This is a genomic window from Bacillus sp. LNXM12-1, from assembly GCF_003004375.1.
Lineage (GTDB): Bacteria > Bacillota > Bacilli > Bacillales > Bacillaceae > Bacillus.
In genome coordinates this window covers 56,686-114,356 of record NZ_PVWX01000005.1, presented here as the reverse complement: position 1 = coordinate 114,356, position 57,671 = coordinate 56,686, and the positions used below count along the sequence as shown (strand labels likewise).

The following is a 57,671-nucleotide window of genomic DNA, read 5'->3' as shown; positions in this document are numbered from 1 at the left end:
CATTCAATCAGACCTTCCTTACGTCATCTTAAAATCAGCCATTTCGTTAGACGGGAAAATTGCAACATCTCATCTTGAAAGCAAATGGATCACAGGAACAGAAGCGAGGAAAGAAGTGCAGCAATTGCGTCAAGAAGCCGATGCTGTGATAACAGGTGTCGAAACGATTATTCAAGATGATGCAGGTCTTATTGTGAAAGATTCAATGGCGACCCAGCCCATTCGTGTCATTTTAGATTCCACATTAAGGATTCCGCTTCATGCGAAATGTTTAACAGATCATATGGCCGAAACCATTATTTGCACCTCGCACATGTATGATCAGAAAAAGTATGAACAGCTGGTAGATAAAGGGCATCAAGTCTATGTCACAAGCGGAGAGCAGCGGACAAATATTCATGACGTGTTACGAATGCTGAAGGAACGTTCTGTCATGTCAGTTCTCGTTGAAGCAGGAGGAAATGTGAGTGCGTCCTTTTTAGAAGAATCACTAGTCAATGAAGCCGTCATTTATATGGCACCTTTATTAATCGGTGGAAAACATGCACCTACTTTTTTTGAAGGAGAGGGGGTGAAAAAACTAAAAGAAGCGATCCGTCCAGCAGATATTGAATATAGTATGGTTGGAAAAGATATCAAAATGACAATAAAATTCTAATAAATGTAAGACTTTGTGCATCGAGCGCAAGGTCTTTTCAATACTTCTTGATAAAAATAAAAGTGTACATACACCTTTCCAAGGAATGATGAATACGATGGATGGGGGGTGATTCCATGAGAAGATGTAGACAATGCGGAAAGACATATCCAACTCATTCGACAGACCACTACCAAAAAGGAAGCTGGTATGATGCGTATAAGGATGACGGCTGGGAATGTGATAGTTGTAAGAAAGGGAAATCTGGAAAGCCAGGGAAACCAGTGAAAAATCCTTGCTGCGGAAAAGATCCTTGTGTTTGTGTGATTCAAGGTCCGCCAGGCGGGAGAGGAAGAAGAGGCCCAGCAGGTCCAGCAGGTGCAGTGGGTCCAGCGGGTCCAGCGGGTCCAGCGGGTCCAGCAGGCCCAGCAGGCCCGGCAGGAGCAACTGGAGCCACTGGTGTAGGCTTAACGGGCATCGTGGCATTTGATCCAGCGGTAGCCCCAACCTATCCAGTAGGTCAAGTCGTGACATTCGATGGAAGTACGTATGTGGTGAATTCAGCGCCGCCAACAGGTACGCCAGGTACGTCACCAGATTATACATTGTTAGCAGCTGCTGGTGAAACGGGTGCAACCGGAGCAACAGGTACAGGAGCGACCGGTGCGACAGGAGATACAGGTGCGACTGGAGTTACCGGAGCAACCGGAATCACAGGAGCCACAGGAGCAACAGGTACAGGAGCAACCGGTGCAACAGGAGATACAGGTGCGACTGGAGTTACCGGAGCAACCGGGATCACAGGAGCAACAGGTACAGGAGCAACCGGTGCGACAGGAGATACAGGTGCGACTGGAGTTACCGGAGCAACCGGAATCACAGGAGCCACAGGAGCCACAGGAGCAACAGGTACAGGAGCAACCGGTGCAACAGGTGATACGGGAGCGACTGGAGTTACCGGAGCAACCGGGATCACAGGAGCAACAGGTACAGGAGCGACCGGTGCAACAGGAGATACAGGTGCGACTGGAGTTACCGGAGCAACCGGAGATATCGGGGTCACCGGAGCGACCGGAGTAACGGGAGCAACAGGAGATACTGGAGCGACCGGAGTCACAGGAGCGACCGGAGATATCGGGGCCACCGGAGTCACAGGAGCCACAGGAGATACTGGCGCCACCGGAGATACCGGCGCCACCGGAGTCACCGGAGCGACCGGAGTAACGGGAGCCACAGGAGATACTGGCGCCACCGGAGTCACAGGAGCCACAGGAGATACCGGAGTCACCGGAGCGACTGGAGTAACGGGCGCCACCGGAGATACCGGCGCCACCGGAGCGACTGGAGTAACGGGAGCAACAGGAGATATCGGGGCCACCGGAGTCACAGGAGCCACAGGAGATACTGGCGCCACCGGAGCGACCGGAGATATCGGCGCGACCGGAGTCACAGGAGCGACCGGAGATACCGGAGTCACAGGAGCGACCGGAGATACCGGCGCCACCGGAGCGACCGGAGTAACGGGAGCCACAGGAGATACTGGCGCCACCGGAGTCACCGGAGCCACAGGAGATACCGGAGTCACCGGAGCGACCGGAGTAACGGGAGCCACAGGAGATACTGGCGCGACCGGAGTCACCGGAGCGACCGGAGTAACGGGAGCCACAGGAGATATCGGGGCCACCGGAGTCACAGGAGCCACAGGAGCCACAGGAGCCACAGGAGATACTGGCGCCACCGGAGTCACCGGAGCGACCGGAGATATCGGCGCCACCGGAGTCACCGGAGCGACTGGAGTAACTGGAGCCACAGGAGATACCGGCGCCACCGGAGTTACAGGAGCAACCGGAGCAACTGGATCGAGTGCGATTATTCCATTTGCATCAGGTACCCCTGCTGTCTTGACTACAATTGCAGGGGGTCTTGTCGGAACTTCTAGTTTGGTCGGCTTTGGTAGCTCTGCAACAGGCGTTAGCATACTAGGTGGTATCATCGACTTAACAGGAGCAGCAGGTACTCTTTTAAATATGGCATTCTCTGTACCAAGGGATGGCACTATTACTTCATTTGCCGGATACTTTAGTACTACGGCAGCATTGGCTTTAGTCGGCACGAGTATTACAGTGACAGCTAGCTTATTTGCTTCACCGACACCAGATAACAGCTTCACTCAAGTAGCGAGTGTCACATTGGCACCACCATTAACGGGGATTTTAACTATTGGTGCTATTTCAAACGGAATCGCTACCGGCCTGAATGTGCCAGTTACAGCAGAAACAAGATTACTGGTTGTTTTCTCTGCGACTGCAACAGGCTTATCTTTAATTAACACTGTAGCAGGCTATGCGAGTGCAGGCTTATCTATCACGTAATTGAAACAGGGATGACTCGATTTGAGTCGTCCTTTTTTGTTTGAATGAATTTTCTCTTAACTTCGTAAGAAAAAATGATATGATTTTCTTAAAGTCTAGTCGATGAATCTACTTGAATTAGGGGTTGTAGCGGTGAGGATGGGCAAAAGGAAAGTCACTTTACAAACGAAAATTTTGGGGTTAATTATTGGGCTTTTGCTTGTTGTCATTGCGTTATTGACCATTTGTTTTGGTTTTCTGCAGACATCAGAAAGGCAGCGGCAAGCTGAACAGCTGGCGGTGCAAACCGCTAGAACAATCTCATATATGCCGCCCATTAAAACATCGGTGGGCACCTCATCAGTGTCTGAGTATGAAGAACAGGCAGTGCTTGAGCAAATGAAGGATCAAGTCAGAGCACATGCCATCTTCATTACCAATCAAAAAGGGAAGGTCCTTTTTCATACGAATCATGAGAATGTAGGAAAAACCATCAGTGTATTTAGAGGAAGAAGTACCCTGCTATTTGGGGGAACCTCCATATCAACGGGTGATTCTAATGGTGAAATCGTTGTCAGAGGCAGTGCCCCGATTATGAAAGAAACAGGCAAGCATGAAGAAATTATTGGCACAGTCACCGTCGAATTTTTAAAAAAGGAAATTGATCAAGCGACAGCCCATCAACTAATCAAGCTTAGCTATATTGCCCTTTTTGTGCTCTTGCCTGGTATATTCGGAGCGATTTTTTTAACAAGAAGTATTCGCAAAGATACATTAGGGCTTGAACCGCACGAAATTGCTTCATTATTTCGAGAAAGAGAAGCGATGCTGCTTGCTATAAAAGAAGGGATTATTGCATTTGACCGCAAAGGCGCGATAACGATGATGAATACATCTGCTGAACACATGCTGCGCGTTTCATCGGAGCTGCCGCTTCATATTGACCAAGTCTTGCCAAAAGCCAATCTCCTTTTCTATTTAAAGGCAGAAACGATTGAACCGAACATCGAAACCGTCGTCAATGATAAAACCTATGTCTTAAATGTGAAAAAAGTGGTCCAGGACAATCGAGTTTTTGGGGGAATTGTGAGCTTCCGAGAGAAAACAGAGCTGACGAAGCTGCTGGATACATTAACAGAGGTCAGCCAATATTCAGAAGACCTGAGGGCACAAACGCATGAATTCTCAAATAAGCTGTACGCCATTTTAGGTTTGCTTGAGCTGAAGCAAGTGGATGAGGCCATCGACTTAATAAAGGAAGAATATACGCTGCAAAACCGTCAGCACGATTTACTCATGAAGCAAATTCGATCTCCTAAAATACAAGCCATCTTACTCGGCAAGTTAGGGAAAGCATCTGAGAAGAAGGTTCATTTCCACATCGATGAAAATAGTTCATTGGAGCCGCTTCCACCACATTTAAGTCTATCTCACTTTATTACCATCATTGGTAATCTTGTAGATAACGCCTTTGAGGCCGTACTAAATAAGGAGACGCGCGAGGTAAGCCTGTTCATTACAGATATTGGGTTTGATATTATCATAGAAGTATCTGATTCAGGTGATGGAGTAAACGAGGAAGAACTTTCACATATTTTCACAAGAGGCCATTCGTCAAAGGGGGAAGGACGAGGCTACGGGCTAGCGAATGTGAAAGAAGTGTTGGACGAACTTGGGGGCTGGATTGAAGTGACGAACCAAAAAGAAGGCGGTGCCATCTTCACTGCATACATACCGAAAGGCACAAAGGGGGAATAAATGGTGATGAAGGTACTCATTGCGGAGGATGATTTTCGAATCGCAGCCATTCATGAATCTTATATACAACAAATAGAAGGATTTCAAATCGCCGGAAAGGCAAAGAGTGCAAAAGATATGTGGGAGGCGCTCCAAAAGGAACAAGTCGACCTCATCTTGCTTGATGTATATATGCCCGATGAGCTCGGTACAAACCTGTTGCCGCTTTTAAGAGAACACTATCCAGAAATAGATGTGATTATTATCACGGCTGCAACAGAAACGACACTTTTAAGAGATGCACTTCATTACGGAGTGGTTCATTATTTAATCAAACCAGTGACCGCACAAAAGTTTGCGCAAGTTTTAACCGAATATAAAGAGAAGAAAGACATCATCAATTCTAAGGATGAAGTCAATCAAACGATGATTGATTTGTTTTTTGGACAGATGCAAGAAGAGCCAAAAGAAAAGGATGGCAGGGACCTGCCTACAGGGATCAATTCGCTGACTTTGGACAAGGTGAAAACATTGATGGCATCAGAGAATAATGGGATTACAGCGGAAGAACTCGGAGAAAAGATGGGGGCTTCACGCACAACAGCGAGACGGTACGTCGAGTATCTCGTGACAACAGGAGAATGCCGGGCAGAGCTTGCGTACGGAATCATTGGCAGACCAGAACGGAAATATTATCCTGCCATAAAGCAAGCGGAGTCATAAAAGATGAAAAAAGGAATATGCCTTGTCATTATGATCTGTCTTTGTATGACGCTCACCTTTAATGAAAAAAAGGGAGGCGACTCTTTACTGCAGCACAGCCCATTATATATTGTGGTGTCTGGTGTCCCTGACGGCGGCTTTGACCAAACAGCTCAAGTGATGAAATCAGTGCTCGAGAAAGAAAAGCTGGTGAAGCGGCCGGTGAATATCCTTTATCAAAGAGGCGGAACGGTGGATAAAGGATGGACATATATGATGGAGCGAGATACCAACTATGTTAGTTTGAATTCAAGCTTATTGTTAAGCCGTAATTTGCTTGGCAGCAGTAACATGACAATGAACGATGTCACACCGCTCGCCATTTTGGCAGAAGAGTGGCAGGTCGTCGCAGTCCCAGTGGATTCTCCTTTCTCAAATGGGAAGGAGCTATTAAACTCACTAAAGAAGAAACCCGATTCCTTAAAAATTGGATTTGCCCCAGACTTCGGTAATGATGATCAAATCTCATTCGCACGAGCGGCAGAAATGGCAGGAATTGATCCATATCGCATTCAATTTTTGAAATTTGACAGTGCAGATGATTTATTCCAAGCGCTCATAGATCATGAAGTCGATGCAGCAACTACCACGATTACAGAAGTTCGTCATGATTATGAAAAGAAGAGGCTAAAGCTAGTAGCAACCACAACGAATCAGCGTTTAGCGGGATTTGAAGATGTGCCGACTTGGAAAGAGCAAGGCATCCCGCTCATCTTCTCTCATTGGCGTGGTGTGATGGGCCCAAAGCAAATGAATCAGCATGATATTCGTGAATGGGATCAGCTTCTTCAAAAAATGACACAAACGAAGTCCTGGAAAAAGCAATTAAAGCAAAAGGGCTGGACAAGTCGTTATATGAACAGCAAAGAGGCAAAGATCTTTATGGAGGAGCAATTAAGGCGATATGAGCAGTTTATCCAAGGAGAACAAGCGGTCGAGTGAGACCGCTTTTTTTCATGGAATCCATCAAAATCAAAGTTTGAACAAAATGAACAAAAAGCATTTATCGACCGAAAAAGAATTAAAATTCATAATATTTACTTCAATTTCAACGTCAGATATCATGACAGAAAGGGTTGGAAATGGGATACCAACATTTAATGAAAGCGTATACAACATAAGGGGTGAACAAAGTGTTAGCAATATTAGGATTTCTTATGATGGTTGTATTTATGGTTTTGATTATGACGAAACGTATGTCTGTTTTAACGGCATTGGTGTTAACACCAATTGCATTTGCTCTTATTGCAGGTTTTCATTTTACTGAAATTTCAGACATGATTGTCAAAGGTGTGCAGCAAGTCGCGCCGACAGCGGTCATGATTATGTTTGCGATTTTGTACTTTGGCATTATGATTGATGCTGGTTTATTTGATCCAATGGTGGCGAAAATTTTAAACATTGTCAAAGGTGATCCATTAAAAATTGTCGTCGGAACAGCTGTCCTGACCATGCTTGTTGCACTTGATGGTGACGGGACAACAACGTACATGATTACAACAACAGCGATGCTTCCGTTATTTACGCTGCTTGGCATCCGTCCGATTATTTTAGCGGGGATTGCCGGAGTTGGCATGGGGATTATGAATACGATTCCATGGGGAGGTGCCACACCTAGAGCGGCGAGTGCACTTGGCGTTGATCCTTCACTTTTATTTGGCCCGATGATTCCAGTCATTGGTGCAGGGGTTTTGAGCATGATTGTGGTGGCATACTTTCTTGGGAAGTCTGAAAGAAAACGTCTTGGTGTCATTGAGCTCGACCAGCCGATTCATGCAAATGAAATGGCAGCGGCACTACAGGATGACATCAAGCGGCCGAAACTTTGGTGGTTTAACTTGACGCTTACGTTGTTATTGGTGCTCCTTCTTGTCTCAGGAAAAGTCAGCTTAACGGTTCTATTTGTTCTTGCTTTCTGTGTGGCGATTATCGTGAACTATCCGAACCTTGAACAGCAGCGTGAACGGATTGCGGCTCATTCAACCAACGTCTTAGCCATTGCTTCCATGATTTTTGCGGCAGGGGTTTTTACAGGCATCTTAACTGGAACGAAAATGGTCGATGAAATGGCGATTTCGATTGTATCTGCCATTCCAGAGCAGCTTGGCGGCTTCATTCCAGTCATTGTTGCGTTAACGAGCGGGATATTTACGTTCTTTATGCCGAATGATGCATACTTTTATGGGGTCCTGCCGATCCTATCAGAAACAGCGGCAGCATACGGTGTTGATAAAATCGAAATCGCGAGAGCTTCTATTATTGGTCAGCCGATTCATATGCTAAGCCCACTTGTTCCATCGACTCATTTACTTGTTGGACTTGTTGGGGTATCACTGGATCAGCATCAGAAGTTTGGCATGAAATGGGCTGTACTTGCAGTCGTCGCCATGACGGTCATGTCGATACTTATTGGGGCCATCTCCATTTGGTAAATAAAAGAGTGTCTGCTACTTGAGCAGGCACTTTTTTTAGGTCATATTGCCGAGCAGGCTCGATTCATTTGCCCTATACAAAGACACTCTTGTTCCTCCAAAAGATATATTTTTGAAAAATACTGACACTTTTACTGTTTTTTTCTTTATAATGCAAATCAACGAAGGGAGAGGATAGCATGTCCAACCGAAAAGGCACGATTCTTTTTACTGCTGTATGCCTCATAGCAGGAAGTTTGTCGATGGTGAGCCCAGCTTCAGCTCATGCAGATACCCCTTATTTTGGAAAGAGTTATGAACAGCCGGCCTCAGTGAAGAAGCTATACCCTGAACCTGACGAGACGTTCGACACCCCTGCCTTTCAGAAAAAAGGAGAAGCCTTTACGACACAAGAAGAGCTTCAAGAATTCTTACGTGATATTGTCCGCAAAAGTCCTTACGCTACGCAGAAACAGATTGGAACATCCATTGAAGGACGGTCCATTTCAGCTCTCTACTTTACAAAGGATCGTCATATCTCTCCACTTTCAAAAAAGCCAACGATCTGGCTTCAAGCACAAATACACGGAAATGAACCAGCCTCCGGTGAATCTGCTCTCGTCATCGCAAAACGATTAGCAGGTGAACAAGGAGAGCGTATACTCAATCATGTGAATATGATCATTGTCCCGAGAATCAATCCTGATGGTTCTTATGCGTTTGACCGCAGGCTTGCAAACGGAACGGATGGAAACCGTGATCATATGACATTAGAATCTCCAGAGCTCACAGCCCTGCATCAAGAATTTAATCGGTATGCACCAGAAGTAGTCATTGATGCCCATGAATACGATGTGGGACAAAAGCAGTTTGATGATATCGGCTCAGCGGGTGCCCTCAAATATCACGATTTACTGATATTATCAGGCAAGAACTTGAATATTCCAGAAAGCATCCGGCTCACGTCAAATGAATTATATGTGAGCGGCGTCCGTGAAACGCTGACAAATCAAGGATTTTCGAATGATTTATATTATACAAGCACAAGAGGAAAGGATGGAAAGATCGATCTCTATGAAGGCGGAACGGATGCACGAATTGGCCGAAATGCCTTGGCGCTCTCGCCAGCGCTATCCTTTCTTGTAGAAAGCAGAGGGATTGGAATTGGAAGAGAGGATTTTACCCGCCGCGTCGCAGCACAAGTCACCACACATGAAAAAATCATTGAAACAACGGTGAAGCATGCTAAGCAGGTGAAGCAGCAAATGGTGACGGAGCGACTGAAGCTAGTGAAAAAAGGACTTCAATCAAATGATGACGATCAAGTGGTTATTCAAGATGATTTCAAAGCGCCTGTGGATGATTCGCTTGAAATGGTGGATATTGAAAAAGGACAGACCATCAATGTCCCTGTACGCTTTCACAGTGCGAGCGATGCTGTTCCTGTCATGTCGAGAGAACGACCGACAGCTTATCTCGTTTTACCTGGGCATGAAGGGGTAGAACGGAAGCTACAAACTTTAGGGTTAAAAAGTGTCACATTGCCTGTCGGCGTGAAAGTACCGGTACAAGCCTATCAAGTAACAAAACGAGACGAAAAGAGCAAAACAGATATTCAGCTTGAAACAAAACTCACCCAAAAGAAACGTCAGCTGCCAAAAGGGACAAAGGTATATATCACGGCGCAGCCGCAAACGAATTTATTGTCACTTGCCCTTGAACCAGAATCAAAAGACAGCTATATGTCATCTGGGTTTATTGCTTCAAAAGTGGGCGATGAACTGCCAGTGTACCGGTTCTTGCTATCTCAAAAGACGTTAGGCATTAAATAAAAAAAGGGCTAAAATAAACATCATTTTAGCCCTTTGTCTACAATCTAGAAGCGGCACAGTGCGTGCTGCTTTTTTATTTTCGTCCAGCTCGTATTTCATCAGCCATGCCTTCATATGGTGCTTCGGCGATAATGGTTTCGTCATTTACACCTGCATGATGGATATACGTAATGTCCGCAAATTCTGGAACAACATATTTTGGATAGGTTTCGTATTTTTCACGAGATTCTTTCATGAGATCGATATAGTCATTTTGATAGCAAACTGTGATATCTGGACGTTCATGCACCCATTTTGGGAAGAAGATGACGCCATGCATGCGTTTTTCTTCAGGCATAAAGTTCAGAGAGACGTCTGTCCCAGTTGGTTCTGTCCAAGAAACTTTGTAAACGCCTTTTGTCAGCTTCACAATATTCACTTCTTGATCACGGACCCAGCGGCCTCCAACCATTCCGCTATGAATGCGGTAATCAATGGTGTGATCGTTTTTAATGTAAATCTCATATTCCCAGCCATTTTCATACGTATAAATCATATGAAGTCCAACGAATTGATCCATGTTTATTCCTTCTTTCATTAGAATGATGTTATTTCAAACATGTCATGATTTACATGTTTATTTTAAAGTCTATGGTATACTATTGTCAAAGAATAAGCGTTGGAGGCACATTATGAGAGTTTTAAAATATGCCATTCTTGGTTTACTAGATCAGTGTGAGCTGACGGGATATGATATAACCAAACATTTTAAGGATTCCCTTGGACAGTTTTGGAGCGCGAAGCACAGCCAAATTTACCCTGAGCTGAAGCGTCTCACAGAAGAAGGGTTTATTGAATTTGATATTCGTATACAAGGAAAGAAGCTGGAGAAGAAGGTCTATCAAATCACAGAGGCAGGGAAAGCAGAATTGCATCAGTGGTTAAGGACAAAAGACCCGATACCAGAAACAACAAAGGATGAATTCATGCTCAAAACATTTTTCATCTCTTCCATGGACAACAAAGAAGCGGCTGACTTGTTTACACATCAACTGCTAGAGCGCACCAAAAAAATAGACATGCTAGAACAGAAGCTGCACGCTTTAACGGAGGAAGACCCTGCCGCTGAATCGCTTCATTCAGCGCAATTTGGGCATTACTTAGTGCTGACAAGGGCAATTGAAAGAGAAAAAGGCTATGTCCGCTGGCTCGAGCAGACCCTTAAACGGATTGATTCATCCGCGCTCTAAGGACAATGGTCGGATGATATGATAAAAAATGGTTTGAAACCAGTGAATTTATTAATAGAAACCGCTACAATGGATATATTCGTATTAAAGTGAGGCGAGTATGTTTGAGTAATCAAGAAGCGTTGTGGAATGAAGCAGAAGCTTTTATTTCTTTATGCTATGAAGAATTAAGCAAGTCAAATGAAGAGAAAGCAGCACGTCTGCATGAAATAAAACAAGAAATTGACTCTGAAGGGATGTATACTCACACACAAGAGGAATTGGCGCACGGGGCGAAAATGGCGTGGCGCAACAGCAACCGCTGCATTGGCCGTTTGTTTTGGTCAACCCTGCAAGTTCACGACTGCCGGCATGTGAAGACAGAAGAAGAGGTGAAAGAGGCACTCTTTCATCATATTGAGTATGCGACAAATGGTGGGAAAATCAAACCATCCATTACGATCTTTCCTCCAGAAAATCATTCGCAAAAGGAAGTCGTCATTTATAATCATCAGCTCGTTCGTTATGCAGGCTATGAGACGGAGTATGGCATCATCGGCGACGAGGCATCTCTTGAATTAACAACGTTGTGTGAAGCCCATGGCTGGAAAGGGGAAGGCACGCATTTTGATATACTGCCTCTCATGTTTCAGCTAAAGGATCAGCCGCCAGTTCTGTATGAGCTTCCGAAAGAAATCGTCCAAGAAGTCGAGATTACCCATCCTGAATATGAAGGATTTCGTGATTTAGGATTGAAATGGTACGCCGTTCCGATTATTGCTGATATGAAATTAGAGATTGGCGGTATTCATTACAATGCGGCACCGTTTAACGGATGGTATATGGGTACAGAAATTGGCGCACGTAACCTAGCCGATGAAAATCGCTACAATATGTTGAAAAAAGTTGCTTCTATTTTAGGAATGGACACGACAAAGAATGCGTCGCTTTGGAAGGACAAAGCCATTGTTGAGTTGAATGTGGCGGTTCTCCATTCTTACCGAGAAGCAGGGGTGACCATTGTTGATCACCATACAGCAGCACATCAATTCAAACAGTTTGAAAAGCAGGAAGAAAAGGCTGACCGCAAGCTGACTGGGGACTGGACATGGCTGATTCCGCCAGTATCACCAGCTGCTACCCACATCTTCCACAAGCATTACGACAATACCATTGTGAAGCCGAATTATTTTTATCAGGAAAAGCCCTACCATGGGACAGAAAAAGCCTAGCGAGAGCTAGGTTTTTTGATTACCTTATTCGAAAATCCTTATAATGAGCTAACTCAGTGAGCGGCTCCATCTGCATATCTGTGACCTTTGAAAAAGGGCTTCCTTTTCGAACGGTCTTTAAGAAATCAAGCACCTTTTGCTGCTCACCCTCTACCTTTAACTCGACATGACCTTCATCTGTGTTGCGTACCCAGCCTTTCATCCCGCGATTGACGGCTTCTCCTTGAACAAAATAGCGAAAACCGACTCCCTGCACCCGTCCTGCGACAATGGCATGATAATGAATCAATGTCATCTCTCCTTTTTTCTCATCGTACCATAGCATGTAACTGACCTTCACGCATCGACTATGATTTAATTGTCTAACGATGTAAAATAATAGGCATGAGACAACCAAAGGAGATGGTCATCGTGGGACAGAAGAGATATGACATAGTAGGAATCCAAGTAGGACAACCCATCACGACCTATGCGAACGGAAAAGAAATCAAAACAGCCATCAACAAAAAGCGTATTCATGAGCCTGTGTATTTGAGTAAGGTCAATTTTGAGGGAGATGGCCAAGGTGATTTGGTTCATCATGGAGGATATGATAAAGCAGTCTGCGTCTTTCCATATGATCATTATGCTTACTTCGAGCAATTTTTAGGGGTTACATTACAGGAAGCTGCGTTTGGCGAAAATCTGACAGTGCGCAAGCTAGTCGAGACGAAGGTGCGTATTGGCGATGTCTTTCAACTTGGAGAAGCACTTGTTGAAGTGAGCCAGCCAAGACAGCCGTGTGTGAAACTATCTTTTAAGCACGCTAACATGAAGCTTGTCAAGGAAGTACAGCAAACGGGGTATACCGGCTTTTATTTACGGGTGCTGAAAGAAGGCATAGTGCCGCCTGATGGTTCTCTTGTATTAGTAGAAAAAGCGCCCCATCACATTACAGTCCATGAAGTGAACGAAGTCAAATATCGTCAAACAAGTCCAGAGAGGCTGAAAGCCGTTCTTGAAGTAGATGCCTTAGCAGATGTGGTGAGGAAGTCTTTAGAAAAACGAGTTCAGCACATTTAAAAAAAGCCGTACATCTTATACTGATGTACGGCTTTAAGCGTTTATGAGCTAGGTTTCTTTTGCTCAAGAAGATTTGCAAGGAAATATGTTTTTAAGCTTTGAAGCTTTCTTCCTTCATGCTTGGTCACACCAAGCTTCTTTAATTCTTCGACATACCAGCCTTTGCTACCATAATGCATGATAGAAAACTCCTTTCAATTGAAACTGCCTGCATTGTAACATCTCAAAAAAGGACGTGAAAAGTGTGCAGGGGTTAAGAAATGAAAACTGATTCTATCTGCCTATGATCCATGTATATGCTGGAAATAATCATTTATGAATTTGGCGGGTTGAGGGTAACGATGATCATGCCGACCGTCATAATCATGATGACAATACCAAGATAAGTCATCATGGATTGTTTTTTCTTAATACCTACAACCGTTAAGATGATACTTTCTATCAAAAAGATAACTCCTATGATGATGAACCACATATCAAATAAGACCCCTTTCGCATATCTTTGCCTATTTTACCACAGGCATTTTTGTTTAGTCGTGACAGATTCGTGAAAGGGAAACGAAAAAAACCCCTCCAGTGAAGAAGGGGACCTGCTGGCTTACAGCTTCGTTAAAATAATGGGTTCGTCTTTTGTGATCACAATAGTATGTTCAATCTGTGCCACTAGGCTTTTATCTGGTGTTTTAAATGTCCAGCCGTCATCAGTCTGATAAATCGATTCAGCATTTGTTGAAATAAAAGGTTCGAAGGCGATCACTGTGCCATTCTTAAACAAAGCATTATCGAATGGATCATAATAGTTCAAAATATGGTTGGGTGCTTCATGCAGACTTTTCCCGATGCCGTGTCCTGTTAGGTTTTTAATGACGGTAAATCCTTGTTCTTTGGCTGTATTGTAGACTGCACGGCCAATTTGATTTTGTCTTTTACCGGCCTTTGCATGCTTTAATCCTTCGAGGAACGCATCCTCTGCACACTGGCATAATGCTTCAAGACGAGCATCACCTGTACCTAATACGAATGAAATGCCGGTATCGGAATAATAGCCGTCCAGCTCTGCTGAGATATCAATATTGATGAGGTCGCCCTCTTGTAAAATGGTTTTTTCACTTGGAATACCGTGTGCAACTTCATCGTTCACGCTGATACAAGTCGTCCCAGGGAAGTCATATTCCTTTTCAGGCGCCGAATTGGCCCCATGCTCTTCTAATATTTTTTTTCCAATCAAATCTAATTCTTTTGTAGACATGCCTGGTTTCGCTTGGCTTTTCATTTCTTCTCTTGCCAAAGCGACAATTCGACCGACTTTTTTTAAGGCTTCTAACTCATGATCATGTTTGACAATCACTGTTCATTCCCGCTTTCTATAACTTCATTCTATTCAATAGCTTACCACATTTTACGCGAAAAGAGTAAAGAGCGGAATGTCAAATGAATGTGGACAAATTGGTATAGATAACTAGATGTGCATATGATATATTTTTTATGAACATCATGAACGTTTGGTCATGATGAAGACAAAGGGGGAGAAGGCAAATGGTGTTTCAGTTTTTTCAAAAGCTAGGCAAATCATTTATGCTTCCAATCGCTGTGCTTCCGGCAGCAGGGATTATTTTGGCTATTGGGCGGGAGGATGTATTCGATATCCCGTTTATTCATGCGGCAGGGAATGCTATTTTTGCAAACTTGGCTTTAATTTTTGCAATGGGTATAGCGATCGGCATTGCAAAGGATGGTAATGGGGCAGCGGCATTATCAGGTGCGATCTCTTATTTTATTTTATCAGCTGGTACAACGTCGATTAACTCAACGAACAATATGGGGGTATTGGGCGGTATTTTATGCGGGCTATTGGCAGGGTATGTGTACAATCGCTTCAAGGATACAAAACTGCCGGAATACTTAGGGTTCTTTAGCGGAAGACGGCTTGTGCCGATTATGACCGCACTTTTCACCATTCTATTAGCAGCCGTTTTCGGATATGTCTGGCCTCCGATTCAAAGCGGGATCAATGGTTTAGGGGAATGGATTTTAAGTCTTGGTGCGACGGGTGCAGGGCTGTTTGGTTTCTTTAACCGATTGCTCATTCCATTAGGGCTTCATCATGTGCTGAATAACTTATTTTGGTTTCAATTCGGGGAATTCAGCGGGGCAACAGGGGATTTAGCGCGATTCTTTAAAGGAGATCCAAGTGCGGGTGTCTTTATGACCGGGTTCTTCCCAGTGATGATGTTCGGTCTGCCAGCGGCATGTCTAGCCATGGTTGTGACCGCAAAGCCTGAAAAGCGAAAAGCTACAGCTGGCTTGATGATTGGGATGGCGCTTACGTCATTTATTACAGGGATCACTGAACCAATTGAATTTTCATTTATGTTTTTATCTCCACTCTTATATGGTGTCCATGCTGTGCTAACAGGTCTTTCGCTCTTTATTGTGAACACCATTGGAATTCATAGCGGCTTCGCCTTTTCAGCAGGAGCGATTGATTACGTTTTAAGCTTTGGCATCGCACAAAAACCACTCATGCTGCTCGGAGTTGGGGTGCTTTATGGCATTGTGTACTTTGTCGTTTTCTATTTCCTCATTAAACTGTTAAAGCTCAAAACACCAGGCAGGGAAGATGATGACATTGAAGATATTGCAGCCGATGATACGAAGACGGCAGGTGCGAGTATGCTTGTAGAGGGACTTGGCGGCAAAGACAATATCACCACGATTGATCATTGTGCCACTCGTCTACGTTTAACAGTAGAAGATACACATTTATTAAATGAAGGCACATTGAAAAAAGCAGGTGCCAAAGGGGTACTGACTTCAGGGAAAACCTCCGTACAAATCATCATTGGAACGAATGTAGAATTTGTCGCAGATGATCTCCGCAAGGAAGTCGATCGAGATTGAAAAAAGCGTTCAGCCAGGTCAAATGGGCTGAACGTTTTTTTGTTTGCGCTGTTCGATCACCAGCACAATACTGATGACAACAAGTAAAAACCAAGAACTGATTTTCCCAAGATGTACGAGAGACCAAGCGTGCTGTTGATTTGGATATTGCCATGCTCCTAAAAAGGTGGTGACATTTTCGGCAATCCAAATGAAGAAACCAATCAGCAGAAATGAGACGACAAGCGGCATTCGAAAGGTAGAAGAGCCAACCTGAAACGAGACGGACGTTTTTCGAAACACGACAACAAGCAGCAATGTCAGCCACCACCTGAGATCATAGAACCAATGATGCGTAAAGAAATTGAGATAAATGCACAAACTGATCCCGATTGAAAAAAACGGATGGGGCCATGAAGCCATCTGCACTTGAAGCCGGGACAGTGCCTGATAAATATAGCTTGCTACACTCGCATACATAAACCCGCTATAGAGCGGAACCCCAAAGACCTTCGTATAAGCTTCTTCAGGATAGGACCAAGAACCCATATGTACTTTATACATTTCTAAGCCAATTCCAATGAGGTGAAATAGACAAATCACCTTCAGTTCATTCAATGTCTCCAGCCGAAGCGTCAGCATGAGAATCTGTGCCAGGAGGCAAAGCAGTAGAATGAAATCATACCGGTGAAGAAAAGGAATAGCCACCATCTTTGATAGGACAAGCGCCGCAAAGATCATGACAGGGAATAGACACGACATCGCCTGTAAGTAAGCAAAATGGAATAATGTTTTCATACAAAGTTAAACCCCTTCTTATTGTCTGAAATGACTTAGACGGTTTTAGCAAGGGAAAAGTTTACCTCACATAGATATTCATGAACAATTTGTGAATATATATGTGAAAAAGATCACAAATTAGAAACGGCATAGTATAATAAGATCATAAAGAGAATGTGAAATATTTCACATAAATTAAAAGGAGGCATCATCATGTTTACAAAATTCTTACAAACGAATGTATGGGCAGCGGTTATCCTTTTGGCAGCAAGACTTTATATCGGATGGACTTGGCTGACATCTGGTATAGGAAAACTAACAGGCGGATTCGATGCATCAGGATATTTACAATTTGCGATAGCTGAACCTGTTGTCAAAGATGGCCATCTAGTGTATCCGTTCTATGTATGGTTTTTAGAAAATGTCGCTTTGCCGAATGCGGGACTATTCAGTGTCATGGTCATGTGGGGAGAAATCTTAGTAGGTCTAGGATTAATCGTTGGATTGTTCACAACAACCGCAGCCTTTTTCGGAAGCGTGATGAATGTCTCTTTCTTACTAGCTGGTACCGTCTCTGTCAACCCGCTTCTCTTGCTCATTGCCATCGTCATCATGGCAGCGAAAGGGAATGCAGGCAAATTTGGACTTGATTATGTCGCAGGTCCAGTCTTGAAACGAACAATGAAAAGAAAGCCGCATTTAGAAGTGGCTTCATAATAAAGAAAAAGCATCCTCAGCTTCTGCTCAGGATGCTTTTTTATTTAGGAATCGGCTTTCATCAGGTTAATATGCAGGACGGTGAGTTTATGCTGATTTATATCTGGGTCATGGCCGACGATAAATTCAAGCTCATAATCTCCAGTTCGATACACGTATTTTTTCTCTTTTGTCTGAGGGATGGTGCTGACCGAATCCGCTGGTCCAAGTTGTTTCTTTAATAGGGAAGGGGTCATCCCGCCGATATTTGTTTCTTTTTCTACATTTGTACCGAAATAACGGATTTCGTCAATTTTGCCTTTTGCATCATAATGAAAAGCAAATCCCGGATTCCCCATTTCAGCATGATACAAATCAAAGCTGCTGTGACCTGTTTCTGGATATGGATTTCCTAGTTTATGATGAACGTCTTTTTTTGTTTGAACACCAATTTTTAGTCCTTCTGCATAGTACGGCATTTGTCCTTTATGTGCCAGCTCATACACGTTGTTTAATGTGGTTTTCGGACCTTGAGGAACGGATTGTTCTACTGCTGTTTTGGTCATGGCGTGTGCTGAGACCGCAGGGCTGAAACCAATTAGGGCGGACGAAGCGAGTGAAGCAGTCACGACAAAAGCGGTTGTTTTTTTCAAGATAAAACCCTCCTTCTTCTTTCTATACCCGGTGCAATAGCGGTCAAACGTGAAAAGAACCAGCTGATCAGGGATCGGCTGGTTCTTAAAATGAGAAAGTTATTTTGATGAAGAGCTAGATTCATCTTTGGCGGAAGAGGAATCTTCTTCATCCTGTACTTTCTTTGTATAGTCATATTGATTGCGGTCAATCGGTGTAAAGCCTTTAGGCTTGTAGAAACGGAGTAAATCTTCGGTGACGATCTTATCAGATGTCTCCAGCATCTTTTTCACCGTTTCATTTTCTTGTGATGCTTTATCAGTCGGCTCAATTTTCTCGCCTGTTTTGTTGCTGTAATAGTTATTGCCTACTTTTGTGTAGTCCTTAGAGACGAAGTCACCGTTTCTAAATGGCACAAGCTCTTTGAAGTTCTTCGATAAGATATCAGAACCAGACATTAAATAGTTCTTCGTATCATCGCCGAGCAGGTGCAGAAGGGTTGGTGCGATATCGACTTCTCCAGAGTATTTATGAATCTGTCCGCCTTTTACCCCTGGTACATGAATAAAGAGCGGCACACGCATGAGCTGCGCATTTTCATAATCTCCGATTTTTTGTCCTGTCACTTTTTCCATCGCTTCATTGTGATTTTCAGAAATGCCGTAATGGTCTCCGTACATAATGACGACTGTATTGTCATAGAGACCTGATTTTTTCAAGTCGTTGAAGAACTGTTCAATGGCTTCATCTAAATAATGAGCCGATTGGAAATAGTTATTGACGACAGAGTCTCCGAAGTCACCAGGTTCGAAATCGGTATCACCTTCATCCATTCCAAATGGGAAATGGTTCGATAACGTAATGAATTTCGAATAAAACGGCTGCTTCAAGTTTTCGAGCATTGGCATGGATTCTTTGAAGAAAGGTTTGTCTTTCAGCCCATAGTTCTTCGTATCTTGCTCATTCATATCGTAGTACTCAGAATCGTAAAATCTGTCATATCCAAACGACTTAAACATTTCATTACGGTTCCAGAAGGTTTTCGTATTGCCGTGGAATTCTGCTGACGTGTATTGATCCTTCTTCAAGATGCCAGGAAGTGCTTGATACGTGTTTTGCGCTTTGTTAATAAAAACAGAGCCCTGTGATAATGGGAATAGCCCAGTATCCATCATAAATTCAGCATCAGACGTCTTTCCTTGTCCTGTTTGATGGAAGAAGTTATCAAAGTAAAACGTTTGGTTGTCGTGTGCCAATGAATTAAGGAATGGCGTCACTTCTTTTCCATTTACTTTGTAATCAATGACAAAGTTTTGCAGAGATTCAAGAGAAATGGTGATCACGTTCATGCCTTTCGCTTTCCCGTAATACGCCGGGTTAGGATCAGCGCTGTTCGCTTTTAAATAGTTCTCTACATCTGTCACGTCATTTGAATTTGCCAGAGCACGCTGGCTGTTTGATTTCACATTTTGAATGGCATCAAACACAGTAAAGTTATAAGCACCTAAATATTTAACTAAATAATTGCGGTCAAACGATCTTGATAAAAGCTCTGGTCGATCAATCTCTGCGGCGACTAAGTTCATCACAAAGATCACAACAGAGGACACAAGGACGAGTCTAAACGATTTTGACTTTTGAACAGGTACAGTAGCTGTACTTGTTTGCTGCTGCTTTTTCATGCGGACTGCGAGTACGATCAAAATGATTGTATCCATAAAGTAAAACATATCAGTCCAACGCATGAGTGAAAATGCACTATCACCTAATTGTCCGCCATTCGTTCCTGCCTGCATCACGGTAGGCAGCGTGATAAAGTCATTGAAGAATCGATAGTACACGATGTTTGCGTATAGTAAAAAAGACATGAAAAAATGAATCACAATGATAGCGGCAGGCTGCCATTTTTTCTTGAACAATAAAGCAAAGCCAAGAAAGAACAAGCTGGAGCTAATAGGATTCACGAAAAGCAAAATATGCTGAAGCACATTTGATATACCAAGTTTAAATTCAATTAAATACGCTGAATACGTTTTGAGCCAAAGTAAGATGGCTGCAATAACAAAGAAGCCGAGGCCTCGTTTTTGAATAAATGTTTTCATAAAAACACTCCTTTTCTCCGATACACGGAAGAGGCGGAACGAAAGAAAACGAACCATTAGAATATACCATGAAATGCTCAAATAGAAAAGTGTTAACCGGAGAAGAGCGTCAGCAGCCTGTCCGAGCAATAAAAGGGAAGAAAACGAAATTATTCGCTCTTCGAAAAACTTTTTATGAAATTCATCCTATTATTAACAGAAAATTCAGCAATTTTCCAGTTGTTATATCAATAAAACGGGTAAAAAGACACAAGCCTAAAGAATTAATTTGGTTTCTACAATGATGATTTAGAGAGTATTTCCAGTGTTTCTTAATGTTTATGCAGGTTAAGTAAAAAAAATGAGAAAAAGAATGGAGGAGGAACATGGATGAAATTTCCTGTGGTGAGATATATCAATATATTTTTTTGTTTCATCAACATAATGTTTTCGATGTGTTTTGTAAGGGTTTTATTTATTTTAATGAATGAACAAATTATCTAAATATACTTAAGTGAACATTTCGAGACTATAAACTTTTAAATTGGGGTCGATATAGACTTTGACAGGAAATCTTCCATTGAAAGGATTGATAGTATATGACTGTACGAGCAGAGAACCTCGTTCAGAACTGGTTTCCGAGTGAGGACGGAAATGCAGCAGAGCGTAAAGAACTCATCAAATTGATGGAGCAGATTGTTTCAGGGGTCGATCACCTGAAAGATCCGAACCGTGCACACCTAAAGGGTGAAAAGAATCGTGGAGAAGATTTTTACCAAAAGCTCACTGAAACAAGTCAAATTCCGGTGAACGGCCAACAAGCGGAACTTGTGAATGAAGAATTACTGAAGCTTTTACATAACCATCCATACCACACAAAGTATTTCTTCACGAACATTTTGCCAATGGCAAGTACACCAGGAATTCTAGGCATGCTGACGGCCATGCTGGTAAATGGAAACAACCTATGGGATGTTTATGGACCAGCAGGAGCGGAAGCTGAGGTCAGAGTGGTCTCAATGATGTCTAAGCTCATCGGATATGATCCAAGTGTGAGCGGGGGATATACAACATGGGGAGGTCAGGGAGCCATTTTCTCAGGACTACGTTTAGCGATTGCAAAAGTTGCGCCGGAGTCACTGCGAAAAGGTGTCCCGCAAAATCTTTATGCGTTTTGTTCTGATGCTGCACATTACAGCTTATTTAAGTCAATGGAAGCAACAGGACTTGGCACAGACAACTTGATCAGAATTAAGACGAATAAAGATCATTCGATGGATATGGAAGATTTGCGTTGTCAAATGGAACGTGTTGCACAAAATGGCGGAATTCCCGTTTATATTGTCGCAACAACCGGAACAACAGATGCCATTGCAATTGATGATGTAAAAGGGGTACGTGAAACAGCAGAAGCCATTGCTGAGGAGTATGGTCTACAGGTGCCGCATATTCATGCGGATTCAGCGCTTGGCGGATTCTTTGCTTTCTTTAATGAGTATGATGTAGCTGAAAACCCGCTGCAATTCTCAGACGGTGTTCTTCGTATGCTAAAAGAAATCAAAGCGAAATTCCAGCATCTTTCTCTTGCTGACACGATGTGCTTTGACTTTCAAAAGCTCGGCCAAACACCTTACACATCTAGTTTATTCTTAGTGAAAAATGCTGCTGACCTAAAGCGTTTAGATCTGGAAGAACAAGAGACACCATATGTTGGTCATAGAGGCTACGGCGAATACCATACGGGTTATACACTGGAATGCTCAAGAATGGGAAGCTCTATCAGTATGCTGAGTGTGCTGTTAACGTTTGGAATTGAAGGCTACCAGCGCTTGCTCGGTCAATTCCTAGAGGTGAACCTTGCCTTCAGAGAAGCACTCAGTCAAGAAATTCCGCAAGCAGAAGTCGTGAATGATGACAACGTCGGAATGGCTACATTATTTAGAATTTACCTAGACGGCTCACCGCGCTTTCAAGAAGAAATTTCAGGCGAAGCGACTGCAATGGAAATTGAGCGGAACAATGAATTGAACAAAATGCTGTTTGAAAAGCTTGGAGAGAAAAGAGACGAAATGTTCTTTGGCGATACAACGAAGTTTTTACTTGTAAATGCAAAAGAAGGACAAGAATTCTATCTAAGTGTTAGTAAGTTTTTTGTCATCTCACCTTATACGTTACCAGAGCATATCCCACATATCGTATCTTATTTAAAAGATGTGATCGCATCTGTTTGTGGACAATTTGAACATGTACATGCTTAAATCAAATCTGAGAGTGGAGATGTAGGAAAAAATGGCGAAACAAAGGAAATTTGGAGGATACACGATATCCTCTAAAATCATGTCAGTCGTTGTCGTAACATTACTTGCAACCGTTGCACTATTCGTTTTAACATTTTATCTAGTCAGCCAGGATTTATCATCCCAGTTATTAAAGCAATTTGATTATCGATTAACAACAGATATTGATACTGCAAAGAAAGAAATCGATAATTTGGATGGAAACGTTCTTGGCATTAGCGGGAAGGATGATCCCCTTTATGTGGAGGTCAAAAAGAAATTCAAGGAGCTTCAAGAAGATCATACGCTTGAGAACTTATACGTGCTATCTAATAAAGGCGGCAAAGAAAGAATTATTATATTAACTGGGGAAGAAAATGATTTTGATCAAGATTATGCCTTTTCAGATGAGATGAAACAAGCACTTTCTGAAGATAAAATGATCAAAAGTGATATTTACAAAGACTCATTTGGTACACATAAATCAGTCTTTTTGCCAATCAAGGATTCAGGCGGTGAGCTGACAGGGATTTTAGGAATTGATTTAGATGCGTCTGTTGTGCCTGAAACAACGAAGAAGCTGACGATCTATATCACGGTTGCATCTGCTATTGTGCTCATCGGTGGGTTGTTTTTCTCCTTTATCATGGGCAGAAGAATTGCGAAACCAGCACGTTCATTGATGGAATCAGCGAACCGAATTGCTGACGGTGATTTAACTGGAATGGTAGAGGTTGAAAGTAAAGATGAGATCGGTCAACTTGCCGCATCCTTCCAAAAGATGCAGGGGCGGATCAAAGAGCTCATTGCGAAGATCTCAAACTCATCTAGTGAAGTGTCGAAAATGTCCTCACAGCTTCGCACCGTAACGAATGAATCGAGTCAAAGTGCGCAGCAAGTGTCAGAAGCCATGACGAATATGAGTGAAGGAATCAATGATTCTGTCGCAAATATTACGGATTGTACAACATCCGTTGCAGAGATCGATACTCAAATCGAAGGTGTCACAAAAGAAGTCGATGAAATGAAATCTGTTTCATCTGACGTACAAGAGCAGTCAGAATCTGGTCAAAAACTAGTGAATCATGTGCTTGAGCATCTGAATATGTTACATGACAAGATGACCAACTCAAAGCAGGCAGCAGAAGAATTACAATCTCATTCAACGGAGATTGAAAGTGTCATCTCGATTATTACGGACATTTCAGCGCAAACGAATCTGCTTGCACTGAATGCTTCAATTGAAGCGGCACGTGTTGGAGAAGAAGGAAAAGGGTTTGCTGTTGTGGCAGATGAGGTGCGTAAGTTAGCTGAGCAATCAGCGGATGCGGCTAAAACCGTTTCAGACCTCGTCATCGGCACACAGGAAAACAGTCAGCGTGTTCTTGAAAGCGTAGAGGAAAGCAGTAAAGCAGTGGAAGAAGGACGTGAACAAATGGAAGGCACGTCACAAAACTTCGCTGTGATTTACGACGGCGTATCTCAGTTTTCAAGAAGAACGAACAATTTGCTTGCTTCTATTAAGCAAGTAGAGCAAGCATATCAAACGATTTCTACATCGATTGAACAAATTTCGGTTGTATCGGAAGAACACGCCGCCAGCTCTCAAGAAGTAGCGGCAGCAACAGAACAGCAAAGTGCTGGCATGCAGCAAATTTCAAGTGCGATTGAACAGCTCTCTGATATGTCAGAGGACTTAGCACAGATGGTTTCTACCTTCAAAATTGACAATAAATAACGAGAAAGCTGACTCTTGTGAGAGAGTCAGCTTTTTTGCTATGCTTAATCAAATCGTTTCAGACGAAAGGAGAAACGCCATGGATTTTGCGCAGAGATTATCAGAAGAACGGATTAAAAAAGCGATGGATCACGGGGCTTTTGAAGGATTATCTGGCTTTGGGAAACCCCTGCCTAAAGATGATGCTGCTCATGTACCTGAAGAACTCAGAATGGGCTACAGGATGATGAAAAATGCTGGCTTTGCTGGGGAAGAAACAGCACTGAAAAAAGAACTCATGACCGTCAAAGAGCTGCTTCACTCCAGTATAGACGGAGAGGAAAGAAAAAAACTTTCTCTCATATGTGAAGAAAAACAAAAACGCCTGGATGAACTCGCATCTAAGCGTCAAACTTTTGCCCGTCCAGCCTCCTCCTTTTATAAAAACAGGGTCTACGAAAAATTAACGGAGCATAAAAAAAGATGATGACACGCTGCCTCTCCTGAGCACATTGAGGGAGCTTTTTTTATGAAAGCGCTACATTTTGTTGTTGACTACATGTATATACAAATATAAAATAAGAAACAAACATGTATATACAAGTTTTTTTGGTTCTTTTTTCTTATAAAAAACGATCTCGGAGGGGATAGCATGGCTGATTATCAGGCAGCAGCAGATCAGATTGTGAAAGCCATCGGCGGCAAAGAAAATATTGATCAAGCGACACATTGTGTGACAAGGCTGCGCTTTGTACTGAAAGATGAAGGAAAGGTTGACGAGAAAGCACTTGAACAAATAGAAGAAGTAAAGGGATCTTTCTCAGCGAACGGTCAATACCAAGTTGTTATCGGCCAAGGGGTCGTCAATCGGGTATATGCCGAAATGGTGAAACAGACAGGCATTGGGGAAGCCACAAAAGAGGACGTTAAGCGTGCCTCTGATCAAAAATTAAATCCATTGCAGCGTGCTGTGAAAACGCTTGCGGATATCTTTATTCCGATTCTTCCTGCCATCGTCACAGCCGGTTTATTAATGGGGATTAATAATATTTTAACAGCTCCAGATATTTTCTTTGATCAAAAATCGATTGTGGATGTGTATCCGGCATGGGCTGATTTAGCGAATATGATCAACTTGATTGCAGGCACTGCCTTCACATTCCTGCCCGCATTAATCGGCTGGTCAGCAGTGAAGCGGTTTGGAGGAAATCCGCTCTTAGGGATGGTCCTTGGGCTGATGCTTGTACACCCAGACTTATTAAATGCGTGGGGCTATGGAGCGGCTGAAAAATCTGGTGAGATTCCTGTCTGGAATTTGTTTGGACTTGAAGTGCAAAAGGTAGGCTATCAAGGGCAGGTTCTTCCGATACTCGTTGCCTCGTATTTACTAGCGAAGCTCGAATTATTTATCACAAAACGGACACCTGAAAGTATTCAGCTGTTAGTGGTTGCACCGATTACGTTATTAGTCATTGGCTTTTTATCCTTTATCGTCATTGGACCTGTTACATTTGCGATCGGAAACGTTTTAACATCTGGACTTGTGGCTGTATTCCAGCAATTCGCAGCACTTGGCGGTCTATTATACGGCGGATTGTACGCTGCATTAGTGATTACAGGGATGCACCATACGTTCCTCGCTGTCGATATTCAATTGATTAATTCCAAACTGCATGGCACATTTCTATGGCCGATGCTCGCACTGTCTAATATCGCACAAGGATCAGCCGCACTTGCGATGATGTTTGTTTTAAAAGATGAAAAGCAAAAGGGGCTCTCACTGACATCAAGTATTTCCGCTTACTTAGGAATTACCGAGCCAGCGATGTTTGGCGTCAACCTGCGCTATCGATTCCCATTTATTTTTGCACTTATTAGCTCTGGTTTAGCTGGTATGTTTATCGCCTCTCAAGGGGTGCTGGCAAGCTCAGTTGGTGTTGGAGGCATTCCAGGAATCTTCTCCATTATCCCGAAATATTGGGGCGCATTTGCGATAGGGATGGTCATTGTACTCATCGTCCCGTTCATTGGAACCCTTTTGTATGCAAAGCTAAAAAAGAAGAAAGATGTTTCACAAGAACTTAACTAGTGGTGGTGAAGGAAATTGAAACAACAAACAAACGAACCGTGGTGGAAAAAAGCGGTGGTCTATCAAATTTATCCGAAGAGCTTTTTAGATACAACGGGCTCAGGTACAGGCGATATCAATGGTGTGACAAAAAAGCTCGATTATATTAAAGAGCTGGGGGCGGATTGTATTTGGCTCACGCCAATGTATGAGTCTCCGCAGCATGACAACGGCTATGATATTAGTGATTATACAAAAATCCATGACATGTACGGCACAATGGCGGATTTTGAACACATGCTGAAAGAAGCCCATGATCGAGGTATACGAGTCATCATGGATTTAGCCGTCAATCATACATCCATTTTCCATGAGTGGTTTCAAGCATCACGCGAGTCAAAGAATCATCCTTATCGAGATTATTATATTTGGAAGGAGCCTAAAGCAGACGGATCACCGCCGAATGATTGGCAGTCAAAATTTGGCGGTCCGGCATGGGAGCTAGATGAAGCAACGGGAGAGTATTATCTTCATTTATACGATGTCACACAGGCGGATCTTAATTGGGAAAAGGATGAGGTGCGCAGGCAAGTATATGACATCATGCATTTTTGGTTTGAAAAAGGAATTGATGGATTCAGGCTGGATGTCATTAACAACATCTCGAAAGATCAACGCTTCTTAGATGACGCCGGACAGTCTGTGCAAGGAGACGGCCGGATGTATTATACGGATGGCCCAAGAATTCATGAGTTTCTGCATGAAATGAATCAAGAGGTTTTTTCGAAATATGACAGCATGACAGTCGGGGAAATGTCTTCAACGAATATCGCAGACTGCATTCGGTATACAAGACCGGATCGGCAGGAGCTGGATATGACGTTTAATTTCCATCATTTAAAGGTCGATTATCCAAACGGAGAAAAATGGGCCCTCGCACCATTTGATTTTCATGAATTGAAGTCGATTCTGTCTGAGTGGCAGACGAAAATGCATGAGGGCGGCGGCTGGAATGCGCTCTTCTGGTGCAATCATGATCAGCCGCGTATCGTCTCAAGGTATGGTGATGATGACACGTATCATCAGCAATCAGCGAAGATGCTGGCGACTACCATTCATCTCATGCAAGGGACTCCGTATATTTATCAAGGTGAAGAAATTGGCATGAAGAATCCTCGTTTTGAGGACATATCGTCTTACCGTGATATTGAATCACTTAATATGTATGAAGCCATGCTTGAAAAAGGGAAATCAAAGGAAGAAGCACTCGCCATTTTACAGGTCAAGTCAAGAGATAATGCGAGAACACCGATGCAGTGGACCTCAGAAAAGAATGCAGGTTTCTCAAAAGGAACACCTTGGATTGAGCCAGCCAATAACGACATTTCAGTAGAAGCTTCATTAAAGGATCAGTCGTCTATTTTCTATCATTATCAAGCGCTTTGCAGGCTGCGTAAAGAACTTGATGTGATCACATATGGAAGCTTCACTTTACTCTTAGCAGAAGATCCGAAGGTTTTTGCTTATGTCAGAGAAAGCCATGAGGAGAAGCTTCTTGTGATCAATCATTTTTATGCAGGGGAGGCGGACTTTACGCTTCCTGATGAGCTCGTGCAGGCTATAGATGAGATGGAGGGGCAAGTGCTGTTATCCAATTATGAGGATGTACCGGCAGATATGAAGGGATTTACGTTGCGTCCATATGAGTCAATCGTTTATCATTTAACCAAACGCTAGAAAATGGGGCGGAGGGAAAATGAAAGAGAATAAGTTTCGAGTGATTTATGATCAGCTCGCAAGACGAATTGAACAAGGTGATTGGCAGGATAAAGGCATTCTGCCATCAGAGCATGAGCTATCCTTGATGTACGATACGTCCCGTGAGACGGTAAGAAAGGCATTAAATATCCTTGTGCAAAATGGCTATATCCAAAAAATCCGCGGGAAAGGCTCTGTCTTGCTGAATCGTGAGAAAATGCAATTCCCAGTCTCGGGTCTCGTCAGCTTTAAAGAGCTTTCCCAAACACTTGGCCGAAAGACAGTTACGACGGTTCACGAATTTGGTTTAATCAAACCGGATCAGTATATTCAGTCTCAGCTGAAAATAAGTGGACAGGAGGATGTCTGGGAAGTCATCCGCTCTCGCAATATTAGCGGAGAAGAAGTGATTTTAGACAAGGATTACTTTTTGCAAAAGCATGTGTCAGTCTTGTCGAAGGACATTTGTGAAGGATCAATCTACGAGTATATTGAAGGAGAGCTCGGTGTATCAATCAGCTATGCCCAAAAGGAATTTGTGGTAGAGCCATGTACAGAAGAAGACGCCAAGTATCTTGATTTGAACGGGTTTGACCATGTCGTCGTCGTGAAGAATTACGTGTTCTTAGAGGATACAAGTTTATTTCAATACACGGAAAGCCGTCACCGATTAGACCGCTTCAGATTCGTCGATTTTGCAAGAAGAGAAAAAGTGGACAGAGCATAGGCTCTGTCCATTTCAGGTTTTGGGAGAAGGAGAGAGATAGACGACGAATAGATCACCCTTTTTAGGAGGAAAGATGATTAGATTAAATAGACCACTAAAATTAAGAGATTTAGAAATATTCAGCGTGATGAAAGATCATCAGATTTTATGTTATGTCATCATTGAAGATACGCGAAAACCGTTTACGGAAGAAGACAGAAAGCTAGACCCATTATGTTATATGGATGAAGAAGATATACAAGCGATTTTGAATGTGTTTCATATTTCCATTATCAATGATGAGAAATTAAGTGAAGAGGATTTAACGATGGTAAAAGGTTTTTTTGCTGATTTAGTAAATAATACGAACTTAACGAATTTTATTACGAGAGATTATGTTTTAAAGAATTTATATGATGTCGAGGATGAAAATGACATGATGTTCTTTAATAGAATGCTTCGGCATATAGGGTCAGATGATGTGAAAGAATTTGACGACCGCAATTGGATCTATTTATCTCAAGATTAATGACTATTCCATGAAAAAAGGACAGAGCATAGGCTCTGTCCTTTTCCTTTAGGATGATACATTTTTTCTTGTACGCTTGCGCTGGTAGTAATAAAGGATACCGCCTGCGGCGAGCATGAGCACGCCAATCAGTACAGCTGTATACATCATAGTGGCTGTATTCGGCAGTGTGCCGCCTGGTAGGCCGGTTCCATCTTGGTTTGGATCTGTACCTGTACCTCCGCCTGGTGCTGATGTTTCGCCGTCTCCACCAGTTTGATCTGGGGTTGTTCCAGCTGCTTCATTTTGATTGAGGACGGTGTATTCGCTGAAGTGCTCAGTTTGACCTGATACGACTCCATTTTCGAACGATCCGTTACTTGTTTTGGCGTAACGATTCTTCTCGCGATCCACATAATACACACCAGGTTTTTTCGCCTTTTGAGGCTCGTCTAGTGTAAAGGATAGTGTGACAGGGTCTTTAAAGGTCGAAACCTTTTTCTTGTCTTGTTTGATTTGGAAATCATACGTATCCGTTAATGCGTTTTTCACTTTATCCGTCTTTGTCATCCATATATCTGCGCTTTTCTCTGACAAATTGGAGAGCGGCAATGCGAGTCCCACTTTGTCATGATAGATGGTGACGTTTGGATCTTGCTCTCTTTTCTTCAGCTCGGCTACTTGCGCTTTTGATAGAGACAATTGAACGTTTTCCGCTTTGCTTGCTTTGTCTAAATAGAGAAATGCTTTGTTTGTATGCTGCACATACGTTTGGAATTTCTTATCATCTTGAATGTCATAAGCGCCTTTTCCTTTCACGCGAGGAAGGAACACTTCTTTCACCCTGTGATCGATGACAGGCGAAATCTGCCCGTCTGCCTTTTCAATTTGCTCTTTGAAGATTTCATAGTCGACATACCCTAAGTCTTCGCCGTGAGAGGCTTCTGTAAAGACGCTGTAGCCGTCGCCGCCTGTGCCGACAAATGCGTTTGTGGCTACGCGGTATGTTTTCTCATCATCAATGTCTGTCAGTTGACCCTTTTGGTCTTTCAATTTCACATCAATCAGCCTGCTGCCAGCTGGTTTACTGAGTGTAAACGTATATTCAATGCCAGCTACATGAGGGAATGCACCTCCGCCTTCCTCAATGCCTGACAGCCCCTGTTCGAGTGTTTTTTTAATTTGACTGCCTTTTAAATCTGCGACATAAAGTGTATTTCCGAAAGGCATCACCGTTAAAATATCACCTAAAGTGATATCTCCTTTTTCAATGCTGCCTCGAATACCGCCGCCGTTTGTGATGGCAAGGTCAGCATCGGCAGATTCTTGTGCTTTCTGCAGCATGCCGTCGGCAATAAAGTTCCCAAGATTCGTTTCCTTCGCACGGACGTGCTCGCGTTGTCCGTCTAATAGGACATCTGTATAGCCGACTTTTTCTGTTTTTAAATCTTGAATATCTGCTTTGTACCCATCAAGGATCGCTGTTGCATCTGCATCTTCTTTGACAGAGTCATCAATAGAGATCAGGTCAAAAGAAGATTCTTTTGGCTGTACGACGCCTTTTTTGTCAAAGGCTACGTCTACTTTCCCTAAAAATTGTCCATAGTCTTTCACCTGAGCGACAATTGTAGGTTCTTTTTTATTGATGACCTTTAATTTTTCAACAAGTGTGTGCGTGTGACCGCCAATGATTAAATCAATACCGTCAACTTTTTGAGCCAGCTCAAGGTCACGATTGTAGCCAATGTGTGTTAACGCAATGATTTTATTGATTTTTTCTTCTGTTTGAATGGTGTTGACTGTTTCTTTTGCTTTCTTGTACGCATCTTTAAATTGAATGTTAGGACCGCTGCTGGATGTAATGGCTGTGTCTTCAGTCGTTAAGCCGAATACGGCCACCTTTTCACCATTAACATCAAGCAGGATGTAAGGGTAGATCCCGGCTTCTTTTTTCTCACCAGCTTTAAATGAGGCTGGTTTTTTCACTAAGTCGCTCAATTGTTTTTCCTTCGAGACATCCACGTTTGATGACACAATCGGGAATTGAGGCTTTTCAAATTGATGACGGTTTTTCGGATCGACATCTGATGCATCACCTGTCAGAAATTGACGTAGTACAGAAGGACCTTTGTCAAATTCATGATTACCAAACGTCATGGCATCGTATTTCATTAAGTTCATCAATTTCAGATCGGCAAGTCCTTGCCATTTTGTGAAGTATAGGTCACCAGAGAAGACATCTCCAGCGTCCAATAAAATATTGTTCTTGCTTTCAGCACGGATTTCTTTGATCTTTGTTGCGCGTCTTGCCGCATCATCAAGGTGTGCGTGTGTATCGTTCGTATGCATGACTGTTAAATTCCAGTTGTCTGATGAAGGCGGTTCTGTTGTGCCATCCTCTTTAAAGGCTAGCTTGTACACACCAAGACCATCTGTGCTTGCGTTACGAACAAAGTCTACGCTGCTTGATTTCTCAGCAAACGGTTTGGCTAAAAGAGAAGATTCAAATGTTAAAGTTGCGCCTTTCACCGGTGCAATGGCCCAGTTTTGATCTGCACTTGGGTTGATGGTTTTTTGTTCGATAATATAATCCATCAGTACTTGGCGGTTCTCATCTGCTGAGGCAAGCACCACTTTATCTTGGGTCAGATGCGGAAAGCCTCCGCCGCCAGAAGCACGATAGTTATTTGTCACGACTAAAAATTCTTGATTGTCAGAGACTGTTTTCCCGTTGTAAGACAGGTTTTTGATGCGGTTTGCATTGGCGTTGACCAGTGTGCCTGTTGTGCTGTATTTAGCAGGCTGCGTCACATCGACTTGGTATGTCACACCATCTATTACATCAAAGTTATACGAGCGGTATTCCTCGTTTAAAATCGGCTGTTCTTTTGAAACGTTCGGTTTGATCTGATTAAACTGTCCGGCAGACATTTCTAACCAGTCTTTCACTTCACTGCCTCTCAGTTTCACAATCTGCACAGTGTTATCGTAAAGGTAGAGATCGCCGATGTTCTTAATCGCTAAATCTCCTTTTGCGATATTTGTATAATAATTTACACCGTTTCGTCCGCCTGCTTTAAACGGCGCACCTGCAGATAAAATCGGTAAATTTTGATACGCAGTGTCCTTCATTTTTTCTTGTGCATACCATTTTTGGGCATCTGTCACAATTTGAATCGAAGGGTCATCCATCACTTGAGCGAAAAAGCTATTAATGTCTGCTTCTGTATTGCCAACAGGCTTTCTCACGTAATCAAGTGTGTTTTGATGCGTTGTTTGAATGGCATCTTTTACTGTGCTTTTCTGAGATGATACTCCGGCAACAGATTCGATCTTGCCTGTTCCGTCGGTGACCTTCCAGCTGCTGCCGTCAGGCTCTAGTGTTAAATCAATGACTCCGAGGTAGCTGCCCCAGTTTTTTGACATGACGACTGGGATGCCGTTGATGGTTCCTTTTGAGACATCGAATTTGTCAACGCCGTTATATTCAGCGCTTGGGAATGTGCCATGCTGGTGCCCAGATACAATGGCATTGATGCCTTTTGTTTTCGTGGCAAGGTCAAAGATCATATTTTCTGATCCTTTAGGTGAAGCTGTTTTTTCAATTCCTGTATGGGCAAGAGCGACAATGACATCTGCGCCTTTCGCCTTCATTTCAGGAATGGTTTCATTGGCAGATTCGACGATGTCCTGCACTTGGACTTGTCCATCTAAATGCTTCTTATCCCACGTCATAATTTGTGGTGGAACAAATCCTATGTAACCAACTTTCACAGTTTGTGAGGCTCCGTTTGCATCTTTAAAGGTTTTATCTTGGATCACGTAAGGTGTAAAACGGTGTTCTCCATTTAGCTTTTTGACGTTCGCATTGACAATCGGGAAGTTGGCGCCCGCAATGGTACCGTCAAGGAAAGATAATCCGTAGTTAAATTCATGATTGCCAAGTGTTCCTGCATCGTATTTTAGTTTGTTGAGTGTATGAATAATGGGGTGAACCTTTGTTTGATTGATGATGCTGTCTTTCTCATGTTTGTAAACGTATTCTCCAAGAGGGGTTCCTTGAATCAGGTCTCCGTTATCAACAAGGAGTGTATTTGGATTTTGTGAACGGTGCTTGTCAATCAGCTCGGCTGTTTTTGCCAAGCCAAATTCATTTGTTTCTTTGTCGCTGTAATAATCATAATTCATCATGTTCGCATGAACATCGGTTGTGGCTAAGATGCTGACCTTTACGGCTTTGCCGTTTTCTGTTTCTGCATGAGTAGGTACTGCTGGGAGAATGAGACTAATCATCATAATGGAAGTGAGCAGAATAGACAGGTTTTTCCTTCGTTTAGACCTATGTGTTTGCTTCTTCACCTGATCTCCGCCTTTCTAATTTTTTTGACCACAATACCTATTGTAGAAATGTTTCGTTAACTTTTGTAGTTATTTTTTGCAGATTATTGTAAAGATAACATAAATCATACGAATTACCTTGTTGAGGGAATGCGAATGAGTCTAAATGCTTATTTTTATCGTAAGGGGTTTTCTGATAGGGATAGGATGTTTCATTTCAACATGCCCGGGTATAGTGTGTAGTGTAAACGATAATCAAGCAGGAGGGTTTCTACATGGGTAAGAAAATTGCAGTTGTATTAACAGATTACTTTGAGGATGTTGAATTCACCGAGCCTGCAAAAGCCTTTAAAGACGCAGGCCATGAAATCACAGTGATTGAAAACGAAAAAGGAAAAACAGTGAAAGGGAAGCAAGGAGATGCAGAAGTGAGAGTGGATGCGTCCATTGATCACGTGAAGCCTGAAGACTTCGATGCACTTCTGATTCCTGGCGGTTTCTCACCAGACATTCTGCGTGCAGATGATCGTTACGTCCAATTCACTAAAACATTTATGGATGAGAAAAAACCAGTATTTGCGATCTGTCACGGACCGCAATTGCTTATTACAGCGAAGACGCTGGAAGGAAGAGGCGCAACTGGCTATACATCCATTCAAGTAGATATGGAAAACGCAGGCGCTAAATTTAAAGACGAAGAAGTTGTCGTTTGTCAGGATCAGCTTGTGACAAGCCGTACACCTGATGACATTCCAGCATTTAACCGTGAATCATTAAAACTGCTTGAGAAATAAACCGCAGTTATGACAGGATAAAAAAAGCCAGCACCTTAAGGGGTGCTGGCTTTTTCTGCGCATGATGTAAGGAAACTGCGTGAAGACCGCAAAGCAGCTTCCTGATGCACCATTATTTTCTTAAGTTTTTTAGCTCGCTTGCGATGGCTTGCATTTCACTTGGGCTGAATGAAGATTTTTTCATCACCATTTGGTGAAGAAATTCGATATCTTCGTACTTGTCTGGACTGAAGTCCTCGGCTTTGATGACTCCAATGTTCAGCATATTTAACTTTTGCGAAATGTCTTCAATCAGCTGATTGACTTCAGCCGCTTTTTGCTCTGACAAGGGCGGCACGTCCTTTCCTGCATATATGTCGAATAATATGTCTATTTTAACAGAAATGCAAAAGAATAAAAGGGCTATTAAGATGACACGGAGATGTTTTTCTCCTTTTTCTCCTGCTTAATCTTATCAATGATTCGTTTGGATTCAAATACGACAACCCCTGATAAACCGATGAGCCCGATTAAGTTTGGAATCGCCATCAGCCCATTGAGCATATCTGCCACACCCCAAACGAAGTCATTTTTAAACACGGCACCGAAAAAGACAGCAATGACAAACACGATGCGATAATACATGACGTACGAATCCTTCGCCAAATATGTAAAGCATTTTTCGCCATAATAGGACCAGCCAATGATGGTGGAATAGGCAAACAAGAGCAGACCGATTGCCACAATGGTTGAGCCAACTGGACCGAGGAAATGAGCAAAGGATAACGAGGTCAGCGCATCACTTTTCACTGTTAAATACATATCTGCCATGACAATGGTAATGCCAGTGATAGAACAAACAATGATTGTATCGATAAACACTTGCGTCATAGATACGAGAGCTTGACGGGCAGGCATATCCGTTTTCGCAGCCGCAGCAGCAATTGGTGCTGACCCAAGACCTGCTTCATTGGAAAATACTCCTCGTGCCACACCCCAGCGAATGACAGTTCCAATTGCACCACCTGCCACGGCTTGACCCGTAAAGGCATCTGAGAAAATAAGACCGACTGCGCCTGGAACGAGATCAGCATTCATGACAAGAATGATCAGACCGCAAATGACGTAGAATAAAGCCATGACTGGTACAAAAATAGATGTGACCCGGCCAATGCTTTTAATTCCGCCTAAAATCACGAGTGCCGTAAAAGCCGTAATGATGATACCTGTTACCCATGTTGGAATTTGAAAAGTAGAATTCATGACTCCTGAGATGGAATTAGACTGTACCAGGTTTCCGATCCCAAAGGCAGCACTGGCGCCGAAAACAGCAAATAGAACCCCTAGCCATTTCTGTTTCAATCCATGCTCTAAATAATACATAGGTCCGCCAGACATTTCGCCTTTTTCGTTTTTGATCCTGTATTTAACTGCAAGAACAGCTTCTGCAAACTTAGTGGCCATTCCGAAAAATGCAGCAAACCACATCCAGAATACCGCACCCGGACCACCCGCTATAACTGCCGAGGCCACACCTACGATATTCCCTGTACCGACAGTTGCAGCAAGAGCCGTCATTAACGCTTGGAAATGAGAAATATCTCCTTCTGACATTTTGTCTTGTTTAGAAAAAGCGAGCTTTAAAGAATAAGGAAGTAATCTAATTTGAATGAAGAGAACGCGAAAGGTGAGGTATATTCCAGTACCAACAATTAAAATCAATAGGGGAGGCCCCCACAAAAAATTGTTCATCGTCGTGACAAACTGCTCAATTATTCCCATCTAATATCCCCCTTTGTTTGTGTAATTCTCCTAAAGTTTCTCCTGTTTTTGTGTAATTTGTCAATGGCGATGAGAGCTTTTCTTGCAAAGTTTCCAAAAGAAAAAGGGCTTGATATGATAGAGAAAAGGTTTTCGAAAAGAACTCTTAGGGAAAAGATAGGAGGAGAATGAAGAATGATTCATGTGTTATTCGTGTGTCTTGGCAATATTTGCAGGTCACCGATGGCAGAGGCCATGTTTAGAAAAAGAGTAGAAGATGAGGGGCTTAGCGAGCACTTTGTGATTGATTCAGCAGGGATTGGCGGCTGGCATCAAGGAAGTCCTCCGCATGAAGGAACGCGAAAACTGCTTGATGAAAAAGGCATCAGCTATGAAGGAATGACTGCAAGACAAATCATGGAGAAGGATATCACCACATACGACTATATCATGGCGATGGATGCAGAAAATGTAGGGGCACTTCGCAGTATAGCCGGCTATGGGAAACATCACTTTATTGGCCGTCTTCTTGATTTTGTAGAAGACGACGATCGAGATGATGTGCCAGATCCTTATTACACTGGGAACTTTGAGGAAGTCCATGAATTAATTGAAACAGGAATTGACCGTTTTTTGACGTATGTAAAGAAAGAGAACCACCTTTAACTGAAAGGAGATCAGACGAGATGGAAGAAAAAAATCAAATCGTGCTCCGAGGAGCTGTCATAGGAGCAGCTTGCGGCGCATTGCTGACTTTATTTCATCGGCCAACGAGAATTGCACTCAAAGACAAATGGAATGACTGCCAGCAAAAGCTGGATGAATACCGCCAGGAGCCAGGCAGAATATCGGCTTGCATGAAAGAAAAAATGGAAGAAACGAAGCAGCTGATGCGAACAGTCTCAGATGATTTGTCATTTTTAAATGAACAGGTCAATCAGTTAAAGGAAACAACCCCAAGGGTATTAGAAATTATTGAAGAAACAAAGGATCACTTTCAATCGAAACAGACAGATTGATCATTGGAGATGAGGCGTATGGGTTTTATTAAAGCGTTAATTGAACGCTTTTTGCTGCATGAAGGACCGGCAAAATCTGCTGAGCTTGCGTATTTCTTTTTGCTTTCATTATTTCCGTTTCTCATCTTCGTGCTGACACTGGTTGGGTATTTGCCGCTGACGTCAAAGGATGTCCTGAGCGTCATTTCTGGTTATGCGCCAGAAGGAGCGCTTTCGATGATTGAATCCATTGCCGATCAGACGCTGAATAATCGTAACGGCGGGTTATTATCGTTCGGGATTATTGCCGCCCTTTGGTCAGCATCTAACGGCATTAATGCCGTCGTCAGAGCTTTTAACCATGCTTACGAAGTTGAGGAGAATCGTTCCTTCATTCTCGTACGTTTAACATCGATTATCTTAACGATCGCGATGGTTTTGACCATTATTTTTGCCTTGATGCTGCCTGTCTTTGGAAAAGAACTTGGTTTATTTGTCGCTAAATTAGTCGGGCAGTCAGATGCCTTTCTCACCGTATGGACTGCGATGAGATGGATCATTAGCCCGCTGATTTTGTTGATTGTTTTTACATCCTTGTACTATTTTGCTCCAAACATTAGGCTGAAATTGAAATTTGTTCTGCCAGGTGCCATTTTTGCATCGATTGGATGGATTTTGGTCAGCATGCTGTTTTCATTTTACGTAGGAAAGTTTGCCAACTACAGTGCGATGTACGGAAGCATTGGGGGAATCATTATTTTAATGATCTGGTTTTATTTAACCGGCATCATGATTATCCTTGGCGGCGAGCTCAATGCGCTTTTACATAAACGTAAAATCGTACCAGGCAAGCTATAAAGAAATCCGGGCATCCTAAAGAAGAACGAACAAGTTCAATCTGAATGGATGGGGGAAATCACATATGTCCAAACAATCGAAAAAAGGCGGAAGCAATACGAAACAAAACAAAGGTCATCAGCCTAAGCACAAAACAAGCGGCAGTGCGAACGGGCAAAATGGATATCACTAAATGAAAAAACTCCTCTGCATAGCGCAGGGGAGTTTCTATTTCACGATCGTATATATCGCTTAAGGTTAAAAGCGGCATCAGGCTTTGACTGATAGTGAGGATCGAGCTGGAATCCAGCATTCATCGCTACACGTTCACTTCGAACATGACCTACAGGACAAAAAATTTCAAATCCATCGACTTTTGTAGAAAATATTTCTGTCATATATTTCACGATCGTTGTCACAATACCCTGACCTTGTGCGTCTTGACCAATCCAATAACCAATATTGCCTATTTTCTGATCAAACGTCAGACGGAACACCCCGATAAGTTGATCGTTCAGCTTAATGCCAGCTTCCAACCCTTTTTGTTCATTGTAGGTAGTTTGAGTCGATTGAATAAATGTTCTGACATCCTCTATGCTTTTGCAGTGATGGACCCACGGAAGCCATTCCTCTAAATGAGCCTGATTCTCTTGAATAAGTTTCAATAATGTGTCCGCATCATCAAATTGTAGAGATGTCAAAGTCAATTCATTTGTGATGTCGTATGTAAACAAAGATCGTCCCTCCATTTTAATGACTTTCAACCACTGCTGCCGTTCGCCCAAATCGAACGCAGAAAAACACGAATAATATCACGATGCTGACAAGGTAAAGTAAATTCATTCCTTCAAACGTTTGCACAAAGATTCCACCGAGAACAGGCCCGAGAATACTCCCCGCACTAAACGCCATCCCGCACATCAAATTTCCAGCAGGAAGCAGATGCTTTGGCAATAAGTCGGTCATATAACTGATGCCAAGTGAGAAGGTAGAGCCTACAGCCATTCCGGCAATAAAGAAACAAATCGCAACAGCCAAAACCGATTGAATGAAAATTCCTGCTAGTAGGAAAAAGAAAGACCCGACGAGTGTGACACATAAAATGATGCGGCGCCTGCCAAACCGGTCGCTGAGCATCCCGAGAGGTAGCTGAAAGACAATACTTCCAATGGCAAACGCAGGTAAAATAAACGCCACTGCATCCACTGTTACCCCGCTTCTAAGTGCATACACAGGGAAGTTGCTATTGAGTGTCGTTTCTAAAAAGCCATAGCAAAACGGCATCATAAAGGCGACCCAGCCAAATTGAAAGGCTTTCTTAAAGCGCTTCAAACTGTTTGTCTGCTCTGACGTCTGCACTTCGCCCGTATCTGGATATGTATTTTTCAAAACAAAAACAAGCAGCCAAATACATAAACTAACGGCACCAGAAACAATGAAAGGTAAAGATGGGTTGATTTCAATGAGTGGTGTTAAAAAAGGTCCAGCGGCAAAACCGAGTCCAAAGGATAACCCATACAATGAAATATTTCGCCCGCGATTTCTCGATGACGACGCATAGGTCACCCACGTCTGTGTAGAGAAATGCAGCATATGATCACCAATCCCGATCATGAGCCGCAGGAAGAACCAGACGACATAAGATTCAAAAAACACAAAGCTAAACAAGCTTAAAAAGACAGCAGCGCCCCCAATGACAATTAACGGCTTAAACCCAAACCGGCGAAGCGGCGCTTCCATAAAGGGAGATGCTAGCAGCACGCCAAGATATAAGCCTGTGGCATGCAGACCGTTTAACGTAGGAGAAGTGCCGGCATGTTCAAAAATAATCGAAATGACAGGCAATAACGCTCCCTGCGAAAAACCAGATACAGATACAAGTAAAATTAAAATCATAAAGTGAATTCTCGACATAAGAAGCTCCTTACAAGTTCATATTTTCATCGTACAATGGAACCATAGGGGTTTCAATAGAAAGGTGGAAAAGGAATGAAACTGATATACGAAACGGACCGGTGGATTGCGGGAACAGATGAAAAGCAGCTGTATATCTCAGGAAAAGAAGAAATGGGGTACAGGCCATCTCAATTGTTCACCTCAGCTATTGCAGGCTGCTTTGGAGAAATGCTCATTCATGTATGCCGGAAAAAGCGAATATCCTGTGAAGGGCTGTCGATCACACCTGAAACGACAAGAGCAGGAGCTGTAAACAAAATCTCCCGTATTCATTTACATATCATTTTTGAACACATCAATACATCTAAAGAACAAATAGATAAAGTCATCACAATTGCTTTGAAGCATTGTTCGATGGTGCAGTCTGTGAAAGGAAGTATTGAGGTCACCTTCTCACACGAACGAATCTAAATGTATATGATGCCGGCACTCACGAAAGAATAACAATCAGACATATGTAAAGGAGAATGGCTGTATGAATCGTTTGTTTCTTGTGATTGTCGCAATTGGTGTGCCGCTATCGGTCATTGGCAGTTTTCTTCATTTCCCGCAGGTCATCATGTTTGCCGTGTATTGTATCGCCATTATTGGTCTTGCTAGTTTTATGGGAAGAGCCACAGAAAGTCTTGCCATCATAGCGGGCCCAAGAATTGGCGGGCTTTTAAACGCCACATTTGGAAATGCGGTAGAGTTAATTATTTCATTTTTTGCATTAAAGCAAGGACTGACAGCTATTGTACTTGCTTCATTAACTGGATCAGTTATCGGAAACTTACTGCTTGTGGCGGGGCTGTCTTTTTTCGTTGGCGGATTAAAATATAAGCGCCAAGTGTTCAATGTCCACGATGCAAGGCACAACTCGGGCTTGCTCATGTTTGCCATTATTGTGGCGTTTGTCATTCCAGAAGTGTTTTCGGTGGAGATGGCTGAGGATAAACAATTTGTTTTAAGCATTGGAATTAGCATTGTGATGATTTTGCTTTATGTCGCAGCGCTCTATTTCAAACTGGTCAGCCACCGCGGAGTCTATGTTGCCAAGCTGGAGAGCATGGACGGGGAAGCGGAGACGGAAGAAGAAACACCTGAATGGTCTGGTAAGTTTGCCACTGTGATTTTGCTGCTTGCGACGATTGCCGTTGCGTACATTTCAGAGCGCCTCGTCCATACATTTGATACGGTGGGAGAACAATTTGGCTGGAGTGAGCTGTTTATCGGAGTCATTATTGTGGCCATCGTCGGAAATGCCGCAGAACATGCCTCAGCTGTCATCATGGCGTATAAAAACAAAATGGATGTCGCGGTGGAAATTGCTTTTGGCTCAACGCTTCAGGTTGCCATGATGGTCGCGCCAATCCTTGTCATCAGCTCTCTTTTTTTCAATAAGCAGATGCCGCTCATTTTCTCTTTACCAGAGCTCATTGCGATGGCATCCGCTGTGTTACTCACGGTCATTTTATCAAATGATGGTGATACAAACTGGTTTGAAGGCGCCACATTACTTGCTGCCTATTTCATTATGGCGATTGGATTTTTCCTTTTATAATCTTTTGTGGATAAGGGACGTCTTTGCGGAAAATACTATGGAAAAATGAATGAGAAAGAGTGATGATATGAAAAAGATGCCCCGCATCATGTTTGTTGTTCTCTTATCCTTAAGTTTTCTATACAGCTTTCCAGCGGAGGCGGCGAAGCCATTTAAGGTGCCATCGTCTGTCGCTAGTATCTCAAAGGAGAATACGTATCCGAACGCGTCACAGGATCAGCCCCTGCTCCAGCCGAGCGAGCTGACAGCTGAATTGTTCAAAACAACGAATGTACCGATTGAAAATACCCATTTGATCAAAATGCTGAATGAATCCAGCATTTCAGGGACGCCATTAGCGGTTGGATACCGCGCGACCATTTTCCTTGGAAGATGGGCACTGAGCTACGATTCAAACGAAACGGTTGCCAACTGGGAATACAAAAAAGTGAATATGAACCATATTGATAACAGAGGCGGCAACAAAACTGCCATTGGAAAATACGTTCAAAAGCAGCAAGTGAAAGTGAGCGGCGGGCTCACAGCAAAGGTGCCAAACCCGGAAGATGTGAAAACATTGATGATGCAAAAAGCCATTCAAAAAACAAAGCTGCCCCTCGCTTTTGACACAGTGATTGGCGCAGGAACAAAACGAGATCAGTCGTACCATGTATCTCCGAAAAAAGCAGCTTCGCTTCATGCCTATGCACCAGCGATTAACGAAAAAGGAAAGGTGACATACGGAGAAGTGTACCTTGTGCTCAAAGGAAATAAACGCAAACTCGTCGTGAAAAACGTGACCTCACAAGGAATCGGCGCTTGGATTCCTGTTCAGGATCACCTGACGTTTGGGTTTCAAGGGATGAATTAAAACAGTCGTCTCCTCTTATCAAGAGGAGATGACTGTTTTTTGCTAATTGGTTTTATCATTTTTCCCTTTCAATTCACTTTTGTAAAAGTCAAAGATGTTATATAAATACCATGCGATGAAGAGAAAGAAGAAAATTTTTGTTACTATCATGAAGTTGCTGAAAATAAAACTTAGCCCAAGAATAGGAATGATCATAAATCCATAATAAGAAAACCACCATGTTTTAAAAATGAAGCTCAGCTCCTTAAAGAGTTGTAGAAATTAACATTTTATTTATATATTACATGTTTTGAGAAAATAAAAAAGCCATAGCAGCAGTTGAATGAACCCAACCACTACTATGGCTTAAATTTTTATTCCCCTAAATCCACATTATGATAAACCTGCTGCACATCTTCAAGCTCTTCTAATACATCGATTAGTTTCTCGAATTGTTCTTTAGATTCATCATCTAATGTCACTTCATTTTGAGGAAGCATTGTGATTTCAGCGACAGTAAATTCTTCAACGCCGGCTTGTTTGAATGCTTCTTGTACTTGATGGAATTGATCTGGTTCAGCGTATACAATCACTGTTTCATCTTCTTCCATGATGTCACGTACATCAACGTCTGCTTCCATTAAAAGCTCAAGCGTTTCTTCTTCACTTTTTCCTTCGACACCGATGACAGCTGTTTGGTCAAACATGTAGGCAACAGAGCCGCTTACGCCCATGTTTCCACCGTTTTTCCCGAATGCCGCACGAACATCTGACGCTGTGCGGTTCACGTTATTGGTAAGGGCATCAACGATCACCATTGATCCGTTTGGACCAAATCCTTCGTAGCGCAGCTCATCGAAATTCTCTTCCGCACCGCCTTTGGCTTTTTCAATGGCACGGTCTACAATGTGTTTTGGGACACTATATGTTTTTGCACGTTCTAGGACAAAACGAAGTGCTTGGTTTGATTCTGGGTTTGGCTCACCTTGTTTGGCAGCCACATAGATTTCACGCCCGAATTTTGCGTAAATACGACTTGTACTGGCATCCTTTGATGCTTTCTTTTCTTTAATGTTGTTCCACTTACGACCCATCTTATTCACTCTCTTTCACTTAGTAAATACACAGTATGAGGGTCCCCATGCTGCATGAAATCATTCTGCCTTCTATTATACATGAATCAGTCAAGAGGATAGAAGTAAGAGGGCTGAAATGAAGAGATTTCTCAGTTGATGTGTCCAAGCTGTTCAAGCGTTTCATGTTGCTTGTGAGATTTCGTCAGCTCGTCGCACCGAATGATCCTGCCATCTAATAACGTGAAAAGAGCCATGACATCAATTAAACCCCGGTCCCCGCTTGCGAGTTCCACATGTACAGTGTAACGAAAACACCCTTGCTGCGTATCTTCATCAAATAACACATCATGAAAAGCGGGGATCTCAAGCTTTTTTGTTATTCCTTTTAATGTGGATAGATGCTTTTTAAACTCATCAAGTGTCGAAACCTTTCCATCGGTCACTTGCTGATAGTCAGGTGAAAAATAAGCCTCCACTTTTTCTATATTGAATTTGATTAATACCTCTTCATACATCTCTTTAATAAATGATATCGCTTCTTTTTTTGTCATGAATCAACATCCTCTCTTTTTATTAACCAGTTAACTATAATCCATTATAATTAACTGGTTAACAAAAAACAATCAAAAAAATAACCCCATCATAAATGAGGTTATTTTGCAGGCTGGGGATAAACGAGATCTTCAAGCAATTTGACATCATGCTGATGAAGTTGTTTGATCATTTCTTTTCGGACAGCGAGGGCAGCATCGAAGTATTTTTCGTCTTCGACCATTCCTTTCACTGTGATCTCAATCCCGCGGTTCAGCTTGTTCAGGCCCATAATGCCATGGACTTGAAACGGTTCAATGGCATGTTGAAATTCATCTTTTTTGAGAAAATCATGATGCATCTGATTTAAATTGTCACAGGCCGTTTCGAGTGCTTGAAAGGCTGTGTCTGGGTTTTGATTCGCACTAATTAATACAGACTCCGTAATCCGCATGTAGTGCATGTTATAGTTTTGAATTTGCCGGATGTCTCCGTTAGAAATGGTTAACAGCTTGCCGCTCCATTCTCTAATTTGCAGAGAGCGGAGACCAATCTCTTCAATCGTTCCATTAAAGAGGTTATTCACTGTCACATAATCCCCTTTATGAATCTGACGTTCATAGATCAGAAAAATGCCTGCTAAAATATCGCGAATCAGTGTCTGGGCGCCAAAACCGATGACGATCCCAGCAACACCAGCACCTGCAAGAATTTTCCCAAAATCATGAAAGAAGAGAGAAATGACATACATTACAAAGCAAATCGAAGCGGTGTATTTTGTAACAGATTTGACCAAGCTCTCGATCGTTTTTTTCTTCTTGTCCTCTATAAACTCCGTTCGTTTAAAGAAAATTTGAAGCGCTTTGTTAATCATAAAGACGGCAAGCCAAAGAACGAGTCCCACAAGGAGAATTTCAATGTATTTGTTCTTGACTATTGTCAGAAAAGTATCGTCCATCTATCGGTTACCCCCTGGCTGTACGAGAAGTAAAATCAACATCTTGATAATAGCTGTTTTTCACAAGAACATTCGGACCGAGGCATTGTACGCTTGGACAATGGCAATTCAGCTCTTTTGCTAATTTTGTGTCCATCCAGCGTGAATAAGCAGATTGCAATGTATCAGTAGCAATGTTTCCAAGCGGCGGTGTATCGCCAAAGTCTGTCACAATAATATTCCCATCAAAAATATTCACATTCAAACGTGAGCGGCCGTCAGGGTCATTTCGTACCGTGACATGTTTCTCCTGACGCAATCGCTTGAGGAGGCGCTGATCTTCTTCATCTGTGCTGCAAGAATAAAATGGCAGGGTGCCAAACAGCATCCATGTGTCTTGATCACGAATATCAAGCAGCTGATGAATCGCATCACGCATTTGCGGAAGCGTCAATGATTCAAGGGCGCTGGCAAAATCACTTGGGTACATTGGGTGAACTTCGTGGCGCTGGCATTTCATTTCCTCCACGATTTGCCGGTGGATGTGTTCAATATATGGAAGCGTGCGTTTATTAAGCATGGTTTCAGCAGATACGGTAACACCTGCTTTGACAAGTGCCCGGCTATTTTCAATCATGCGGTTAAATAATTTCTCGCGCTGCTCAAAGGTTGGTTTTCTGTCCATCATCGCAAAACCGACCGTTGCAAACTCTTCGACAGTTCCCCAGTTATGTGAGATGTGAAGGACATCTAAGTATGGAATAATTTCCTCATATCGCGCCAAATCAAGTGTTAAGTTTGAATTGATCTGTGTACGGACGCCGCGTTCATGGGCATACTTTAATAAAGGGACGACATATTCCCGCACAGATTTGAGAGAAAGCATAGGCTCTCCGCCTGTAATACTGATTGAGCGCAGAAGCGGAACTTCATCTAAACGGCGAAGTAACAAATCAAGCGGCAGTGCATGTGGGTCTTTCGGCTGCAAAGTATAGCCAACCGCACAGTGCTCACATCTCATGTTACACAACGTCGTTGTCGTAAATTCAATATTTGTCAGCTTCATTTCTCCGTAATCCTGCACATCGAGATAGGCTTCCCAAGGGTCATATGCAGGTGTAATCGGACGAAGTGCTGTTTTTTGGTTCATGGTATCTATCTCCTTTTCATTCGGGCAAACGTGGACCCGCCAACAGTTAATTTTAAGCCCCATCACCGTTATACGCAAGTGGGGTTTCATTGATTTACAAGGGAAAAAAAGATAAGCTAGAAACAAATGCTAAAGGGAGTGTATCTATGGGCAAGGCAGCAGACAGCAAAGAGCAGCAGGTTGATTATTTAAAGAACCGATTAGATATGTTTATGAATGTGATTGATTCATTAGATCCTGAATCAACAGATGTTGAGGATATAGACAGACTGATCCAGATGATTGACGACCTAGAAGCGAAATATGAACGGTTTAAAAGCGATTGGAAGGAAGAATAGCTCGCGCAGTGCGGGCTTTTTTCTTTAATTTGGCAAGTGAATCAGTGTATGAGTCTCGGTCTTATTCTGCACAATAGAAGAAAAACCGGGAAGTGACGTAAATGAAAAAATACATGCTCATCTGTTTATGTGCGCTTTTTGTATCCATGCCTCTCTCAGAAGCGGAAGCCGTGTCTAATAAGCCCGTCCATTGGGGATTTGCGAAAAGCAAAGAACACAAGCCAGCAGATGCGGGTAAAGAATTGAACGTCCTTTTAAAAAAGTATGATGCCTTTTATTTAGGAAACACGAAAAAGAAAGAGATTTATTTTACCTTCGACAATGGCTATGAAAATGGGTATACGCCGAAGATCTTAGATGTGCTGAAAAAACATCAAGTACCAGGCACCTTTTTTGTGACAGGGCACTTTGTAAAGGATCAGCCTGAGCTCGTCAAACGGATGGCAGAGGAAGGTCATATCATTGGCAACCACTCCTATCACCATCCAGATTTAACAACAAAGAGTACGAAAGAAATCAAAGAAGAGCTGGACCGTGTCAATGAAGCCGTGTACAAAATCACTGGAAAACAAGACAACCTCTATCTTCGTCCGCCGCGCGGTGTATTCAGTGAAAGAGTGCTGAAGGAAACAAAAGAGCTCGGCTACCAAACCGTTTTCTGGTCAGTAGCGTTTGTGGACTGGCATATTCATCATCAAAAAGGAAAACAGTATGCCTACGATCAAATGATGAAGCAGGCGCACCCAGGTGCCATTTACTTACTTCATACCGTCTCAAGGGACAATGCCGAGGCATTGGATGATGCCATCACGGCTCTGAAAAAACAAGGATATTCCTTTAAAAGCCTAGACGATCTCATGCTTGAAAAAGTATGGCATCTGCCTCAGCTATAGAAAAAAGCTTGCAGAAGACCTGCGAGCTTTTTCTTTATCCTTCTCTTATTTTACGCTGAAACAAAATCGGGTGATGATTCGTAAAAGAGTCAATCAAGCCCTCACCGAAAATCGTGATTGTTTGCTCCCAAGGATGTCCTAGCAAGCCCCAATGCATCTCTTTTGATAAAAAGAAATCATAATCCCCGTTAGGAAGCACAGGGACTCTCCATTCCCCAATTTCATCTTTTTCAAATGACCCGTATGGTGTGATCCAGTAGCATTCGTGCTGCCAATCGAGTGCCAGCATATATTCGTCTGTTCTCATATGCTCCTGAAAAGCAAGTAACGCTTTCTCTTCAAGGTCTTCCTCCGCATGTAGAAGGGAAGGGTCCTCAAAATAAACAGAGATATCATATGTAATATAAGGAGATGGTACGTGGAATGAGGGAAAACGTGAGATGCTTGGATTAAATTTGAAATCTCGATAGAGCGTCTCCCATACCAGCTTTAGTTCTTGATGAGTCAATGGAATCCAGTTTTCCACCTTAACCGCCCCCAAGCTATTCTCTCAACAAATTATTTGAAAATGCGGAACCACCCTTTATGCTTAAACCACAAAAGCATACCCGAGACGAGCAGACCCATGAAAATCAGCACCCCAAAATAGCCATACTTCCAGTGTAATTCAGGCATGTTATCAAAGTTCATTCCGTACACCCCAACAATAAAGGTCAGTGGGATAAAAATGGTCGACACAATGGTCAATGTCATCATGATCGCATTCATTCGATTGGAATTCAGCGTCTGATAGCTGTCTCTTAAATCTGCTGTCATTTCTCGGTTCGATTCGACAATCTCTGTTAATTTCAATAAGTGATCATAAATATCATTAAAATATGCTTGACGATTTGTATCGCTTTTCATCATGTGCGTGTTTACAATACGATATAAAAGATCCCTCATCGGGATAATCGTTCTTCGCAGCTTGAGCAAATCGGATCGAATTCCGAATACTTCGTTCATCAGCGTTCCATATGTTTTATGACCTTCTTCATCCTCAATTTCATTCAGCCTGTCCTCAATTTGATAAATGATTGGGAAATAATCATCGGTAAGCTGATCAATCAGCATATAAGCAATATGCTCAGGTCCGCTATTTCGGGTTTTGTCAGATTCTTTGAGCTTTCGAATGACACGATCAATGTATGGTGCTTCCTTCAAATGAAAGGTCACGATATAATTGTCACCTACAAACAGATCGATTTCCTCAGATCGAAGCGTCTTTTGATTCAGGGCATGAAGCACGAAAAATAAATATCCTTCATAAAAATCAAGCTTCGGCCGCTGTAAATAATGGAAGCAATCCTCAATCGCAAGCGGATGGAACTGAAAGTATTCCTTCAAAAGCGCTGCTTCCTTTTCCGTTGGCGCATGAAAATCAATCCAGTACCAGGCGATATCGGGGCTTGAAAGCTGCTGTAATGTTGCATGTTCAATCAAGTCGCCGTTTTTTGTCACTGCAATTTTTTTCAGCATGTGCACCCCTCCAGACTTGCATTATATCATGAAGCAGCACCGGTGAACTTATACGTGTTCTGCATAAAAAAGCCGATCTCATTACTGAGATCGGTCCAATGTGCGTGTATGATTGATGGATAAAACCGAGAATTAAGGACGACGGAAGTTGACGAAACCACCGTTGCGGTCGAACCAGCCTCTAAACGCCCAGTTGATGTAGCCGCCGTCACCTTTGTTTGTGAAAGATCCATTTTCAAATACCCAAACTCCGTAAGTAATGCTTCCGTATTTCACAGTAGCAAACGTTTTGACTCCGTTGAAACGAGTCTCATAACCTTGGCTTAAGTTAAATACCATGACATTGTATTTTGAGCCCGCAGCATAGAAAGCAGACTCCATTAGTCCTTTGACAAAGCCTTCACGGTTTGTGTTAGCATTTGCAGCATTGATTAATGCATTAGCTATACCAAGTACGTCAAAGTTAATATTAACGTTTCCTGCGGTTGTAGATGCTTTACTTTCAGCAGCTTTGTTTAAAACAGTTTGCTGAACAGTAGTTGAAACTGGAGTAGTTTTTTGTTCAGCAGCGTCAGCGAATACTGGTAGTGTCGAAGAAACAGCAGTGGCAAGGGCAACAGAAAGAATGGTTTTTTTCATTGGTCGGATCTCCTTTATTTTAAATTTTGGGTCTTTCTTTTCGTAAAAAGTGAAACTAGGTGAAGCCGGTTATCAATGAGGTAAAATATGTTCCTGCAAGATAAAACAAATGATTGCCTAATCAGCTAATTCCTTTGTTCACCTCCTTGATATGTCATAATTATACAAATGTTTTCGGGATAGAAGATATCACCCAGAGGTTCTATTTCTAATTTAAGGTAAATAATCCTAAAATATTGAAAGGTGCTGTCGAATTTTAGCTGAATTCGACTAAAAATGTTCCTTCATCCAAAAGGAAAATGACCATAAATAAGGAAGATATAACTGATAAATTCTTGTACTCTTTATGTTTAAAAATATTCAATATAGAGAATCATTCATGAAAAGTGAAACAATCGCATCTGCGTGTTTGCAGAAAGGAAGAGGAAAACATGTGGGAAAAAGAGCTGGTGGTGGAGCCGCCGTATCATTTCGATCAAGTGCTCAGACGCTTATCAAGTGATCCATTAAAAGCAGTCGATTTGAATAAACGAGAAATCAAAGTACCAATTAGGTTAGAACAAAAACCATACGTTGTCGTCGTTCAAGCCACCGGAACAAAAGAAGCGCCCACGTTTCGGGTGCAAGGAAAAGGTCCTGAGGAACCTCTCATATGTGAGGTGAAGCGGATATTTGGCATGAAGCATCAATTACACGCTGTGCATGAGCATTTTTCTCAAACGAATTTAGCGTCCATATTTGAGCGTCATGTCGGGACACCGCTCATGCTGGATTTTCATTTATATCATTGTTTGATGAAATGCATCATTCATCAGCAGCTCAATCTGGCGTTTGCTTATGAGCTCACGAAACGGTTTGTTCATACGTACGGCGAGCAAATAGAAGGCGTTTGGTTTGATCCTTTACCGGAAACCATCGCCTCACTTGAAACAGAGGATTTGAGAAAGCTCCAATTTAGTCAGCGGAAAGCGGAATATGTCATTGATGTATCGAAGCGAATTGTGAGCGGCTCTCTTTGTTTAGAAGAATTACACGATTTAACTGATCTGGAGGTGGAAGAACGTCTTCTTCCGATTAGAGGAATTGGCCCTTGGACAGTTCAAAATGTGCTCATGAATGGGCTTGGAAGACCAAATCTCTTTCCGATGGCAGATATCGGTATTCAAAACGCCATCAAGCGGCACTTTGACCTGCCTGAAAAGCCGACAAAAGAAGAAATGGCAGCATTAAGCAAGGAGTGGACCCCGTATTTAAGCTACGCTTCTTTATATTTATGGAGAAGCATTGAGACAGATAAATAAATGAAAGGGATTTTCTCTCTTTGTCCAAGTCATGATATACTAATGAGATGGAATAAAATGAAGACAACCTATCAAGGGTTCAGATAGAACGGAGAGAATGAAGTGAAGGAAAAACAGCAAGGTGCCCTTTTACAAAAGGGACAGCAGTTCCCGCTTACCATTAAACGCCTTGGCATTAATGGGGAAGGGGTCGGTTATTTTAAAAAGCAAGTGGTCTTTGTCCCGGGTGCGCTTCCAGGCGAAGAAGTAGTTGTGGAAGCAACGAATGTCCAAGCAAAATATGCAGAAGGTACGGTCAGGAAAGTTCGAAAGCGCTCCGAGCATCGAGTGAAACCGCCATGCCCAGTATACGAGCAGTGCGGAGGCTGTCAGCTTCAGCATTTGGCATACGAGCAGCAGCTAAAGGAAAAACGAGATATTGTCATTCAATCAATAGAACGACATACGAAGCTATCGGTCGAAACGCTAGATATTAGACCAACGATCGGCATGGAAGATCCGTGGCACTACCGGAACAAAAGCCAGTTCCAAGTAGGGCGTTCTCACAGCGGTGACATCATTGCTGGACTTTACGGACTGAACTCTCATAAGCTTGTACCGATCAAGGAATGTATCGTGCAGCATCCAAATACGAACAAAACAACGGGCGTTGTCCGCAAAATCTTAGAGAAATTCGGTGTATCGGTCTACAATGAACGGACAAGAAAAGGCGACGTACGCTCAATTGTCGTGCGTGTCGGCTTTGAAACAGGGGAAGTACAAGTCGTCCTTGTCACATCGAAAACTGAATTTCCAAAGAAAAAAGAAATCGCCGAAGCCATTCAAAAACGTCTGCCAGAAGTGACGTCCATTATGCACAATGTCAACGGTGAAAAAACGTCGGTCATCTTTGGCCATAAGACATCTCACCTAGCTGGCAACATGGTCATTCAAGAATTTTTAGGAGACGTCTCCTTTGAACTGAGTGCACGTGCTTTCTTCCAATTGAATCCGAAGCAAACGCTAAAGCTTTACGACGAAGCGAAAAAAGCGGCCAAACTGACTGGCAAAGAAAAGGTTGTCGATGCGTATTGCGGCGTTGGAACGATTGGTATGTGGCTCTCAAATGGCGCCAAAGAAGTACGAGGAATGGATGTCATCAAAGAATCGATTGATGATGCTAAGAAAAATGCCAAAAAACACGGCATGAAAAACGCGACCTATGTGACAGGAACAGCGGAACATTGGCTGCCAAAATGGGTCAAAGAAGGCTTCCGTCCTGACGTCATCGTCGTGGACCCGCCAAGAACAGGCTGCGAGCGCACCTTCTTAGACACCGTCAAACAAGTCAAACCAAAACGTCTTGTCTACGTCTCTTGCAACCCATCGACATTAGCAAAAGACCTCGAATACATGTCAAAAGACTACAAAATCGAATACATGCAGCCAGTGGATATGTTTCCGCAAACGGCGCATGTGGAGACAGTTGTATCAATGGTTAGAGTATAAAAAGTGAAGTGAATAAAGACTGTCCGTGATTTGAATACTGGTGTCTAGCTGGTAGGATGATCACGGATTTTTTTTATACTGATCCATAGGTGTCGATCAGAGTAAACCATATAAAGGAGATAGAGGAGGATGAGAATGAGCCAATTCGATATTCTAACAAAATACATACCGCTGCTTCAGGAAGATCATATTGGAGAATGGGTAATCGATCAAGAAAATGATGGCACAGCTGAACATCCGATTCAGATGCCCTTTGTGAATTATTCCGAAACGGTTCGTCACTTGATCGAAGATGTTTATACCTTTGCAAAACAACATCAAGAGCTGGAGCTTACCCGCTACAGAGAGATCCTCAAAGAAAATGGGATTGAAGGTGGACCGAACGATATGGAGAATGTGGACATTTCAAATTTAAATGCGCAGTGTGTGCTTGCTCTCATGATGGGGGTTGTAAGAGCCGAACGGTTTAGCGAGGGTGCCATATTCAATTTCTTTAAAAGTGGAGATATTGTAAAGTGCCTGAAAAGATTGGATTGTTTGGGGTAAATGAATAAATTCAAGGGGTGATGGCATGTGCTCCGCTCTTATCAGAAAGCATTCTTTTAAAAGTGAATCGAAAACCTTCGTTTTAGGCACTATTTGAAAATAGTGCTTTTTTGTTTCTACTGAAGCGAATCGACATTTTTAAATTCTTCAGTTGACCTTCCCCTTAACTGAAAGGTTTATACTTTGATCAGATCAACAAAACGGAGGAGATGCAGGATGTTCAAGATCGGCGATTTTTCTATGTTAAGTAAAGTGCCTGTTAAAACCTTAAGATATTATGACCAAATTGATTTATTAAAGCCTAAGCAGATTGATCAAGATTCGGGATACCGATATTACTCAGCTGAGCAGCTGCTTGAGGTCAATCGAATTTTTCTGTACAAGGAATTGGGCTTTACGTTAAAGCAAATGGCTCAGCTTCTTCGGGAAGATATTTCGGTAGAGCAGATTCAGGGCATGTTTCTGCTGAAAGAAAGTGAGATTCAGCAATTGATCGAGAGAGAACAACAGAAATTAGCGCGTATTAAGGAGCGGATGCACCTCATTAAACGAGAGGGGTGTGTTGAAAAAGAACAGGAGGTCATTATCAAATCTGTTGAAAGCAAAAGCATCATGTCTTTTCAATCCAACGGAACTGTTGACGAAATTCCTTCATTCTTTCAAACGTTTCATCATTTATTACTTAAAAATCAACAAGAATCGATCTCGGGACCACAAGTGGTGCTGTGGAGGGAATCAATGGAAAAAGAAAGTGAGTTCGAATTTGAGGTGGGGTATTCCGTCAAATCGTTAAGGGGCACTCTTCCTCAAGGAATCAAGATACGTACGTTACCTGCAGAAGAAACCATGGCGACACTGTTATTTCATTCACATTCTCCATCCGCACAAACTGCTTGTATTGACCTGGCGACATGGATCGAAAATAATGGATACCGCGTGAAAGAAGACCAGCCGGGCCGAGAGATTTATTACCCTTTGTCTGAAAATGAAGAAGGCAGACTCATTGAAATTCAAATTCCTATTAAAGATGAGATCAAATCGTAAACTTTGCCCAAAGGAGAAACGTCACGATGAAAAATAAAACCGTTGTCTATTTACTTGCATTAGCAGCCTTTTTAATTGGAACGATCGAATATATCATTACAGGCATTATCCAGATGGTCGCAGATGATTTACATGTCACGACGTCTGCTGCTGGATTATTGGTCACGTCTTTAGCGCTCTCAGCAGCCATCGGCGCACCGATTGTCATTGCACTCACAATCAATATGGACCGCAGAAAAATATTATCATGGATGCTGATCATTTTTATTTTAAGTAATTTCATCACAAGTGTCAGCCATTCGTTTGAAATGGTGATGATGACAAGGATTTTACAAGGAATCAGTGGGGGGACTGCTATTGTAGTGGCAATGGCTGTTGCGACTCGTCTTGTAGAACGTGAAAAAAGAGGAACAGCCATTGGCATCATTTTAATGGGATTAAGCAGCTCCTTGGTTTTAGGTGTTCCAATCGGGACATTTCTAAGCAGTATGATCGGATGGAAAGCATTATTCGCAACCATTGGATTGATCACGCTTATTCCGCTGATTGTTGTGTATAGGCGAATTCCGTCTATGAAAGAACAAGAACCGGTGACACTTGGTATGCAATTATCGATTTTAAAAGATAAGCGAATATTACTTGCGGTGGCAGTGACGCTATTCTATGTAGGTGGATATTCCACGTTATTTACCTATTTAACGCCCTTCCTGCAAGCATCAGCAAACCTTAGTATCACAGAAATCAGTGGCATTTTATTACTAGCTGGAATATGCAGCTTTTTGGGCTCCAGCCTTGGAGGGATTGCAGCAGATAAAAAGGGCCCAATATTCACGATTTTCTCTGGAATCATTCTGCAAATCATCATGCTCATGCTGCTAGCATTTGTCACAGGGAATCTCGTGGTCATGGTGGCTGTCATCATGATATGGATGATCGCTACATGGAGCACATCACCAGCTCAGCAGCTATATCTTGTAACACTTGTACCAAAATCTCCTGATATCGCATTAAGTGTCAATACATCATTTATTCAATTCGGATTTGCCTTAGGCTCTGGTGTAGGAGGGATTGTGTTAAGCGAAACATCTATATTAAACCTAAGCTGGATCAGTGCTGGAACCGTTTTTCTCGCTTTACTCATGACCATTCTAATGGTGGCGTTTGACCGATTTTCTCAGCATAAGAGTTTGAAGGTGATCGAACAAGGAAGCTAACTTAAATTCAATTTTGTATTGAAGGGACTACTTATTTCGGGTAGTTCCTTTTTGATTTGAAGAATGAACCAGTGAAGTTGTTTATTTGCTACAATAGGAGTCAATATCCAAAGAATGAAGGCATCAACAAATTTCTTTTAAAAACGATGAATGTCTAACAAAAGAACTGCTAGACGAGGAGAGAAAATAGAATGCAAATAAGTGAGGATATCATCAATCGAAAAGGCGCTCGAAAGGGGACTGATATCCCTCGTGACGTCTGGATCCTTTTGAATCAGGGAGAGATCGAAAGTGTGAATTTAACTGAATGGCTGGCTGTCAATCATATGACGCTAATACAGCATGTTTTGCCGTCCGTTGGTTTAGACCATTATATAGACGATATTTCATCTGAGATCACTAAACAAAAAGCTGAATCAGGAATGAAAGCAATTCGTCTCATCGGTCAATTGTTAGATGAAGTGCTACACGAAGAGAATGAGGAAAAACAAGCGGAAGTACTACAGGCATTTGCTCACCACGTATCTGATAGCGTTCGCTGTTGGGCTGCTTATATGAACAAACAACACTTATCAACTCTGGAAGAGAAACTTGCGTACATTCAGCCATTTGCAGCTGATCATCATTTTGGTGTACGAGAAATTGCGTGGATGTCAGTGAGAGAAAGCCTCAGTCATCAGCTTGATCAAAGTATAGAATATTTAACAGAATGGGCAAAAAGCGGGGATGAAAATATTCGCCGGTTCTCTGTAGAGTCGATCCGTCCTAGAGGGGTATGGACAAAGCATATTGAGTTATTAAAACAAGAGCCAGAGAGGGCACTGCCTATTCTAAATTTACTCAAATCCGATCTATCAACATATGTTCAAGATTCTGTAGGAAACTGGCTCAATGACGCTAGTAAAACACAGCCAAATTGGGTCATGAACCTTTGCGAACAGTGGTCTAAGGAATCTGATACAAAAGCGACTAGCAGAATTATCAAGAAAGCGAAGAGAACGATTGTGAAGGGGAATTTGTGAATAAGAATATGAATTGAAATTTCTTTATAATACAAAATTCATATTATTTCTGCTGACTAACTCTAAAAATAATATTCATTTATAAAGAAAACAATATACAGAGAGAGTGAATAGTACCATTGATGAATCAAGATACTTTTGCTGAATGGTTAAGAACTTATGCAAATATAAAACCATACTCTATAGGAAGATACTCTAAAGCTATTGGTACAATATCATTAGAATTAAGAGATTATGGATTACAGAGTTTTAATTTATTTACTTTAACTGATACTGCCTTTATCGATGCAATTCTTGATAATTCTGAGTTTAAAAAGAAGAATGAAAAAGGACATAGGATGTATAGTGTAGCTTTAAATCATTTTAAAAAATACATTGAGTATTATTATGCTTCAGAGTTACAAGCAGAACTATTTAAAGAGGAGCAGGAGTTTGAAAAATACCTAATAGGAAATTCTGCTGATATCAGTAGTGTTGATATTGAGGATAAGCCAAAAAATAGGCCTAAACATAGGTTAGTGAATAATAAAAAGGTATGGCGTAGAAATCCTAAATATGCAAGTGGAGCTATAGCTGATGCAAACTATTTATGTGAGTTTGACAATCAACACAAGCATTTTATTTCTAAGTTTAATGGAGAGAATTATGTAGAGGCTCACCACTTAATACCAATGCAATATCAAGACCAATTTGATAAAAGTTTAGACATCCATGCTAATATTGTTTCAATTTGTTTAGTCTGTCATAAAAAAATCCATTATGGACGATTTGAGGACAAGAAAGAAATATTAGATAAGCTATTTAACAGTAGGATACAAAGACTTATTAAAGGTGGAATAGATATAGAAATTTCACAGTTATACTCTTACTATCAGGATTAAGAAATCTAAGGAAATTATTTCTGGCTTAATTATTCCTACAGCAAAATAGTATGCTAACAGACAAAATTTAATTAATGTCAAAAATCACCCAACATATCATTTAAAGAATGAATTTCAATTGCTCTGCACAAAATAAAGCTTTACATGTTCTATCATCATCATGTAAGATATGGAGAAATTAAAAGCGAAGAAAAGGACATGAGCCATTTTTACTGGTTACCAGAGAGGGAAGTCACGCTGAAATCTTCCTAACGCAGGAAATGGTCTTACCACCTTTGAGCTGTATTGGGGAAAATTGAAGTATCCAATACCGTCTACGCCACGTTACGGCACCAGAGCCATAAAGCGAATACGCGTTATGGGAATTTGGGTGGAACCACGGATCACACATTCGTCCCTTTATGAGGGATGGGTGTGTTTTTTTGTTCACTCCTATATCATCATTGCTTTGAAAAGGACATGAGCAGCTTTTATCGGTTACTAGAGAGGGAAGTCACGCTGAAATCTTCCCAACGCAGAAAAGTTGTCTTACCACCTTTGAGCTGTATTGGGGAAAATTGAAGTATCCAATACCGACTATGCCACGTTACGGCACCAGAGCCATAAAGCGAAAATGCGTTATGGGAATTTGGGTGGAACCACGGATTACACATTCGTCCCTTTATGAGGGATGGGTGTGTTTTTTTATATCAAAAAATGAAAGGTGTGTCAGTCATGAAAGAA

Annotated in this window: 56 protein-coding genes and 2 other annotated features (2 of these 58 only partly in view); of the genes, 36 read left to right on the top strand and 20 right to left on the bottom strand. The window is 42.3% G+C overall.

All coding sequences use genetic code 11. The features are described from left to right. The 7 genes from ribD to C6Y07_RS17105 form a co-directional block, all read left to right on the top strand. Positions 1-658, top strand: the 3' portion of a protein-coding gene (gene ribD / locus C6Y07_RS17135; protein ID WP_060595748.1) for a bifunctional diaminohydroxyphosphoribosylaminopyrimidine deaminase/5-amino-6-(5-phosphoribosylamino)uracil reductase RibD. The gene continues 425 nt to the left of window position 1, outside the view; only the last 658 of its 1,083 coding nucleotides appear in the window; its start codon lies beyond the left edge, outside the window; its stop codon occupies positions 656-658. 116 nt (positions 659-774) lie between these two features. Beyond that, positions 775-3,009: an exosporium glycoprotein BclB-related protein gene (locus tag C6Y07_RS17130; protein WP_189318391.1), complete on the top strand. Its 2,235-nt coding sequence runs from the start codon at positions 775-777 to the stop codon at positions 3,007-3,009. A gap of 138 nt (positions 3,010-3,147) precedes the next feature. Further along, a complete protein-coding gene (locus C6Y07_RS17125) occupies positions 3,148-4,746 on the top strand; it encodes a sensor histidine kinase (protein WP_106048679.1) in 1,599 nt (532 codons plus the stop codon). A 3-nt stretch (positions 4,747-4,749) separates the two neighbouring features. Continuing rightward, positions 4,750-5,448, top strand: coding sequence for a response regulator (locus C6Y07_RS17120; protein ID WP_066031780.1), 699 nt, complete (start codon positions 4,750-4,752; stop codon positions 5,446-5,448). Positions 5,449-5,451: 3 nt separating this feature from the next. Then, on the top strand, positions 5,452-6,429 hold the full coding sequence (locus C6Y07_RS17115; RefSeq protein WP_106157090.1) for a tripartite tricarboxylate transporter substrate-binding protein: 978 nt from the start codon (positions 5,452-5,454) through the stop codon (positions 6,427-6,429). A gap of 191 nt (positions 6,430-6,620) precedes the next feature. Further along, complete coding sequence (gene citM / locus C6Y07_RS17110; RefSeq protein ID WP_034665220.1) at positions 6,621-7,919, top strand: Mg(2+)/citrate complex secondary transporter CitM; 1,299 nt, start codon at positions 6,621-6,623, stop codon at positions 7,917-7,919. Positions 7,920-8,098: 179 nt separating this feature from the next. Continuing rightward, positions 8,099-9,730 carry a M14 family metallopeptidase gene (locus C6Y07_RS17105; RefSeq protein WP_106157088.1) on the top strand — a complete coding sequence of 544 codons (1,632 nt, stop codon included), beginning with the start codon at positions 8,099-8,101 and terminating at the stop codon, positions 9,728-9,730. A gap of 73 nt (positions 9,731-9,803) precedes the next feature. On the opposite strand, the gene C6Y07_RS17100 is transcribed toward C6Y07_RS17105, so the two are convergent. Beyond that, complete coding sequence (locus tag C6Y07_RS17100; RefSeq protein ID WP_106037184.1) at positions 9,804-10,289, bottom strand: phenolic acid decarboxylase; 486 nt, start codon at positions 10,287-10,289, stop codon at positions 9,804-9,806. A 112-nt stretch (positions 10,290-10,401) separates the two neighbouring features. On the opposite strand from C6Y07_RS17100, the gene C6Y07_RS17095 reads away from it, so the two are divergent. Together C6Y07_RS17095 and C6Y07_RS17090 are read left to right on the top strand one after the other, a co-directional pair. Then, on the top strand, positions 10,402-10,959 hold the full coding sequence (locus C6Y07_RS17095; RefSeq protein WP_034665213.1) for a PadR family transcriptional regulator: 558 nt from the start codon (positions 10,402-10,404) through the stop codon (positions 10,957-10,959). Positions 10,960-11,063: 104 nt separating this feature from the next. Further along, positions 11,064-12,170 carry a nitric oxide synthase oxygenase gene (locus C6Y07_RS17090; RefSeq protein WP_066031173.1) on the top strand — a complete coding sequence of 369 codons (1,107 nt, stop codon included), beginning with the start codon at positions 11,064-11,066 and terminating at the stop codon, positions 12,168-12,170. Positions 12,171-12,189: 19 nt separating this feature from the next. Here the strand turns inward: C6Y07_RS17090 and C6Y07_RS17085 are convergent, their stop codons facing one another. Further along, on the bottom strand, positions 12,190-12,459 hold the full coding sequence (locus C6Y07_RS17085) for an acylphosphatase (protein ID WP_034665208.1): 270 nt from the start codon (positions 12,457-12,459) through the stop codon (positions 12,190-12,192). A 122-nt stretch (positions 12,460-12,581) separates the two neighbouring features. On the opposite strand from C6Y07_RS17085, the gene C6Y07_RS17080 reads away from it, so the two are divergent. Beyond that, positions 12,582-13,232 (top strand): MOSC domain-containing protein, encoded by a 651-nt coding sequence (locus tag C6Y07_RS17080; protein WP_060595758.1) that lies wholly within the window; start codon positions 12,582-12,584, stop codon positions 13,230-13,232. A 41-nt stretch (positions 13,233-13,273) separates the two neighbouring features. On the opposite strand, the gene C6Y07_RS17075 is transcribed toward C6Y07_RS17080, so the two are convergent. The 3 genes from C6Y07_RS17075 to map form a co-directional block, all read right to left on the bottom strand. Next, a complete protein-coding gene (locus C6Y07_RS17075) occupies positions 13,274-13,411 on the bottom strand; it encodes a YflJ family protein (RefSeq protein WP_003214303.1) in 138 nt (45 codons plus the stop codon). A 134-nt stretch (positions 13,412-13,545) separates the two neighbouring features. Further along, the gene (locus C6Y07_RS19140; RefSeq protein WP_003214360.1) at positions 13,546-13,707 is read right to left on the bottom strand and encodes a hypothetical protein; all 162 of its coding nucleotides are present in this window, start codon (positions 13,705-13,707) and stop codon (positions 13,546-13,548) included. 123 nt (positions 13,708-13,830) lie between these two features. Beyond that, entirely contained in the window at positions 13,831-14,580 is a 750-nt protein-coding gene (gene map, locus C6Y07_RS17070; RefSeq protein ID WP_044139748.1) for a type I methionyl aminopeptidase, read from the bottom strand. Between the two features lie 191 nt (positions 14,581-14,771). On the opposite strand from map, the gene nagE reads away from it, so the two are divergent. Then, on the top strand, positions 14,772-16,133 hold the full coding sequence (gene nagE, locus C6Y07_RS17065) for an N-acetylglucosamine-specific PTS transporter subunit IIBC (RefSeq protein WP_223250510.1): 1,362 nt from the start codon (positions 14,772-14,774) through the stop codon (positions 16,131-16,133). Positions 16,134-16,151: 18 nt separating this feature from the next. Here nagE and C6Y07_RS17060 read toward each other — a convergent pair whose 3' ends face one another. Then, the gene (locus tag C6Y07_RS17060; protein ID WP_106061768.1) at positions 16,152-16,910 is read right to left on the bottom strand and encodes a DUF817 domain-containing protein; all 759 of its coding nucleotides are present in this window, start codon (positions 16,908-16,910) and stop codon (positions 16,152-16,154) included. A 195-nt stretch (positions 16,911-17,105) separates the two neighbouring features. Here C6Y07_RS17060 and C6Y07_RS17055 point away from each other — a divergent pair, with 195 nt between their 5' ends. Next, a complete protein-coding gene (locus C6Y07_RS17055) occupies positions 17,106-17,609 on the top strand; it encodes a DoxX family protein (protein WP_060595762.1) in 504 nt (167 codons plus the stop codon). 44 nt (positions 17,610-17,653) lie between these two features. On the opposite strand, the gene C6Y07_RS17050 is transcribed toward C6Y07_RS17055, so the two are convergent. Together C6Y07_RS17050 and ltaS are read right to left on the bottom strand one after the other, a co-directional pair. Continuing rightward, positions 17,654-18,241, bottom strand: a complete 588-nt coding sequence (locus tag C6Y07_RS17050; RefSeq protein ID WP_060595763.1) for a YjgB family protein — start codon at positions 18,239-18,241, stop codon at positions 17,654-17,656. A gap of 99 nt (positions 18,242-18,340) precedes the next feature. Further along, the gene (ltaS, locus tag C6Y07_RS17045) at positions 18,341-20,323 is read right to left on the bottom strand and encodes a lipoteichoic acid synthase (RefSeq protein ID WP_034665184.1); all 1,983 of its coding nucleotides are present in this window, start codon (positions 20,321-20,323) and stop codon (positions 18,341-18,343) included. Between the two features lie 578 nt (positions 20,324-20,901). Here ltaS and C6Y07_RS17035 point away from each other — a divergent pair. From C6Y07_RS17035 to C6Y07_RS17005, 7 genes are all read left to right on the top strand, one after another. After that, complete coding sequence (locus tag C6Y07_RS17035) at positions 20,902-22,560, top strand: pyridoxal phosphate-dependent decarboxylase family protein (protein ID WP_060595765.1); 1,659 nt, start codon at positions 20,902-20,904, stop codon at positions 22,558-22,560. A 31-nt stretch (positions 22,561-22,591) separates the two neighbouring features. Continuing rightward, complete coding sequence (locus C6Y07_RS17030; RefSeq protein ID WP_034665174.1) at positions 22,592-24,316, top strand: methyl-accepting chemotaxis protein; 1,725 nt, start codon at positions 22,592-22,594, stop codon at positions 24,314-24,316. Between the two features lie 79 nt (positions 24,317-24,395). Next, on the top strand, positions 24,396-24,782 hold the full coding sequence (locus C6Y07_RS17025) for a DnaJ family domain-containing protein (RefSeq protein ID WP_060595766.1): 387 nt from the start codon (positions 24,396-24,398) through the stop codon (positions 24,780-24,782). 165 nt (positions 24,783-24,947) lie between these two features. Further along, positions 24,948-26,384: a PTS system trehalose-specific EIIBC component gene (gene treP / locus C6Y07_RS17020; RefSeq protein WP_034665169.1), complete on the top strand. Its 1,437-nt coding sequence runs from the start codon at positions 24,948-24,950 to the stop codon at positions 26,382-26,384. A 15-nt stretch (positions 26,385-26,399) separates the two neighbouring features. Further along, positions 26,400-28,100 (top strand): alpha,alpha-phosphotrehalase, encoded by a 1,701-nt coding sequence (gene treC, locus C6Y07_RS17015; protein WP_060595767.1) that lies wholly within the window; start codon positions 26,400-26,402, stop codon positions 28,098-28,100. Between the two features lie 19 nt (positions 28,101-28,119). Further along, positions 28,120-28,848 carry a trehalose operon repressor gene (gene treR / locus C6Y07_RS17010; protein ID WP_060595768.1) on the top strand — a complete coding sequence of 243 codons (729 nt, stop codon included), beginning with the start codon at positions 28,120-28,122 and terminating at the stop codon, positions 28,846-28,848. A 73-nt stretch (positions 28,849-28,921) separates the two neighbouring features. Then, positions 28,922-29,356, top strand: coding sequence for a hypothetical protein (locus C6Y07_RS17005; protein WP_060595769.1), 435 nt, complete (start codon positions 28,922-28,924; stop codon positions 29,354-29,356). Positions 29,357-29,404: 48 nt separating this feature from the next. Here the strand turns inward: C6Y07_RS17005 and C6Y07_RS17000 are convergent, their stop codons facing one another. After that, complete coding sequence (locus C6Y07_RS17000) at positions 29,405-33,694, bottom strand: multifunctional 2',3'-cyclic-nucleotide 2'-phosphodiesterase/3'-nucleotidase/5'-nucleotidase (RefSeq protein ID WP_060595770.1); 4,290 nt, start codon at positions 33,692-33,694, stop codon at positions 29,405-29,407. A gap of 254 nt (positions 33,695-33,948) precedes the next feature. Here C6Y07_RS17000 and C6Y07_RS16995 point away from each other — a divergent pair, with 254 nt between their 5' ends. Next, positions 33,949-34,467 (top strand): type 1 glutamine amidotransferase domain-containing protein, encoded by a 519-nt coding sequence (locus tag C6Y07_RS16995; RefSeq protein ID WP_060595771.1) that lies wholly within the window; start codon positions 33,949-33,951, stop codon positions 34,465-34,467. Positions 34,468-34,579: 112 nt separating this feature from the next. On the opposite strand, the gene C6Y07_RS16990 is transcribed toward C6Y07_RS16995, so the two are convergent. Together C6Y07_RS16990 and C6Y07_RS16985 are read right to left on the bottom strand one after the other, a co-directional pair. Next, positions 34,580-34,795: a DUF1128 domain-containing protein gene (locus C6Y07_RS16990; protein WP_003214000.1), complete on the bottom strand. Its 216-nt coding sequence runs from the start codon at positions 34,793-34,795 to the stop codon at positions 34,580-34,582. A gap of 77 nt (positions 34,796-34,872) precedes the next feature. Continuing rightward, a complete protein-coding gene (locus tag C6Y07_RS16985; RefSeq protein WP_060595772.1) occupies positions 34,873-36,228 on the bottom strand; it encodes an alanine/glycine:cation symporter family protein in 1,356 nt (451 codons plus the stop codon). Positions 36,229-36,402: 174 nt separating this feature from the next. On the opposite strand from C6Y07_RS16985, the gene C6Y07_RS16975 reads away from it, so the two are divergent. Genes C6Y07_RS16975 through C6Y07_RS16965 form a run of 3 tightly spaced genes read left to right on the top strand, consistent with a single transcriptional unit; the run spans position 36,403 to position 38,063 of the window. Then, positions 36,403-36,873, top strand: a complete 471-nt coding sequence (locus tag C6Y07_RS16975) for a low molecular weight protein-tyrosine-phosphatase (RefSeq protein ID WP_034665148.1) — start codon at positions 36,403-36,405, stop codon at positions 36,871-36,873. Positions 36,874-36,893: 20 nt separating this feature from the next. Next, on the top strand, positions 36,894-37,226 hold the full coding sequence (locus C6Y07_RS16970; RefSeq protein WP_060595773.1) for a YtxH domain-containing protein: 333 nt from the start codon (positions 36,894-36,896) through the stop codon (positions 37,224-37,226). Positions 37,227-37,244: 18 nt separating this feature from the next. Further along, positions 37,245-38,063, top strand: a complete 819-nt coding sequence (locus tag C6Y07_RS16965) for a YihY/virulence factor BrkB family protein (protein ID WP_106157086.1) — start codon at positions 37,245-37,247, stop codon at positions 38,061-38,063. A 212-nt stretch (positions 38,064-38,275) separates the two neighbouring features. Here the strand turns inward: C6Y07_RS16965 and C6Y07_RS16960 are convergent, their stop codons facing one another. Together C6Y07_RS16960 and C6Y07_RS16955 are read right to left on the bottom strand one after the other, a co-directional pair. After that, positions 38,276-38,776 carry a GNAT family N-acetyltransferase gene (locus C6Y07_RS16960; protein ID WP_060595774.1) on the bottom strand — a complete coding sequence of 167 codons (501 nt, stop codon included), beginning with the start codon at positions 38,774-38,776 and terminating at the stop codon, positions 38,276-38,278. A 16-nt stretch (positions 38,777-38,792) separates the two neighbouring features. Beyond that, positions 38,793-39,956, bottom strand: a complete 1,164-nt coding sequence (locus C6Y07_RS16955; RefSeq protein ID WP_003218010.1) for an MFS transporter — start codon at positions 39,954-39,956, stop codon at positions 38,793-38,795. A gap of 75 nt (positions 39,957-40,031) precedes the next feature. Here C6Y07_RS16955 and C6Y07_RS16950 point away from each other — a divergent pair, with 75 nt between their 5' ends. The 3 genes from C6Y07_RS16950 to C6Y07_RS16940 all read left to right on the top strand — a co-directional run bounded on the left by C6Y07_RS16950 (position 40,032) and on the right by C6Y07_RS16940 (position 42,391). Beyond that, positions 40,032-40,409: an OsmC family protein gene (locus C6Y07_RS16950; RefSeq protein WP_060595775.1), complete on the top strand. Its 378-nt coding sequence runs from the start codon at positions 40,032-40,034 to the stop codon at positions 40,407-40,409. Positions 40,410-40,473: 64 nt separating this feature from the next. Further along, positions 40,474-41,541: a calcium/proton exchanger gene (cax, locus tag C6Y07_RS16945; RefSeq protein WP_060595776.1), complete on the top strand. Its 1,068-nt coding sequence runs from the start codon at positions 40,474-40,476 to the stop codon at positions 41,539-41,541. A 67-nt stretch (positions 41,542-41,608) separates the two neighbouring features. Then, positions 41,609-42,391: a YfkD famly protein gene (locus tag C6Y07_RS16940; protein ID WP_060595777.1), complete on the top strand. Its 783-nt coding sequence runs from the start codon at positions 41,609-41,611 to the stop codon at positions 42,389-42,391. Positions 42,392-42,744: 353 nt separating this feature from the next. On the opposite strand, the gene C6Y07_RS16935 is transcribed toward C6Y07_RS16940, so the two are convergent. The 4 genes from C6Y07_RS16935 to yfkAB all read right to left on the bottom strand — a co-directional run bounded on the left by C6Y07_RS16935 (position 42,745) and on the right by yfkAB (position 46,064). After that, positions 42,745-43,464, bottom strand: coding sequence for a YebC/PmpR family DNA-binding transcriptional regulator (locus C6Y07_RS16935; RefSeq protein ID WP_012009270.1), 720 nt, complete (start codon positions 43,462-43,464; stop codon positions 42,745-42,747). 131 nt (positions 43,465-43,595) lie between these two features. Next, positions 43,596-43,997 carry a nuclear transport factor 2 family protein gene (locus C6Y07_RS16930; RefSeq protein WP_106073151.1) on the bottom strand — a complete coding sequence of 134 codons (402 nt, stop codon included), beginning with the start codon at positions 43,995-43,997 and terminating at the stop codon, positions 43,596-43,598. Positions 43,998-44,098: 101 nt separating this feature from the next. Further along, positions 44,099-44,935 carry a mechanosensitive ion channel family protein gene (locus C6Y07_RS16925; protein ID WP_060595782.1) on the bottom strand — a complete coding sequence of 279 codons (837 nt, stop codon included), beginning with the start codon at positions 44,933-44,935 and terminating at the stop codon, positions 44,099-44,101. A 7-nt stretch (positions 44,936-44,942) separates the two neighbouring features. Next, a complete protein-coding gene (gene yfkAB / locus C6Y07_RS16920; protein ID WP_106157084.1) occupies positions 44,943-46,064 on the bottom strand; it encodes a radical SAM/CxCxxxxC motif protein YfkAB in 1,122 nt (373 codons plus the stop codon). 146 nt (positions 46,065-46,210) lie between these two features. On the opposite strand from yfkAB, the gene C6Y07_RS16915 reads away from it, so the two are divergent. Continuing rightward, positions 46,211-46,402, top strand: a complete 192-nt coding sequence (locus C6Y07_RS16915; protein WP_044139757.1) for an SE1561 family protein — start codon at positions 46,211-46,213, stop codon at positions 46,400-46,402. A 101-nt stretch (positions 46,403-46,503) separates the two neighbouring features. Next, complete coding sequence (gene pdaA / locus C6Y07_RS16910; protein ID WP_095286087.1) at positions 46,504-47,295, top strand: delta-lactam-biosynthetic de-N-acetylase; 792 nt, start codon at positions 46,504-46,506, stop codon at positions 47,293-47,295. 34 nt (positions 47,296-47,329) lie between these two features. Here the strand turns inward: pdaA and C6Y07_RS16905 are convergent, their stop codons facing one another. From C6Y07_RS16905 to C6Y07_RS16895, 3 genes are all read right to left on the bottom strand, one after another. Then, a complete protein-coding gene (locus C6Y07_RS16905; RefSeq protein WP_106157083.1) occupies positions 47,330-47,821 on the bottom strand; it encodes a DUF2716 domain-containing protein in 492 nt (163 codons plus the stop codon). A 32-nt stretch (positions 47,822-47,853) separates the two neighbouring features. After that, on the bottom strand, positions 47,854-48,813 hold the full coding sequence (corA, locus tag C6Y07_RS16900; RefSeq protein ID WP_066031160.1) for a magnesium/cobalt transporter CorA: 960 nt from the start codon (positions 48,811-48,813) through the stop codon (positions 47,854-47,856). A 132-nt stretch (positions 48,814-48,945) separates the two neighbouring features. Beyond that, positions 48,946-49,452: a hypothetical protein gene (locus C6Y07_RS16895; RefSeq protein WP_034665101.1), complete on the bottom strand. Its 507-nt coding sequence runs from the start codon at positions 49,450-49,452 to the stop codon at positions 48,946-48,948. A gap of 431 nt (positions 49,453-49,883) precedes the next feature. On the opposite strand from C6Y07_RS16895, the gene C6Y07_RS16890 reads away from it, so the two are divergent. From C6Y07_RS16890 to thrS, 8 genes are all read left to right on the top strand, one after another. After that, a complete protein-coding gene (locus C6Y07_RS16890; protein WP_060595787.1) occupies positions 49,884-50,753 on the top strand; it encodes a DNA-3-methyladenine glycosylase family protein in 870 nt (289 codons plus the stop codon). Positions 50,754-50,855: 102 nt separating this feature from the next. Beyond that, positions 50,856-52,241, top strand: a complete 1,386-nt coding sequence (rlmD, locus tag C6Y07_RS16885) for a 23S rRNA (uracil(1939)-C(5))-methyltransferase RlmD (RefSeq protein WP_106048688.1) — start codon at positions 50,856-50,858, stop codon at positions 52,239-52,241. 135 nt (positions 52,242-52,376) lie between these two features. Beyond that, positions 52,377-52,787, top strand: a complete 411-nt coding sequence (locus C6Y07_RS16880) for a DUF6508 domain-containing protein (RefSeq protein WP_060595789.1) — start codon at positions 52,377-52,379, stop codon at positions 52,785-52,787. Between the two features lie 216 nt (positions 52,788-53,003). Then, complete coding sequence (locus tag C6Y07_RS16875; RefSeq protein WP_060595790.1) at positions 53,004-53,831, top strand: MerR family transcriptional regulator; 828 nt, start codon at positions 53,004-53,006, stop codon at positions 53,829-53,831. A 26-nt stretch (positions 53,832-53,857) separates the two neighbouring features. Next, positions 53,858-55,045, top strand: coding sequence for an MFS transporter (locus C6Y07_RS16870; protein ID WP_066031157.1), 1,188 nt, complete (start codon positions 53,858-53,860; stop codon positions 55,043-55,045). Between the two features lie 191 nt (positions 55,046-55,236). Continuing rightward, positions 55,237-56,067: a DNA alkylation repair protein gene (locus C6Y07_RS16865; protein WP_106157081.1), complete on the top strand. Its 831-nt coding sequence runs from the start codon at positions 55,237-55,239 to the stop codon at positions 56,065-56,067. A gap of 119 nt (positions 56,068-56,186) precedes the next feature. After that, on the top strand, positions 56,187-56,948 hold the full coding sequence (locus tag C6Y07_RS16860; RefSeq protein ID WP_106157080.1) for an HNH endonuclease: 762 nt from the start codon (positions 56,187-56,189) through the stop codon (positions 56,946-56,948). Positions 56,949-57,126: 178 nt separating this feature from the next. Next, positions 57,127-57,350: a binding site (T-box leader), on the top strand. A 37-nt stretch (positions 57,351-57,387) separates the two neighbouring features. Next, positions 57,388-57,612: a binding site (T-box leader), on the top strand. A 50-nt stretch (positions 57,613-57,662) separates the two neighbouring features. Continuing rightward, positions 57,663-57,671 carry the 5' portion of a threonine--tRNA ligase gene (gene thrS / locus C6Y07_RS16855; protein ID WP_106157152.1) on the top strand. The gene runs 1,914 nt beyond the window's last position, so the window shows 9 of its 1,923 coding nt (coding positions 1-9); it begins with the start codon at positions 57,663-57,665; its stop codon lies beyond the right edge, outside the window.

What these genes read in the sequence shown, in the direction of transcription:
- C6Y07_RS17130 (WP_189318391.1), top strand. Translation starts at nt 775, where the DNA reads ATGAGAAGATGTAGACAATGCGGAAAGACATATCCAACTCATTCGACA.
- C6Y07_RS17125 (WP_106048679.1), top strand. Translation starts at nt 3,148, where the DNA reads ATGGGCAAAAGGAAAGTCACTTTACAAACGAAAATTTTGGGGTTAATT.
- C6Y07_RS17115 (WP_106157090.1), top strand. Translation starts at nt 5,452, where the DNA reads ATGAAAAAAGGAATATGCCTTGTCATTATGATCTGTCTTTGTATGACG.
- C6Y07_RS17105 (WP_106157088.1), top strand. Translation starts at nt 8,099, where the DNA reads ATGTCCAACCGAAAAGGCACGATTCTTTTTACTGCTGTATGCCTCATA.
- C6Y07_RS17100 (WP_106037184.1), bottom strand. Translation starts at nt 10,289, where the DNA reads ATGGATCAATTCGTTGGACTTCATATGATTTATACGTATGAAAATGGC.
- C6Y07_RS17095 (WP_034665213.1), top strand. Translation starts at nt 10,402, where the DNA reads ATGAGAGTTTTAAAATATGCCATTCTTGGTTTACTAGATCAGTGTGAG.
- C6Y07_RS17075 (WP_003214303.1), bottom strand. Translation starts at nt 13,411, where the DNA reads ATGCATTATGGTAGCAAAGGCTGGTATGTCGAAGAATTAAAGAAGCTT.
- C6Y07_RS19140 (WP_003214360.1), bottom strand. Translation starts at nt 13,707, where the DNA reads ATGTGGTTCATCATCATAGGAGTTATCTTTTTGATAGAAAGTATCATC.
- C6Y07_RS17060 (WP_106061768.1), bottom strand. Translation starts at nt 16,910, where the DNA reads ATGAAAACATTATTCCATTTTGCTTACTTACAGGCGATGTCGTGTCTA.
- C6Y07_RS17055 (WP_060595762.1), top strand. Translation starts at nt 17,106, where the DNA reads ATGTTTACAAAATTCTTACAAACGAATGTATGGGCAGCGGTTATCCTT.
- ltaS (WP_034665184.1), bottom strand. Translation starts at nt 20,323, where the DNA reads ATGAAAACATTTATTCAAAAACGAGGCCTCGGCTTCTTTGTTATTGCA.
- C6Y07_RS17035 (WP_060595765.1), top strand. Translation starts at nt 20,902, where the DNA reads ATGACTGTACGAGCAGAGAACCTCGTTCAGAACTGGTTTCCGAGTGAG.
- C6Y07_RS17030 (WP_034665174.1), top strand. Translation starts at nt 22,592, where the DNA reads ATGGCGAAACAAAGGAAATTTGGAGGATACACGATATCCTCTAAAATC.
- C6Y07_RS17025 (WP_060595766.1), top strand. Translation starts at nt 24,396, where the DNA reads ATGGATTTTGCGCAGAGATTATCAGAAGAACGGATTAAAAAAGCGATG.
- treP (WP_034665169.1), top strand. Translation starts at nt 24,948, where the DNA reads ATGGCTGATTATCAGGCAGCAGCAGATCAGATTGTGAAAGCCATCGGC.
- treR (WP_060595768.1), top strand. Translation starts at nt 28,120, where the DNA reads ATGAAAGAGAATAAGTTTCGAGTGATTTATGATCAGCTCGCAAGACGA.
- C6Y07_RS17005 (WP_060595769.1), top strand. Translation starts at nt 28,922, where the DNA reads ATGATTAGATTAAATAGACCACTAAAATTAAGAGATTTAGAAATATTC.
- C6Y07_RS16995 (WP_060595771.1), top strand. Translation starts at nt 33,949, where the DNA reads ATGGGTAAGAAAATTGCAGTTGTATTAACAGATTACTTTGAGGATGTT.
- C6Y07_RS16985 (WP_060595772.1), bottom strand. Translation starts at nt 36,228, where the DNA reads ATGGGAATAATTGAGCAGTTTGTCACGACGATGAACAATTTTTTGTGG.
- C6Y07_RS16975 (WP_034665148.1), top strand. Translation starts at nt 36,403, where the DNA reads ATGATTCATGTGTTATTCGTGTGTCTTGGCAATATTTGCAGGTCACCG.
- C6Y07_RS16970 (WP_060595773.1), top strand. Translation starts at nt 36,894, where the DNA reads ATGGAAGAAAAAAATCAAATCGTGCTCCGAGGAGCTGTCATAGGAGCA.
- C6Y07_RS16965 (WP_106157086.1), top strand. Translation starts at nt 37,245, where the DNA reads ATGGGTTTTATTAAAGCGTTAATTGAACGCTTTTTGCTGCATGAAGGA.
- C6Y07_RS16955 (WP_003218010.1), bottom strand. Translation starts at nt 39,956, where the DNA reads ATGTCGAGAATTCACTTTATGATTTTAATTTTACTTGTATCTGTATCT.
- C6Y07_RS16950 (WP_060595775.1), top strand. Translation starts at nt 40,032, where the DNA reads ATGAAACTGATATACGAAACGGACCGGTGGATTGCGGGAACAGATGAA.
- cax (WP_060595776.1), top strand. Translation starts at nt 40,474, where the DNA reads ATGAATCGTTTGTTTCTTGTGATTGTCGCAATTGGTGTGCCGCTATCG.
- C6Y07_RS16940 (WP_060595777.1), top strand. Translation starts at nt 41,609, where the DNA reads ATGAAAAAGATGCCCCGCATCATGTTTGTTGTTCTCTTATCCTTAAGT.
- C6Y07_RS16935 (WP_012009270.1), bottom strand. Translation starts at nt 43,464, where the DNA reads ATGGGTCGTAAGTGGAACAACATTAAAGAAAAGAAAGCATCAAAGGAT.
- C6Y07_RS16930 (WP_106073151.1), bottom strand. Translation starts at nt 43,997, where the DNA reads ATGACAAAAAAAGAAGCGATATCATTTATTAAAGAGATGTATGAAGAG.
- C6Y07_RS16925 (WP_060595782.1), bottom strand. Translation starts at nt 44,935, where the DNA reads ATGGACGATACTTTTCTGACAATAGTCAAGAACAAATACATTGAAATT.
- yfkAB (WP_106157084.1), bottom strand. Translation starts at nt 46,064, where the DNA reads ATGAACCAAAAAACAGCACTTCGTCCGATTACACCTGCATATGACCCT.
- C6Y07_RS16915 (WP_044139757.1), top strand. Translation starts at nt 46,211, where the DNA reads ATGGGCAAGGCAGCAGACAGCAAAGAGCAGCAGGTTGATTATTTAAAG.
- pdaA (WP_095286087.1), top strand. Translation starts at nt 46,504, where the DNA reads ATGAAAAAATACATGCTCATCTGTTTATGTGCGCTTTTTGTATCCATG.
- corA (WP_066031160.1), bottom strand. Translation starts at nt 48,813, where the DNA reads ATGCTGAAAAAAATTGCAGTGACAAAAAACGGCGACTTGATTGAACAT.
- C6Y07_RS16895 (WP_034665101.1), bottom strand. Translation starts at nt 49,452, where the DNA reads ATGAAAAAAACCATTCTTTCTGTTGCCCTTGCCACTGCTGTTTCTTCG.
- C6Y07_RS16890 (WP_060595787.1), top strand. Translation starts at nt 49,884, where the DNA reads ATGTGGGAAAAAGAGCTGGTGGTGGAGCCGCCGTATCATTTCGATCAA.
- C6Y07_RS16880 (WP_060595789.1), top strand. Translation starts at nt 52,377, where the DNA reads ATGAGCCAATTCGATATTCTAACAAAATACATACCGCTGCTTCAGGAA.
- C6Y07_RS16875 (WP_060595790.1), top strand. Translation starts at nt 53,004, where the DNA reads ATGTTCAAGATCGGCGATTTTTCTATGTTAAGTAAAGTGCCTGTTAAA.
- C6Y07_RS16870 (WP_066031157.1), top strand. Translation starts at nt 53,858, where the DNA reads ATGAAAAATAAAACCGTTGTCTATTTACTTGCATTAGCAGCCTTTTTA.
- C6Y07_RS16865 (WP_106157081.1), top strand. Translation starts at nt 55,237, where the DNA reads ATGCAAATAAGTGAGGATATCATCAATCGAAAAGGCGCTCGAAAGGGG.